Raw genomic sequence first — 56106 nt, 5'->3', positions numbered from 1 at the left:
GCTCGAAGTCAAGCGTTTCTGCCATCGTAAGTGAATATTGATTCGCGCAATGGAGGTCAGCTTGAATAGAGTGATGGTGGCCGGAGTGGGCATGGTCCCGTTCACCACCCCAAGCAAGAGCGAGCCGTATGACGTGATGGCCAGCGGTGCGATCCGCGCGGCCCTCGCCGACGCCGGGATCGAGTTCTCCCAGGTGCAGCAGGCGTACGCCGGCTATGTGTACGGCGACTCCACCAGCGGGCAGAAGGCGCTCTACGGCGTCGGCCGGACCGGCATCCCGGTGATCAACGTGAACAACAACTGCTCGACCGGCTCCTCGGCCCTGTGGCTGGCTCGCCAGGCGGTTGCGAGCGGCGCTGCGGACTGCGTGCTGGCCTTGGGCTTCGAGCAGATGCAACGCGGCGCTCTCGCCGACAAGTGGGAGGATCGGCCCAGCCCGTTCGTCGACTTCATGGCGGTCGCCCACCAGGCTCGGGGCGAGAGCGAGGCTCCGTTCGCGGCCCAGCTCTTCGGCGGCGCCGGCGCGGAGTACGCGGAGAAGCACGGCACCGCACCGGAGACATTCGCGCGGATCGCGGTCAAGGCCCGCCAGCACGCGGCCCACAACCCGTACGCGGTCTTCCGCGACCCGGTCGCCGTGGAGGAGGTCCTCGCCTCGCCCACGATCTACGGTCCGCTCACCCGATTGCAGTGCTGCCCACCGACCTGCGGCGCCGCGGCCGCGGTGATCACCTCGGAGGAGTTCGCCCGCAAGCACGGGCTGCGCAGCGACGTTGCCATCGCCGCGCAGGCACTCACCACGGACACCCCGGTCAGCTTCGAGGGCGGGATGCCGGCCCTGGTCGGCTACGACATGGCGAAGGCGGCGGCAGATCAGGTGTACGCGGCTGCCAGCGTCGACCCGCGCGACATCCGGGTCGTCGAGCTGCACGACTGCTTCACCGCCAACGAGCTACTCAGCTACGAGGCGCTCGGTCTGACCGAAGAGGGCACCGCGGAGAAGTTCGTGATGGACGGCGACAACACCTACGGCGGCCGGGTGGTTACCAACCCGTCCGGCGGTCTGCTCTCGAAGGGCCACCCGCTCGGCGCTACCGGGCTCGCGCAGTGCGCCGAGCTCACCTGGCAGCTCCGCGGCCAGGCCGAGGCTCGCCAGGTCGAGGACGTCACTCTCGCGCTGCAGCACAACATCGGCCTCGGCGGCGCCGCCGTGGTGACCCTCTACGAGAAGGTGAGCTGAGCATGGCCATCGACGCCGTCCGCGCCAAGGAGCTCGAGTTCGCGCCGCTGACGGTCGAAGTCGAGCGCGGCCGGCTCCGCTTCTTCAGCGCGACGATCGGCGAGACCGATCCCGTCTACCTGGATGTCGACGCGGCGAAGGCGGCCGGACACCGGGACCTGCCGGTCCCGCCGACCTTCTTCTTCAGCCTCGGCCTCGAAGCGCCTGACCCGTTCGGCTACCTGGACGTGCTCGGCATCGACCTGCGCCAAGTCCTGCACGGCGAGCAGTCCTTCGAATACCACTCCCTTGCGTACGCCCGGGACCAGCTGACGCTCCAGGACCGGATCGTCGACGTGTACGAGAAGCGAGGCGGAGCGCTGGAGTTCGTCGTCAAGCAGACCGCGATCACACGCGCGAGCGAGCCGATCGCTGACATGCGCTCGGTGATCGTGGTCCGGAACCCGGAGGCGGCCGCATGACCATCGACACCCTGCAGGTCGGAACCAAGCTGCCCGAACTCGCGCTGCAGCCGATCTCCCGCACAACGCTGGGGCTCTTCGCCGGGGCCAGTGGCGACCACAATCCGATCCACATCGACCTCGACTTCGCCCGCTCCGCCGGGTTCGAGGACGTGTTCGCCCACGGGATGCTCTCGATGGCCTACCTCGGCCGACTGCTGACGAACTGGGCTCCCCAGGGGCATCTCCGGTCCTACTCGGTCCGGTTCGCCGCGGTCACGCCGCTGCACGGCCGGCCGACCTGCCACGGGAAGGTCGTCGAGCTCGAGGACGGCCTTGCCACCCTCGAGCTGACGGTCACTCTCGCCGACGGCACCACCACCCTGCTCGGCGACGCCGTCGTCGCGATCGCCTGAAATCCACAACGCACGGAAGGAATTTTCGAATATGAGCAAGCTGGCCAACAAGGTCGCGATCGTGACCGGTTCGGGACGCGGCATCGGCCGTGAGATCGCTCTCAAGCTGGCCGCCGATGGTGCGGCCGTCGTGGTGAATGACCTCGACGAGACCCCGGCCAAGGAGACCGTCGCGGAGATCGAGGTGGCCGGCGGCCGCGCGGTCGTCTGCGCCGGCAGCGTCACCGACGACGGTTTCGCCGAGCGCTTCGTGCAGACGGCGGTCGACAGCTTCGGCGGCCTCGACATCATCATCAACAACGCCGGCTACACCTGGGACACCGTCATCCAGAAGATGACCGACGAGCAGTGGGACGCGATCCTCGACGTGCACCTCAAGGCGCCGTTCCGGATCCTGCGCGCGGCCCAGCCGGTGATCGCGGCCGCGGTCAAGCAGGCCAAGGAGGCCAGCGAGCCCGTTCCCTGTCGCAAGGTCGTCAACATCTCCTCGATCGCCGGGCTCGGCGGCAACGCGGGACAGGCGAACTACGCCGCCGCGAAGGCCGGCATCACCGGTCTCACCAAAACGCTGGCCAAGGAGTGGGGCCGCTACAACGTCACCGTCAACACGGTCGCGTTCGGCCTGATCAAGACCCGCCTCACCGAGGCGCCGGCCGACGGGGACAGCACCATTGAGGTCCTGGGCAACGAGATCAAGGTCGGCGTCAACCCGCAGTTGCTCAGCACCATGGAGGCGATGATCCCGCTCGGCCGCGGTGGCACTCCTGCTGAGGCCGCGGGCTCGGTCTACCTGTTCTGCATCCCCGAGTCCGACTACGTCTCCGCCCAGACGGTCGTCTGCGGCGGCGGCTTCATGATCTGAGGACCTCGACATGCAGCGCATCATCTTCGAGTCCGAGCACAGTGCCTACCGGGACAGCGTCCGGACCTTCCTCGCCAGAGAGGTCACCCCGTCGTACGAGGAGTGGGACCGGGCAGGCATCGTGCCCGGAAGCTGTTCACCAAAGTCGCCGAGCTCGGCCTGTTCGCCGCGGTACCGGAGGAGTACGGCGGCGCGGGGCTGGACGACTTCCGCTACAACGCGGTCTTCATCGAGGAGGCCGCCCGCGCGGGGGTCTCACCGGCGACGCTCGGGCCAGGCCTGCAGGCCGACGTCTGCATGCCGTACCTGCTCGAGCTCACCGACGAGGCGCAGAAGGCGCGCTGGCTGCCCGGGGTGGCCAGTGGCGAGCTGATCACCGCGATCGCGATGACCGGAGCCGGGCACCGGTTCCGACCTCTCCGGCATTCGCACCCAGGCCGTCCTGGACGGGGACCACTACGTGATCAACGGTGCCAAGACGTTCATCACCAACGGGATCAACGCCGACCTGGTCATAACCGCGGTCCGCACCGGCGAGCACCCGCACAAGGGCATCAGCCTGATCGTGGTCGAGGCGGACACGCCGGGCTTCGAGCGCGGCCGCAACCTCGAGAAGATCGGGATGCACGCCCAGGACACCGCCGAGCTCTCCTTCACCAACGCACGGGTGCCGGTGGCCAACCGGCTCGGCCCCGAGGGCGCCGGTTTTTTCGCGCTCACCGGCAACCTTCCGCAGGAGCGGCTCTCGCTCGCGGTCGGCGCGGTCGCCCAGGCCCAAACGGCTCTGGACTGGACGATCGAGTACGTGCGAACCCGCAAGGCATTCGGAAGCCCGATCGGCTCGTTTCAGACGACTCGGTTCCGGCTCGCCGGGCTGGCGACGGAGATCGACATCACACAGCAGTACGTCGACCACGGCATCCTCGAGCTCACTACGGGCACGCTGTCCCCTGTGGACGCGGCGAAGGCGAAGCTGTGGGCCACCGAGCTGCTCGGCCGGGTCGTCGACGCATGCCAGCAACTCCACGGCGGGTACGGCTACATGCTCGAGTACCCGATCGCCAGGGCGTACGCTGATGCTCGGATCTCGCGGATCTACGGTGGTACCAGCGAGATCATGAAGGAAATCGTCGGTCGCTCCCTGGAGCTCGGCTGACGCGCGAGGGAGGCAGGCCCGGGTGGTAGAACGACCACAGCCCGGCACCAGGCCCACCAACCGGCGCTCGCTCATCCTCGCAGCCGCGACCGACCTGTTCGCCTCCCGCGGCTACGAGCACGTCTCCCTCAGTGACATCGCTACAGAGGTAGCGGTGGGGCCGTCCGCGCTCTACCGCCACTTCCCCGGCAAGGAGCAGATCCTCGTTGAGGTGGTCGGCATCGTCGCGGACGACTTCGCGACGATGCTGACCGAACGCTCCGAGGACCCCGACATCCTGACTGCCGCCGCCGCTTTCGCCCTCGACCACCGCGCCACCGGCGTGCTGTGGGAGCGCGAGGCACGTCACCTCTCACCGGGGGCCTACGCCGTCGTTCGTGAGCGCATCCGTGCCGCCCGCTCCGCCTTCGCCGCTGCGGTCACCGCGGCGATTCCCGGTTCCGACAGCACCGCTGCGCTGGCGTCACTCTCGGTCATCCTGAGCCCGTCCTTCCACCGGACCGACCTGCCCCGCCCGGGGTACGAACGGCACCTCGCCGAGTTGGCTCACCGGACCCTCACAACCCAACTGCCGGCCGTCCCGGCAGAACGAGCGGCCGTATCCCCAGGGCTGCGGCGCGCGTCCACCCGTGAGTGGCTGGTCACCGCCGCGATCCAGCTCTTCTCCGAGCGCACCTACGCGAGCGTGAGCATGGAAGACGTCGCTGCCGCGGTCGGAATGGCGCCCTCGAGCCTCTACAACCACCTGCCGAACAAGAGCGACCTGCTTCTCACCGCACTCACCCGGGCGGACGGCTACCTGCAGCTCACCCTGGACAGGATCCTGGCCCGCTCAGCTGACGCCGACTCAGCGCTGGGATCCCTGGTCGAGACCTACGCGTCGTTCGCCTGGGAGAACCCGGGCCTGGTCGACGTCCTCGTCACCGAGGCGCGGAACCTGCCGGAGAACGACGCGGGCCTGCTACGCGAGGAACAGCGCCAGTACATCGGCGAGTGGGTCCACCTGCTCCGCGAAGTACATCCTGACCTCGATGCAGCGACCGCGCGGGTCACGGTCCAGGCCGCACTGATGATGATCAACGACATGGCCCGCTCTCCCAGCCTGCACATCCGCCCGGACGCCACACAGGTCCTCGGCCGACTCGGGCACCAGGTACTCGCGCTCTGCGCCGGCCGGAACCCGTGCGGTTAGTCGCGCCTCGCTGCCGCGACGATCCCCGGCAGCGCCCGCCACCGCGGTTTCGCAGCGAACGAGGCGAGCTTGCGTGCGGTCTTGGCCGCGTTGCGGTGGTCGATGAGCTACGGCGGCGTAGGCGCGAGTGCCATCTCGCCGTGGAGGACGGACCGCGGGAACGGGCGGAAGGGACCCGAAACGATCGTGCGCTCGGTCGCTGGTAGCAGCGCGTTGTGGATCACGCCGATGCCGCTCTGGATGTCGTCGAGCCGATGCCCGTGGAGCCGCCCCACGGCGCGGTCGGGCTCAGGTAGCCGACGCCCGTCCAGCAGTTGATCGAGATGGTCCCGTAGCGCAGCGCGGCCAACGCCTCATTCACCCCTGCGATCAGTCCGGTGTCCTCGGCCAACTCCTGCAACATCCCCACCCCAGCATGCGACACCACGCCACGCCCATCGGCGCTGACCCTGACCGGCTTCGACCGCTTGCTACCCTTCACCCGCGAAGTGCCTTCCCGTTCGGCGGACTGGACACTCAACAAGCCCCAGTTTCCTTTACAAGGCAGGCACTTCGCCCTACTTCCGACCCATGTCACACCAACCCGCGCGAAACAGCTGGGGTAATGCTCGTGGATAACGCTCTAAAAACCACTGTCCGGAGGATCCGGAGCACCTCAGCCGGCATCTTCCTGTTCAACGGCGCCGCCTGGGCGCGGGTCGTGGCCGTGGTGCTGGCGGCACTGAACGCCTTGGCGCAGCTGGCTTTCCTGTCCGTATACCCGGTGTGGTGCATGGTCATCATCGCCGTCGACGTGGTCGTCATCTGGGCCGTCATCGTCCACGGTAGGGAGCTCCAGCGTCAGGACGCGTGGTGACTCCGTGCACGTGGCCTGCGGCTCAGGAGGTGAGCCAGCCCTGGAACTTGGTGGACACGGTCTTGTAGTTGTCCGCCCACCAGGACGCGTTGAGGTAGAAGCTGGTGCCCACGGTTTCGGCGGTGCCCGGCAGGTCTTTCGCGTCGGCCGCCGGGATTTGGGCGAGGGCGGCCTTAGACGTGGGCGTGTAGCCGAGGGTGCGTATGATCCGCAGCTGTGTCTCCGGTTCGAGTGAATACTGGACCGCCTTCATCGCGGCGTCGCGGCTGGCACCGCCGCGGAGCACCACCAGTTGTTCCACGTCGACCATCGCCTGGTTCCACGTGTATTCCAGTTTGACCCCGCTTTTGATGATCGTCTTCACGCGCGACAAGTTCAGGTCCGCGGTGACCAGTTCGCCGGTGGACACGGCGTTGGTGAGCGAGTTGTTGTCCAGGAACACCGCGTTCGGTTTGATCCGGTCAAGGCTGCGGAAGGCCCGGTCGACGTCGAGCGGGTAGAGACGGTCCATCGCCACGCCGTCCGCCAGTAGCGCGATTTCCAGGGTGAACCACGGCAGTCGCTGGAAACCGCGCTTGCCAGGGAACTTCCGCACGTCCCAGACGTCGGCCCACGAGTTCATTTGGCCGGACACCATCGAGGCGTTCCAGAAGATGTTGTGGCTGAACTGGTAGTACGGAATGCTGTACTCGGTGATCAGGCTGGGGTTGACCACGTCCTCGTGGGTCACCACGGTCCGGTCGAGCTTCTCCAGCACGCCGCTGGCGCGCAGCTGGGCGAGCGCGGGGCCTTGCGCGTCAGCGATGTCGTCCTGTGAACGGCCCGCGGCGGCCAGCGAAATCAGTTTCGTGACGTCGTTGGCGTCCGCGGTGTACTTGACGCCGATCCCTGTCGACTGGGTAAAGGGGTCGAACATCGCTGACTTGATACCGTCCTGGTAGGAACCGCCGTACCCGGCGTAGACCAGCTCGCTCGACGCGCCGCCGCCACCACCACCGCAGGCGGACAGGAAACCGGCGCCGAGCACCGTGCCGGAGGCCATAGCACCCAGGCGCAGGAAGTGTCGGCGCCCGATCGGCTCGTGTGTGGTCATTTCCGTTACTCCTTCTCCGAGCTAGGCATGACACGAATTGACCCGGCTGGCAGCTCGACGCCGACGCGCCGGCCGGGTTCCCAGACCGTGTGACTCCCGTTGTGGCTGACCGAGCACCGGAGCCTCCCGGCTCCGGGCACGTCAACCTCGTACTGGCTGGTACCGCCGAGATAGACGGCCTCGTGGACGACACCGGAGAACGTTGCCGGCCGGTCGCTGATCTGGATTCGCTCCGGCCGAATCAGCACGACGCCATCCGCGCCCCCGGCCAGCCCGTGGGCCGGCACGGAAAGCACGACGTCTCCCACGCTGACGTGACCGTCGTCCACGATCCGGGCGGGGATCGTGTTGTTGTCGCCGAGGAAGTCGGCGACGAAGATCGACACCGGGGTCTCGTACAGTTCCGCGGGTGTGCCGACCTGTTCGATCCGGCCCTGGCGCATGATCGCGACGCGGTCTGACATGGACATGGCCTCGTCCTGGTCGTGCGTCACGTAGACCACCGTCAGCCCGAGTTCCCGTTGCAGGCTCCGGATTTGCAGCTGTAGCTGCATGCGCAGCTTGCGATCCAGTGCGCCCAGCGGTTCGTCCATCAGCAACACCGGTGGGTTGAACACGACCGCGCGAGCGACCGCGACGCGTTGCTGCTGACCGCCCGAAAGCTGACCTGGATAACTGTCCGCCCACTGTTCCAGCCGGACCAGCTTAAGCGCTTCGCTGACCCGGCGGGCGATCTCCGGACGCCGCAGCCGCCGCATCTCCAGCGGGAAAGCCAGGTTCTGGAACACGGTCAGATGCGGGAACAGTGCATAGTTCTGGAACACCATGCCGATGTCGCGATGGGTCGGCGGGACGTTCGCGACGTCCCGGCCGTCGATGAGCACGCCGCCACCGGACGGTTGCACGAACCCGGCGAGCATCATCAGCGTCGTTGTCTTGCCGCAGCCCGACGGGCCGAGCAGGGTGAAGAACTCGCCCGCCGGAATGTCCAGGTCGATCCCGTCGACCGCCCGTGCGCCGGCGTACTCCTTGGTCAGCCCGCGCAGGCTCACTGAGCCGCGCCGGGTCGTCGTCGCTCTGGTGACCGCGCTCGTCATTTCTTCCTGCCCTTCCGGGAGCCCAAAGCGGCCAGCAGGGGCGCCAGTCCGACGCCGGCCCCGGCCAGCGCCATGATCACGACCGCGGCCGCGGCGATCGTCGGGTCGCTCTGGATCGTCAGCGAGTCATACATCTGAACCGGTAGCGTGCTGACCCGCACGCCGCTGAGGAAGATCGCTATTGACGTCTCGTCGAACGAGGCGATGAACGCGAGGAACAGGGCGACCACAATGGACGGTCGCAGCAGCGGCACCAGGACCCGGGTCAGCCGCTTCCACGGCCGGGCGCCGAGGCTCGCCGCGGCCTGTTCGATTTTCGGGTCGAGTTTGCGCGCGCTCGCCAGCACGACGATGAACGCGAACGGGATGGCAAGCGCGGTGTGGGCGAGAATCAGTCCGGTGCGGCTGTCGGTGAGATACAGCGGGAGGAACGCGACGAACATCGCCGCCGCCGCGACCACCGTGGGAAACAGCAGCGGTACCAGCATGAGCGTGTTGGTCAGTCCGCCGAGTCTGCTCAGGCCACTGCGCGCCACGCCGAGGGCGGCCAGCGTGCCCAGCGTGGTGGCGAGCACAGCGGCCACGGCCGCGACCTGAAGCGACGTGACGATCGGTTCACTCCACGCCGCGTCGGCGAGGTTGCGGTACCACTGGAGCGACCAGCCGGGCGGCGGCACCACCATCGCGCGCGACGACGACAGCGACACCGGGATCGCGATGAACTGGGGCAGCAGGAGCAGCAGCCCGACCACGAGGCTGTACGCCTTGAGCAGCCAGCCCGCGCGCGAGATCCCGCTGGTGTCGAGCGGCCGGACCAGCACGGCCAGCATCCGCGTGAGCACGCCCGCCGAGGTCCGGCCGGGAACGGTGGCGCCGGACTGGGCCGCGTTCCGCGGCGCCGCAAGGGTTTCCAGAGAACCGCCGAAGCGCCATTTGTACAGCGCCACGACACCCAGCACACACAGCGCGAGGAGGGTGGCGGCGGCCGCGGCGAAACCGTAGTCCGCTCGCTGCGCGATCGCCGCCTGGATCGTCACGCCGAGCATCGCGCCGGAGTTGCCGCCGAGGATGGCCGGGATCACGAACGCGCCTACGCCGTAGACGAAGCACAGCACGACCCCGGCTTCGATCCCCGGTTTGGTCTGCGGCAGGTAGATCCGTATGAACGCCGTGGCGGGCGCGGCGCCGAGGCTCTGCGCGGCGGGCACGAGGTTCGCCGGGACATGCCGCATCACGCTGGTCAGCGGCAGGATCATCAGCGGGAGCATGTAGTGCGTCAGCCCGACCGCGACGGCGAACGGGCTGAACAGCAGGTCGTGCGTGCCCAGGCCGAGCACCTCGGTCAGCTTGTTCACCAGTCCCTGGCGGCCGAGAATCACCTGCCAGGCGAAGCTGCGCACCAGTACACTCGTGACGTACGGGGTGATCACGCAGAACATCAGGAACTTCCGCCACCCCGGCCCGGCGGTGACCATGACGTGCGCCAGCGGGTACCCGAGCAGCAGGCTCAGCGCGGTGGCCATCGCGGAGATCCCGATGGTGCGCAGGATCGTCCAGACATACCCGAAGTTCTCGAACACCGCACCGTAGTTGTGCAGACCGACAGTGGGGTCGGTGAAGCTCCTGACCAGCAGCACGGCGAGCGGCACGACGTACACGACCACGATGAACAGGGCTGCCGGGACGCACAGCCACAGCGAGCTCCCGCGCGGCGTTCGGCCGAGGCCCGGCTTCGTGGCGAGCGGGACCTCCGGCAGTGCGGCCCGGGTGGTCATCGCGAGTAGACCTTCCGGCCGCCCAGCCACGTCGCCTCGACGGTGATCGCACCCAGGTCCGGCGCGGTCAACGGGTCCGCCCCGGTGACGACGAAGTCGGCGTGCTTGCCGATTTCGATCGAGCCGATCTCGTTCTCGCGGCCGAGTGAGTAGGCCGCCCATCGGGTGTACATCGCGATCGCCTCGTCGACCGTGATTGCCTCCTGCGGGTCGAGCACCGCCCCGTCCTGGCTGCGGCGCGAGATCGCGGCCTGCATCGCGGGGAACGGGTGATGCTGGTCGGGGGTGATGCCGATGGCGTCGGAGTTGCCCGGGACGGGCAGGCCCGCGTCGATCAATGTGCGGAACGGCATCACCGGGCCGATCCGATCCCGCCCGAGGTGCTTGACGTAGCCGGGCGCGGTAGTGAGCAGGAACGCCGGCTGTGGCACCGGGACGATCCCGGCCCGGGCGAGTCGCTTGACCCGCTCGCTGGTCATGAACATGTTGCCGGCATGCTCGATCCGGTGCCGCAGCACGCCGTGCCGGGCTTCGGGCAGCGCTTCAACGGCGTCGATGGCCTGGTCGAGCGCGCGGTCGCCGATGGCGTGCATGGCGATCTGCAGGTCGGCGTCGTCGACGATGCGGACGATCTCGCGGACCTCCTCGTCGGTGAAGGCCAGTTCGCCACGATAGCCGGGCTGACCGGGGTAGTCGTCGTGGAGCGCGGCCGCGCCCGCGGTGAGCCCACCGTCGAGGAAGATCTTGATGCCGTTGAGCCGCAGGCGTGCCGGATCGGCCGTGGCGAAGTGCGCGCCGAGTCGGCCCGATGTAATGTCCTCTTTGGACAGTATGGTGGGCAGCTTCGGATAGACGGCGGTGCGGAGCAGGAGATCGTCTTCGAGCGTGAGCAGCGCGTCGAGGCCCTCGGTGTGCAACAGGATGTCACCCAGCGCGGTGACGCCGACGCTGAGATACCGCTGCTGTGCCCGCTTGATGCCGTCGACGAGAGCTCCGAGGGGCGGCTGGGGTCCGCCGAGAGCGGCGAACATGTCGTAGGTGCGCCCGGTCGCGGTGCCGTCCGTGTCCCGCTCGATCCGGCCGCCTGGCGCGTCCGGGGTGTGGTCGTCGACGCCGAGCACGCGCAGCCCCCGGGAGTTGAAGACGTTTAGGTGGTAGCTGGCGCGGTACATGACCGGATGGTTCACGCTGACCTGGTCGAGGTCGTGCCGGTCGGGATACCGTCCTTCGGTGAGTTTGAGGTGCTGGTAGTGCTCGCCCTGCCCGAGCACCCACTCCCCGGCGGGGGTCTTGTTCGCCTTGTCCCGCAACACGTCCACGATCGCCGCAACCGAGGAAACTCGGCCGGCGCGGCAGTCCTCCGCGATCTCCCACGCGTACGCGAGCAGTTCCAGGTGTGAGTGGGCGTCGATGAGTCCAGGTAGGACAGTAGCGCCGTGGAGATCGACGATCTCGGGGTCGCCGGGCACGCGTAGCACGCTCTCCCGGTCGCCGACCGCGACCACGACGCCGTCGCAGAAGCGGAAGGAGTCCGCGATCGTGCGCCGGTCGTCCATTGTGACCACCCGTGCATTGACGACGCATACATCGTTGTCGGGCAAGGTGTTCTCCTCTGTTATCCTAAGTGGACCGTCTTGAGTTCGAGGAACTCCTCGACCCCGGCCCGGCCGCGCTCGCGACCGAGCCCGCTTGCCTTGGCCCCGCCGAAGGGCAGTTGCGGTTCGCTGATCAGCGCGCGGTTCACCGCGACCGAGCCGACCACCAGCCGGCGTGCGACGGCGAGCGCCCGCTGGCGGTCACGCGTGAAGACGTACCCCGCGAGACCGTATTCGGTCGCGTTCGCCAGCCGGACGGCATCCTCTTCGTCCCGGCAACGGACGACAGCCAGCGCGGGCCCGAACATCTCCTCCCTGAACACCGCGGGCGGAGCGTCCCCGGGGGCGGCGATCAAGGCAGGCTCGAGGAACGCGCTCACGGCGTTCTCGCTTGACCGCCGACCGCCGGTGACCAGCTTGCCGCCTTGGCCGACGGCGGCGGCAAGCTGGTCTTCGAGCCGCTTGACGGCGGCCAGGTCGATCAGCGGTCCGAGGTTCGTGCCTGCCTCGCGTGGGTCACCCACGCGCAGGGTTTCCGTGTGCTCGCGGAGCTTTTCGACCAGGGTGTCGAAGACCGGCTCGACGGCGTAGACGCGGTTGGCGGCCATGCAAGCCTGGCCCGCGTTGAGGAACCTCGCCCGCACGAGCTGGGCGGCGGTGAGGTCGAGGTCGGCGTCCGCCAGCACCACAGCGGGCGAGTTCCCCCCGAGTTCGAGCAGGACCCTTTTGATCGTACCGGCCGCGGCCCGCATGATCCGTTCGCCGACCATGCGGGAGCCGGTGAAACTCACGCACGCGATCTCTGGAGCGCTGAGCAGCACGTCACCGACCTGCTCGGGTCGGCTGGCGGTCACGACGTTCCAGACCCCGGCAGGCAGCCCGGCCCGCTCGAACACCCCGGCGAGAGCGAGTGCGGTCAACGGGGTCTGTTCCGCGGGCTTGTGCACCACGGTGCATCCCGCGGCGATGGCGGCGCCGACCTTGCACGCCACCAGGAATGCCGGGAAATTCCACGGTGTGATGGCAGCGACGACCCCGACCGGTTCGCGTAGCACGGCCGCGTCGCGATCGCCGGTGATCCCCGGCCAGTACTCACCGTGCAGCCGCAGGGTTTCGTGGCTGAACCATTCGAAGAAACGGATCGTGTTGGCCGCCTCGCCGCGGGCCTCGGCGAGCGGTTTGCCGGTCTCCGCGCAGATCAGCTCCGCGAGCTCGCCGGCCACCTCGCGCAATGCGTTCACGCAGCGCCGCAGCACCTCGAACCGTTCCCAGCCCGGCATCGACGCCCAGCTGGGCAATGCGTCCGACGCCGCGACGATCGCGGTCTCGATGTCCACAGTGGATGAATCAGTGACTCGGGCGAGGTGTTCGCCGGTCGCGGGTTCGAACACGTCGAAACAGTCGCCATCGGGTGCGCTGCCCACGAGACGCTCGACGGCGGCACGGCTGGGGGGCGTGGTGGTACTCATGGCAACCGGTACTCCTCGTCCGCGACACCCGGTCCCCATTGGACGTCTCCGAAGTGGACGGCGAGCTGGATCAGCTGGCTGTCCGGCGCGGCACCGTGCCAGTGCTCCACGCCGGGCTCGGTCCAGCACACGTCGCCAGGACCGAGCGTCGCCGTTTCCCCGTCGCGCTCCTGAATCCAACCCTGCCCGGCGATCGTGTACAGCAACTGCCCACCCTGGTGCCGATGCCAGTGCGTGCGGGAGCCGGGCGCGAAATACATGGTAAGTGCGCGGGTTCCGGCCTCGTTGAGCACGATGTCCGACCAAACCTGGCCGGTGGTCGTCGACGACCGCAGCCCGGTTTCCCTGCCCTGCGGGATGCCGCGTCCGATATGCATGTCGCTTGTCTCCCTCTGCAGTGGACTCAGGCGTCGGCAAGCATGTGCCGGGCGGCGTTATAGCCGGTGACGCCGCTCATGAAGTTCCCGGGCCAGGTCCCGACCCCGCACAGGTACAGGCCGGGGACGGGGGTGCGCGATCCGGCGCAGCCGGGCATCGGCCGGGAGTCGAAGATGTGGCCGGGCACGATATCCCCGTGCGCGCCGTTGCCTTCCGGAAGCGCGAACTCTCGCTCCAGGTCGAGCGGGGAATACACGTGGTAGTCCGCCAGCACCTGCGACAGGTTCGGAATGTGCTCCTCCAGCGTCGCGACGACGGCCTTGCCCAGGTCGTCCTTCTGCTCTTCCCACGTGCCGTGCGCCAGGTGGTACGGCACGCCACGGACGCTGAGGCTGACGAAATGGCAGCCCGACGGGGTGAGTGACGGGTCGTGCGCCGAGTCGATGATTCCGGTGATCGTCGGGCGGTCGGTCCACCTCCCGGCCACCGCCTCGGCATAGGCGTGCTGCAACACCTCCAGGCTCGGCGCGACCCGGAAGTTGGTGCCCAGGAACAGTTCGTTCTCCGCGGCGGAGGTCGCGGCCGCGAACCGGGGGGTGCCGTCGAGCGCCAGGTGCACCTTCGCCGACGAGCCCTTCACCGAGATCGCTTCGGCCTGCCGGTAGAGCTCCTCGCCCAGATCCGCCGGGCCGAGCAGCCGGGTCAGCGTCAGTTTGGCGCTGGCGTTGGACAACACGCGCCGTGCCCGGAGCTCGGTCCCGTCCGCGAGCACTACGCCCGTCGCCCGCGCGTCCTCGCACAGCACCTTCGTGACCTCGGCACCGGTGCGGATCTCCACTCCGAGGGCACGGCAGGACGCCGCCATCGCACCAGTGACCGCGCCGATCCCGCCGAGGGGCGCGCCGTTGCGCATCATCAGGTCGTTGTCGTCCTGGGTGCCGGCGCGGCGCATCGACTCCTCCCACAGCGGACGCTGCAGGAGCAAGTATGCGCTGCCCGGGGTACGCGGGCCGACGAGGTTGGTCGCCACCGCGGTCCCAGCGAAGAACGCTTGCAGCTCAGGGGAGTCGAGGTGCTCTTCGAGGATGTCGGCGACTGATCCGAACATTACCTGCTCGAACGCCCGCTGCTGCGAGGGCGTCCGGAACCGTGCGGCCACGGACGCGAAACTGGGGGGCGGATCGTAGAACGACACGTCCATCTGCCGCGCCACCGTGCGGAAGAAGTCGAGCACGCCGTAGAAGCCGTCGGGATCACGCTCGCTGCGGGCGAACTTCACGATCTCGGCGTGCCGCCGCTCACGGTCGCGCCAGGGCGCCAGCGCGCGTCCGTCGGAGAACATCGTGAGTGAACCGAGTTCGGGGTGCCGGAACCGCAGCCCGAACCGGGCCAGTTCCATGTCCCGGACTATCTGCGGGTCGAGGCTGTGACTGGCGTTTGCCACGCTGCTGCCGCGGTAGCCCGGGAAGATCTCCTCGGTGACACAGGTGCCGCCGACCAGGTCACGCCGCTCCAGCATCAGCACCCGCCATCCGGCACGGGCGAGGTAGAAGGCACCGATCAGTCCACTGTGGCCAGTTCCTATCACGATCGCGTCGTAGTTTCGCACGAGTGACCCCTAGCCGAGCGGCCGAATGGTGCGCGAGGAGATCCGCCACCCGTTGGCGCAGCGGCGAACCATGTCGCGGTACTCGGCGGCGGCGACCCCGGTCTGGCGGAGCGTCAGCGCCTTGGACACGCAGGCGGCCTCGTTCGGCCCAGCCGGGGTGACGACCACGTTGGTGATGTGGTGGCTCAGCGCGGGCGTCGCGATGACCTTGAACGCCTCGATCAGCGCGGGCAGGCCCTCGGCGGTGAGCCGGCCGGGGTTGTCGAACCGGATCTCGGGTGCGAACACGTCGCCAAGCCGGTCGTAGTCGTGCGCGTCGAGGACGTACGCGACCGAGGCGAGCAGCTGGTGGATCTGCGCTTGATCGTCAGGCGAGAGCATGCCGGGCAACTGGGGTTCCTCCGGATCCGGACAACTTCCATCTGGTGGTTGTATCGCTTCCGCTTGGCAGTAGTATGAGCATGTGGTCAAACCGAAGTCAAGCCATCTCGCACGCCCAATAAACCGGGTTTCCGAGCGCCGAGCCTGGATCGCCGAGGCGGTCCGCAGAGTCGAGGCGGACGCCAACCGCAGCGCGGACACCCACCTGCATGTCTTCGAGCTCCCAGGCATGCCCGAGGTGGACCTGTACCTGAAGGACGAGTCGGTGCATCCGACCGGCAGTCTCAAGCACCGGCTCGCCCGGTCGCTGTTCCTGTACGCCCTGTGCAACGGCTGGCTCGGACCCGGCACCACCGTAGTCGAGGCTTCCAGCGGATCGACCGCGGTCAGCGAGGCGTATTTCGCGCGGCTGCTGGGTCTGCCGTTCGTGGCGGTGATGCCCGCAGCCACCAGCCGCGAGAAGATCTCGCTGATCGAGTCCTTCGGCGGGCAGTGCCACTTCGTGGAGCAGTCTGCGGAAGTCTACGAGGAGGCGCGGCGACTGGCACGCGAGAAGGGCGGCCACTATCTCGACCAATTCACGCACGCCGAGCGTGCGACGGACTGGCGCGGCAACAACAACATCGCTGAGTCGATCTTCGCGCAGTTGGCTGCGGAACGACATCCCATCCCCTCCTGGATTGTACTGAGCGCGGGCACCGGTGGTTCGTGCGCCACCATCGGCCGCTATCTGCGGTACCGGCGGCACCCCACGCACATGCTCGTCGCCGATCCCGAGAACTCCGTGTTCATCGACAGCTGGCTTCGTGACGATCCGACGGTGCGGACCGACGCGTCCTCGCGTATCGAAGGGATCGGCCGCCCGCGGGTCGAGCCATCGTTCGTCCCCGGTGTCGTCGACGACATGCTCCGGGTGCCGGACGGGGCTTCGATCGCCGCCATGCGCTGGGCTTCGAATCGGCTCGGCCGCCGGGTCGGCGCGTCGACCGGCACCAACGTCTGGGCGGCGCTGCACGTGGCCCGGCTGATGGCGGAGAGGGGTGAGCGGGGCAGTATCGTCACCCTGCTCTGCGACGGCGGCGAGCGGTACGCCAGCACGTATTTCGACGACGGCTGGCTGCGGGCGCGCGGCATCGACTTCGCGCCGTACGCGGAGGTGCTGGAGGACTACGAGCTGACCGGTAGGTTCCGTCCCGAGGAGTGTGTCTGCGATGGACAGTAGTAGCGGTGCGAACGGGGGGGTCCGGTCGGTAACGCGGGCGCTGTCGCTGCTGTCCGCGGTCGCCCGCGGGCCGAAGACGCTCACCGCGCTGGCCGGGCATTCCGGGGTGAGCCTCAGCACTGCATCCCGCCTGCTCGGTACCTTGAAAGCCACCGGCTATGTCAGCCAGGACACCGACGGCGCCTACATTCCCGGCCCTGAGCTGACCGCGATGATCTCCGCGACCGACCTGTGGGCCGGCATCCGGTCGATCGCCGCTGACACCGTACGGGACCTGCACGCGCGAGCGGACGAGACGAGCGCGTTCTTCGTCCGCGCCGGCGACGACCGGCTGTGCATCGAGTCCGCGGAATCCAGCAAGCTGGTCCGGCGGGTCTGCCTGCCCGGCGAACGGGGCCCGGTTTACCTTGGCGCGGCAGGAAAGGCGTTGCTGGCCTTCAACAACGCCGAGAACCAGCCCGTCGGCCTGCCCGCCGGCACGGACGGCTTCGCCCTGTCCGGCGGCCAATACCGGTCGCTGGACGCGCTTCGGGCCGAATGCGCCGAGGTCAGGGCGCGGGGTTACGCCTACAGCGCTCGCGAATCGACGAATGAGTCCTGGTCCGTGGCCGCGCCGGTGTACCGGCAGCGCACCCTCGTCGGCGTGCTGTCGGTCGTCGTTCCCCTGACCCGCTCCGACGAGGACTACGTCCAACGGCTAATCCAGCTCACCTGCGAGGTCGCCACCGACCGGAGCGGGTGAACATTTCGCTGGCTACCGCTCCGCGGAGCCAGCCCGGCGGAGTTGCGCCGGGCCGGCTCCGCCGTGGACGTCATGCCCGCTGGGCCAGCAGGCCGGTGCTGGCATCCCGGCCGGCGCCGGTCGGCAGGGCGAAGATGGTGACCAGCAAGGAATGCAGGCAGAACCCAGTCGCCACCGACAGATCAGTCTTGGAGCCTGAGCACGCCAAGCCGGGAACGACCGCGTGGCTTCAGACTGGCTGGACCGCCCCGGAAACGCGGCGCTAACGGCTAGCGGGCGTCATGCGCGATGTGAGGACTTCACCGAGCAATGCGACGCGGTGGTAGCACCGGAGATCCGACGGATGTGGTACGCGCGGCCACCGACCTCGTCGAACGCCTGTCCTGACCCGCACCTGTCCGATCGAACAGGTGCCGCACTGCTTGGACGGCCGGTCTTGGGTGTCCACATCGGGGGTTAGCAGTCCTACGTCTACCCGCCGACCGGCGCGACGACCTAGCGTTCCCTCCAATCCGCGCCGTGCCCCTCGTCACGAGCGGAAGTCAGCCGGAGAGGAGACGCCGCATGAAGGTCGAGGAGCTGCTCAAGCCGTTCCCGCTCAAGGAGTTCCATCCGTTCCCGCGGGCCCCTGATGGGCCCAGGGGCGCACAAGATGATCGGCCCGGAGGCGATCAAGCTCGGCTTCACCAAGCCGCTGGTGATGACCTCCGGCCTGCGCCGAACCGACATCGTGCACAACATCGTCGAGTCGCTGAAGTACCACGGCCTGGAGCAACAACTTCGAGGGCTTCAACAAGTCGGAGAACCCGAACAACCCGCCGCACATCGCGGTGTCCACGACCGCGGGCACCGGCTCGGAGACATCCTGGGCCTACGTCATCACCGACACCACCACCGACCCGGAGAACCCGCACAAGTACGTCGCCTTCGACGACGCCTCGGTCACGAGCCTCGCCATCGACGATCCAGTGCTGTACTACGACTGCCCCGTCGACTACACGGCGCAGTGCGGATTCGACGTCCTCGCGCACGCCTCGGAGCCCTACGTCTCGCGGCTGAACTTCTAGCCATCACCCGGCACGTGCTCGGTGACGCCTGCACTCCGGGCTACGCCAAGGAATGCACGTTCGACACGGTCCGCCCGGTCGTCGAGCACTGCATGACCGGCGACCTGGACGACCTGCTCGGCTGACCCGGCGTGGGGTGGCGGGCCCACCACCCCACCCAGAAGCGGAGGAACCGTGCACGACACCACCGAAGCCCCGTTCGAGTCGGTGCAGGAGGTCCTGGACCGGTTCGCCGAGGGCGGCTACCTCGCCGACCAGCGCCTGGCGACCAACGTTTTCCTCAGCACCCGGCTGGAGAAACCACTGCTGCTCGAAGGACCCGCCGGCGTCGGCAAGACCGAACTGGCCAAGGCGCTGGCGACCGCGACCGGCAGGCGGCTGCTCCGGCTCCAGTGCTACGCGGGGCAGGACGAAACCAAGGCGCTCTACGAATGGGACTACGGAAAGCAGCTGCTCTACAACCAGATGCTGCGGGACAAGATCGGTGAGCTCGTCGCCGGGGCTCCCGACCTGCACACCGCAGTCGACGCGATCGGCGACCAGAACAGCATCGACGAGGTCGACCGGGCCGACGAGGCGCTCGAAGCCGTTCTGCTGGAATGCCTTGGCGAGTACCAGGTCTCGGTGCCCGGTGTGCGGCAGCGTCCCCGCGTGGGCAATCGAGATTCCGGAAAGAAGCCTTCGAGTCCTTACGAGAAACCCGTAATCATGTGTGGCGATCGTACCAATGCGAGGAGGAAGTGGCGCGTATTCCTGGGACAACGTTGTGAATTCTCCGGCCTCGTCATACGCCTCATATCCCGACGGAGTTTCCGACCATGGATTCGCATGTGAGTTCGACTATCACGTCAGACTTGCCGGAGACTTGATGAATTTTGCGTCTGAAAAGCGTCGCGGGGATGACACCGCGCAGGCTCAATGCGCAGCGCACAGCCCGACCTTGCCCGATTCGTCGGCAGACCGGGCAAGCGCACCTGTTCCGACGACGCCGGACAGGGTGGGAGGTGTGGAGTGGCATGCGGTTTTCGATCAGACCCCCGTTCCCACCGCGGTGCTGGATGTGCAGGGCCGCCCCCAGTACGTGAACCCGGCGCTCTGTAATCTACTGGGCCACGGAGCCGCAGACCTACTGCGGCCGCGCCCGCACGACACCTTGTGTCCAGGCCACGCGGCCCTGCAGAACGCCATTGTCGGGGACACCCTCTCGCGCGGACACGCTGTGTCGGAAACTTGGTACCCCAAGCCCGACGGCCAGACGATCTGGGTACGGCTATCAGGTTCGGTCATCAACGATACCGTCGGCCGCCCGTGCGCCGTCCTGTTGCAGGCAGAGGACGTCACCACCCGCCGTAGCTGCGAAATCCTGTGGGACCAGTGTTTCGCCACGGCGCCGACCGGGATGGCGCTGCTCGATCTGCAGGGGTATTGGACATCGGTGAACGACACATTGTGCGGCCTGCTGGGTTACCGTCGCGATGAGATTCTCGCACGACATTTTTCCGATATGACCTATCCCGGCGATGACGAGCAGGGCGACACCGCCCTCGCAGATCTGCGTGCGGGCCACACAAAGACGGTCAGCGTGGAAAAACGCTATAGACACAAGGACGGACACCCAATCACGGTATTGATCCGATCCAGCGTCGTCACCAGCCCGGACGGACGGCCGTCCTTCCTCGTCAGCCACTACGAGGCGATCGGCAACGGACGCATGACCGATGCCCACCTCGCCCACCTCGCATTGCACGACCCGCTGACCGGACTGGCCAATCGCGCCTTACTCGCCGACCGCCTACACCACCACCTCGCCGCGCTCGCCGCTGGCAGCGGCGTTCTGGCCGTGCTCGTCGCCGATCTCGACCAGCTCAAACAAGTCAACGACCGCTACGGCCACCTCGCCGGTGACCATCTCCTGACCGCAGCCGCCGACCAACTGCTGGCCGGCGTGGACCCCAGTGCCACGGTGGCACGACTCGGCGGCGACGAATTCGTCGTCGCCAGCCTCGCCGACGACATCCCCACAGCCGAAACGCTACGGGACCACATCGCAGAACTTCTCAACACCAAGACCACCGCAGCCGGACACCAGGTCAACTTGAAAGCCAGCGTCGGGATCGCCGTAACCCGAGATCCCAACACTGAACCAAAAGAACTCCTGCACCTAGCCGATCAAGACATGTACACCCGCAAAAAGAACCCCCGAAACGCATAACACACGACGCCATCACTTGATGACCGTCCGGCGCTCTCGCCCCAACCGTTCGAAGCCGAACCGACGGCCGTCTACGGGCACCTGCGCACCTTCGACACCGCCGAACTGCACCGGCTGGGGACCGGCACCGGACTGCCCTACAAGGTCGACGAGCACCACGGCGGCTGACTCGTCATCGACTCCGCCTAATGGGCGTGTCGGTCCTTGAGCACTGTTGGGAGGGGCCGTTGCTGTTGATCGTGGCACCACACCTTGATCGACACGGCAAACAGGTCAAGATCCACGGTCAGATGAGCCCACGCTTGCTTGCTTCGTAGACGGCTTCCGCGCGGGTGGAGACATCCAGCTTGCGCATGATGTTGCGCACGTGGAACTTCACCGTCGTCTCGGAGATGTAGAGCTGGCCGCCGACGTGCCGGTTGCTCGACCCGGTGGCCATCAGCCGGAGCACACCCAGCTCGCGTTCGGTCAGTTCCGGTGCGGTGGAGCGGTTGTACATCGAGTGCACCATCGTCGCGGCCGAGCGCGAGTCGAACGCGCACTCCTTGCGGGCCACCGCGCGGATCGCGCGGACCAGCTCGGTGGTGTCGACGTCCTTGACCACGTAACCACAGGCAGTGCGGTGCACGGCGTCGACAACGAGCTTCTCGTCCAGGAACGTCGTCAGCACCAGGCCCCCGAGACCCTCGTGCTCCCCGGTCAACCGCTCACAGGGCCAGGCCCTCAGTGTCCTCACCCGAGGACAGGGGAACTAGGAGTCTTCAGGTGCGGCGGGCGTGAGAGAGCTGTCTGGCTCTGCCGTCGTTGCGTGCTCACCCGTTCCCATTCGGTACGTTGGCTGCATGTCCGAGCAGGAGGCCTGGCACACGCGGATCGTCCCGCAAAGCCCGCACGCCCAGCTGCAAGCCACGCAGACGCTCATCAGCATGGAACGGTGGCGCAACGTCGCACCCGAGCGACTGGTCCCCGAGCTTGAAGTCTTCTTCTCAGCGGGCTGGTGTGTCGATGCGCTGGTCCAGGCACTGCACGATCGCCCCGACGGGTCACCACAGAAGCAGGTCAGCACCGCCAAGCGCACCGACCTGGTGCGGTACCTGCTCAACCAGTGGCGCGACAGCCAGGGCATACCGGTGGCGCCGCCGGTGGAGGCCGGCGAAGGCACCGGCGCGGTAGCGACGACCTCGAGCGAACAGCAGCGGGACGAAACCCGGTCCCGGGTACACCACCAGTGGCCGCGAACGGTCCCGCCGGAGACCTGGGACCAGGTGGCCGCAGCGGTCAAACGGCTCCGCGCGGCGATGCGGTGGCTCGACGAGCAGATCAGCGACACCGAGCTGCGGGAGCTGACCGCACCGTTCTTCCGGGCCGGCTGGAGCGTGAACTGTCTGCTGCACGCGCTGAAAGTCTCGGGCAGAACGCACCGGGCGGCCCCATTCGAGCCGGATCCCCGGAAAGCTCTCGGCGAGGCACTGCAGGCCCGGCTGGCGACCTGGACCTACACCAGCAACCACCTGCCGAAACGCCCACCCATCCCGGTTCTGTCCTATGAGGAATGGGACGCACGGCAAGCCGCGCTCGGTGCCTACGACGTGCGGGAAAAACGCAAGTCGGCATCACAGGTACAGCTGGAAGCCCTGCAGCAGGCCCGTGCCACCGACGCGCGACGGCGCGCTCATCGAGCGCTGGAACGGTTGAACGAGATCCGGGCCGAGTCCAAAGCCGAGCAGTCCTTGGACGCGCTGTACGAGATCGGGCCGGCGGCACCACGGCTCCGCGGCGAGGACGGCCCCGTGCGCGCAACCCAAAAGGCCATTTTGCACGAGCGGTTGATCGAGGGTGTCGAGTTCCTGACCGCCACCGACGCCGGGTTGATCCAGTGGCTGCGGTCGCTGGTGGAGATGGAGCCCGAGGCCATCGGGCCCGAAGCGGCGCAGGTGACCCGGGCCCGGCTGCGGGACTCGCGGACGATGGCAGCGCTGGCCGCCCTGAAGCACTACGGCGGCGTCGGCGGACACGAGTTCAGCGGCACCACATTGGCCATGGCGCAGTACGTGGCCAGCGGCGCCGACCTCGAAGCCAGCCAAGAAGTCTCAGACCTGTGGCGGGTGCTGCGCAAAGCCATCCGGGCCCACGACCAGCGCAGGCGAACCAGCAAGCCAACAGCAGCAGGTGCTCAACAGCACGTTCGCGGCGGCCCCATCCGCAAGGCCTTCACCCGCCCGTAGCACCTGGGGTGAGCCCAACGCCTCAGCTGGCCGGGTCCGGTTCGGTATGAGTGACTCCGCCCGCTGCTGGTGCGCCACCGATTCCAGGCGGCGGCGCTCCAACGCCGACACCGACCTGGCATCGGCCGCAGGTTCGTCGGGCATGCGGTGCTCCCGGTCGGCAGCACCGGCTGGCCGGGAACCTCGATTGCCGAGTCAGCGGGAATACGGGGCGCGGTACAGGATCGGACGCAGAACTGGCAGCGATGGAAGCTACCGCTTGGCGCGGCCACGGTGCCACACGCGAGAAGCCGCATGGCTGATGAATCACGGCGCCTGAAATGGCGACAGAAATGGCTTCCCTAGCAGGCCACCGGTCGTAGCGACCCGGTCCAGCACACATTGCGGTCATCATCGCGGCCCTGCAGGACGTGCGGCCTGCGTGCACCGCAAAGTTCGGCGATAGCTGTCGCTCTCGCCCGTGGCGACGGCTTCCGGGGCCCGCGGGATCACGCGTGTGTGGCCGTGCCGGTGAATCGGATGTGCGGTGGGCCTTCCGGATTCGGCTTGGTGATGGCGCATTCCACGCCGTAGACCGTTCGGACCAGGTCCTCGGTGAGGACTTCGGCGGGGCTGCCCGCCGCTACGACCGCACCGCGCTGGAGGACGACCAGCCCGTCGCAGAAGGTTGCGGCCAGGTTCAGGTCGTGCAGCGCCACTACCGCTGTCACCGGCAGTCGGCGGACCAATTCCAGGAGCGCGAACTGGTGGGCGATGTCGAGGTGGTTGGTCGGCTCGTCCAACAGCAGTTCCGTTGGCTGCTGCGCGAGCGCGCGGGCGATCTGGACGCGTTGGCGTTCGCCGCCGGAAAGGGTGTGCCAACGCCGGTCGGCCAGCGCTTCGAGGTCAGCGTGCATGAGTGCCCGACGCACTGCCTCCGCGTCGGTGTCCCGTGCGGTGCCCCACGAACTGCGGTGCGGCGTGCGACCGAGGGAAACCACTTCGGTGACGGTGATGTCGAGCTCGGTGGTGGATTCCTGGTCGACCAGGGCGATCCGGCGGGCGAGGGCGCGGCGGCCGATGCCCGTGATGTCCACGTCGTCGACGAGGACCCTCCCCGAGGACGGTTGGCGCAGACCGGCGAGCAACCGCAGCAGCGAGGACTTCCCAGATCCGTTGGGGCCCAGCAATCCGAGGGTCGAGCCGGGTTCGACCTCAACGCGTATCCCGTTCACGATTGCCGCGCCACCGCGTGACCACGACACGTCCAGGGCGCGCAGGCTCATGGCATGCCTCTCCTCCGGATCAACAGGAACGCGAAGGCGGGCACTCCGACCAGCGCCGTGACGACACCGACGGGCACTTCCTGCGGCGCGGCCACGGTTCCGGCCAGTGCATCGACCCAGACCAGCAGGACCGCGCCGAGCACTGCGGTGGTCGGCAGCAGGGCGCGGTGTCGGGTACCTACCAGGAACCGGGCGGCTTGCGGGAGCACGAGCCCGACGAAACCGATAGCACCCGAGGTGGCCACCAGCGTCGCGGTCAGCAGCGCGGTTCCCACCAGCAGCAGCCCGCGAACTCGCGCCACCGAGATGCCCAGCGAAGCGGCGGAATCGCGACCGAAGGCGAACGCGTCGAGCGAGCCGGCCTGCGACTGGCAGAGCAACAGCCCCACCGCGCAAACGATGCCGGCCAGCGCGACGTCGTCCCACCGCGCTCCGGCGAGCGAACCGAGGAGCCAGAACAGCACGCCCTGGGTCTGCTGGGCGTCGGCGGAGGTCATCACGATGTAGGAGGTCAGCGCCGAGAACAGCTGGCTGCCGGCGACACCGGCGAGGATCACCCGGCTGGTCCCGCCGCCTGCCAACGCCGACAGCCCCATCACGAGCGCGAACGCGACCATGGCACCGCCGAACGCCCCGGCAGCCAGCCCGATCGTCCCGGCACCGACCCCGAGCACCGCGATCGCCACCGCGCCGGTGGACGCTCCCGCCGAAATCCCCAGCAGGAAGGGATCCGCCAGCGGATTCCGCAACATCGACTGCAGGACCGCCCCGCACACGCCCAGCCCCGCGCCACAGATCGCGGCCAGCAGCGCCCGCGGCAGGCGCAACTCCCACACGATTCCCTGCGTGATCCGGGAAACGCCGGTGGTGCCCAGTCCCAGCTTGGCGCGGACCACTTCGGCGACCTCTGCGACCGAGATGTCGGCAGGCCCGATGGTGATCACGAAGGCGATCGACACCACGAGCACCGGCAGGGCGCCGCCGACCAGCCAGGCGGCGCGGACCTGACGCACCACTACCGCTCCACGGCGACGAGCTTGTCGGCGAGCGCCTCGATCCCGTCCACGGTTCGCATGCTGGTGTTCAACGCGGTGCCGGACATGGGGATCCAGTTCTCGCCGCGCACGACGTCCAATTGGGACACTGCGGGATCGGTGCGCAGAAAGTTGATCTTGGACTGGAGGCCGTCGCCTTCCTGATCCCGGGTGAGGTCGCCCAGCACGAGCAGCGTCGGGTTGCGGCTGAGTACGTCCTCCCAACCGACCTGCGGCCACATCGACGCGACGTCGTCGTAGGCGTTGCGCACTCCCAGCGCGCGCGTCATGATCCCCGGGGATCCGGTTCTACCTGCCACGTAAGGCGCTTCGGTTCGCGCGAACCAGAACAGCACCGATTGCTCTTGCCGGGAGGGCAGATCCGCGACACGCGCCTGCGCAGCAGCGACCCGTGCGCACATGTCGGCGACCAGCGCCGCACCGCGGTCCTGCACCCCGAAGATCGTGGCGATCTCTTGGACCTCGCGGTAGATGTCCGCCAGTTCGGTCGGCTCGCCCAGCGGCGCTTCCTCCGGGAGGCAGTTGCTGGGCGAGAGGTAGGTTGGTACGCCCAGCTCTTCGAAGCGTTCGCGGGAGGCGACCATCGAGTCGGTGAAGACCGCTTGGTAGGCGCCGAGGACGATGTCCGGCTCAGTCGCGAGCACGCTCTCGAACGACGGGGCGTTCTCCGCCAGCCGGGGCACCTGCTCGTTCGCGGCGGCGAGGTGCGGTGCGACTGGGTCGGTCCAGGTCGCGGTGCCGACCATCCGGTCCTGCAACCCCAGGGAGAGCATGATCTCGGTCGTGCTCTGGTTGAGGCTGACAGCTCGTTGCGGCGGCGCTTCGACGACGACGTCCTGACCGCAGTTGCGCATCGAGACGGGTTCGCCACCGGCGCGCTCGTCGGCCGGGGGCGCCGAACAGCCGCAGAGGGCAATGGCCAGCACGCCTGCGAACAGGGTCTGGTGCCCTGGCCGAGACGCGCGAAACCGCGCGGGGAACAGCATCGTCCGCATCCTTAGCTCGGGCTCGTACGCGGAGCCGCCAATTCGCCGACCGGTTGGCGCGCTGGACCTGCGCCGACCGGGAACCAGCAGGTCTTCGGGCTCGGGTTCTGCTGGACGGAGAACCTTCCCAGGCGGGTGCCCAGTGGTCCGGCCCGCTCGTGGGCCGCCCCGTCCATCACCCCTACCGCTGCGCGTCAGCTCCGGATTCCGACCGGATTCCCTGACCCGTACACCGGGTACGACTGATTCGCTCACACCCTAACCGCCCGACGTTGCGCGACCGATGTGAGAGATCTCGCACGGTCGCGCCGCGTGCGGCTGCCGTGGTGCCGAGCGTCGGGCGTGTTTCCCGGGCGATCGGATATACCTCCATCCACATGGTGGCGCCGCCCGCGAACGCGTTCTGCCCCGGCGAGTTCCGCGACGGTGGGCAATTCCGTGCCAGAGCAGCTGGGCGACCTCCTCGAACGAGCATCGGGTGGCCAGGTCCTCGACCGGGTGGCCGCGGTAGGTCAGCCAGTTGCTGTCCGGGTTGACCATGGAGATGTAATCCCGGCGACGACCCCGGGCAGTCCCTTGTGGACCTTCTTGCTGCAGGTGGGCATGATTGTCCCCGCTGCGGAATTCGGAACGGTCGAATGATTCGGGGTTTATCCGGGAAAGGGTTCTGGAGGGGGAAGGTCCTGCATCCGGTCGACCAGATCGCGCCGCCGCGCTCGGCGATGGTGGCCAAGCCGGTCTCCGCGGCGTGCATTGCCAGCCGCAGCAGGGTGCGGGTTGCTGCTCCAGCGTCATGTCCGCCGAGCGGGCCAACCGGCTGCTCCAGGGGAGCTAACCCGTCGCGTTCTCCCACGAATGTCGAGTCGGTTTGCCTAGTGTCGGCGGGACCGACATCAGGCGTCCGCTGGCCGGGGGTGTCGATGCCGAGGGCGACCAGCCCTCTGGGGCTGTGCGGTGCGAGCGGCTCGCGATGTCGGCCGGACGCGGGGTGCTGCCAGGGGCCCCGCGTCGAAACCCGACCGACGGGAGTGTGCTTGATGATCAACCGACGATGGCGCGGGGCGGTCGCCACGATCGCCGCCGCGGGGCTCGCCCTCAGCGCACCGGCGACGGTGCAGGCGTCCGGACTGGACGGTCGTGAGATCGGGCCGGCCGCGGAACAGAAGACGATGCTGCTGGTGCACGGCTACAACCCGGATCCCCCCACCAACTGCAACGGGTCGACCTGGGACAAAGCCCTCGAATACTACCAGGAAGCGGGCGGCCGGGATCGTTCCTCGATGCGGACGATCGGCTACTACGAGGGCGACCGGGCATTCTGCGATGACGTGATCGGCGACGGTCAGGCCGACCGCGAGCGGCCCATCCAGGAAATCGCCAAGGACTTCGCCAACTACATCTACGCGGAGTACACCAGCAAGGGTGAGGAGGTCGACATCGTCGCGCACTCGATGGGCGGCCTGATCACCCGCGTCGCGGTGCTCGGCACCCGCGAGGGCTGGAGCGGCTTCCCACCCAGAGTGGCGGTGGAGGACATAGTCACGCTCGGCACCCCGCACCAGGGGCTGATCAACGGGTGCCGCAATCCCGATGCGGATCCCGACGACAAGTGCACCCGGCAGTGGAACCAAATGACCCCGGCGGGCGAAGGCGGGTCGGGTTTCATCGACAAGCTGCACGAGTCCGCGCCCGGCCGCAACGACCGCGGCTTGGACGATCCGTGGGCCGCCGGGATCGACTGGAGCCTCGTCAGCTCGCTGGAAGACGAAACCGTGTCGTACTACTCCGGCATCGACAAGGGCTACTTCGCGCACCAGAAGTACGGTTACGACGAGGATCTGAACGACAACGGCGTCGACGAATGCTCGGACCCGAACGTCAGCCACGCCAACCTCCGGCAGCTGACCGGTGCGGGCGGTTACTGCCTCCGCTACTGGCACCACGGGGCGGACGGCGGCCCCTACACCACCGAGAACGGCTGGTCCCCACTGAAGGTGGCCTTCAAGGCAGTCACCTACAAGGGCGACGACCTACCGCGATGACGACCGACCGCGGTGACGACCGACCGCGGTTACAACCGACCGTGGTGCGGGCCCGATTTCCGCACCACGGTCACACTCCCGCTGCGGCCTGGATCGCATCGTTGCGATGCACGCCCGTTGGCTCACCGGTACGACGATCAGGCCTGAACACTCGGATTTGACCGGTCAGCGGTGCGGCGGGAGCTGGCCCGAGCCAGCCCGCCAAGGACCATGGCGACCAGCCCCAGCACCAGGGCCAGGTAGCCCCCGACGATTCCATTGCCGGTGCCGGGGCCGCCGTCGGCGGTGACCGCCACCAGCCCGCCGTTGACCACGGCGATCAGCCCCGCCACCAGGGCCACGATGGCCCCCCTTTTCCCGGTGCCGTTGCCGATACGACCCGCGGACCGAGCCCGAGCCAGCCCGCCGATGACCACGCCAACCCCCGCCAGTAGCGCCGCCGAAGTGGCCCAGACTCGGTCGGGGGTCCAGCCGTAAACAAGGGGCGCGGACGGCTGGGCTAAGGCATGCGCGGCCGCCGGTGTGGCAAGCGCGAAACCTCCGAGCAGTGCGACTGCGGCGGTGGCAAACATGCGACGGACGGACATGAGGTGCTCCTTCTCCCACGACTGGACATCGCTGATCATGTCCGCTGGACCCACCGCCGGTCGTTGTGCGGACGCAGGCAATTTCGTGCTGCCGCCGGTGCCGTAGCCGGCTGCTGCGGATGCCGCAGGAACCGCGAAACTACCGCGGGTGCGGTAGGCGCCCGATCATCTGTGCGCGGGAGTCGCCCGCGCGAACAGCTGGCTAGGGTTCACGCATGAGCGGCGGACGGATCGGCGTCAGGGACTGGGTGATCGCCGCCGGCGTGGCGGCGGCCCTGCTGGCCGCCGGTCGGCAGACGGCACCGCCAGTGGCATCTGGGTCAAAGACGGCGAGCGAGGGAGATACCGTCGGCTAGGTGCAGCATGACGATCTCGACGCGCGAGTCGGCCGCCGCGTACCGGTTGAAGGCGTCTATTGCATGGGCCTTGGTGCCTGACGTGGGTTCGATAACTGCCCCGGAGAACAGGGTGTTGTCGACGATCAGGAGTCCGCCGGGGCGTACGCGGGGAACGAGCTCGTTCCAGTAGTCGATGTAGCTGGGCTTGTCAGCGTCGATGAAGACCAGGTCGATATGCGGTTCTGTCGGCAGTGTCCGCAACGTTTCCAGGGCTGGGCCGACGCGGGCTTCGATCCGCTCGGAGAGCCCGGCGCGGCGGAAATATTGCCGCGCCAGGTCGACGCACTCGGTGCTGATGTCGCACGTGATCAACCGTCCCTGTTCCGGCAGTCCACGGGCTAGGGCGATGGTGGAGGAGCCCGTGAATGTGCCAACTTCCACCACGGTGCGTGCGCCGGTGAGCCGGACGAGAAACGTGAGGAAGGCAGCTTCGTCACGAGGGACCATCATGTGCGCTGTGTCGGGCACGACGGAGAGGGTGTCGGTTGCGAGATCGTCGAGCACCGGATCGGCCGGGGCGCTGTGGTCGAGAATGTATTGATATAGCTCGGACGTGACCTGCAGGCTCTTAGGCGTGGTCATCAGGGAAATCCTCTTGTGTGTTCAGTAGTGATTGGTGCTTGATCAGGTTCCTGGATACGGGCCGGGTCGCCAGCGTCGGACACCAACCTGCGGGGTGCACTGGGCGGTTCGTAACCAGGTGTGGGATGTGTGAGAGCACGGGGCGCTTCGGTGCTGCGATGACGCGGTCGTAATGTGCGAAGTCTCGACAGCAGCCCGCTGCGGCAGGTGCTGGCCGATCTCGGCCTGGAACAGAAGGAGACCAGCACCCGGATCGTCCAGTTGGAGGTGGCGGGCCGGGAGTTGACATCGTAGGGCTTCCATCACCGGCTGGTGCTGTCTCGGGGTATCCCGGGCTGTGAGGGTACGACCTTCCTCGCCCGCTGGTGTGGCAAGTGTCCTGGTGACACACTCGGCTCCTCCTGCGAGCGCACTTCCGCTGTCAATGTAGACGGCGAAGTCGTGCCGACACGGATGACGGTTTTGCGGGGATTGGTCGAGGTGTCTTGGCCGAGAATATTTGGGACGTCCTCCAAGTCCAGGAAGGTGGCAATCAGGTCACGCGGATTGAGGCGGCCTGCGGCGAACAGGCGAATGAGGTAAGGAAAGATGCCGCCGGAATGCCCTCGTGCCCCGACCAATCTCGCCGCGGAGGAAACCCAGGGATTGGGGTCGATGCTGACCGGGAGGTGCGTGCGGGAGATCAGGACGCAGCGGCTTCCCGGTCTGAGGTGACGCTCGATGACGGGCAGGGTGGCGGTCGGGTTGCCGGAAGTCTCCACATGTACGTCGGCGTCCAGCAGTGTGACGGCGTTGTCACTGTTGTGCGTCTCCGAGGGCGACAGGCAGGCGTCGAAACCAAGTTCCGTCGCCGCGTGCCTCCGCTCGGCGAGCGGGTCGACGCCAACAATGCGTGTCGCGCCGGCAATGCGGCACAGTAACCCGGCGAACAGACCGAGTGGCCCGAGGCCGTGCACCAGCACGTTCTCGCCAGGACGCACGGCACGATTTTCCACGAACAGTGCGTTGAAGACACAACCGAGCGGTTCGAGCAGGCACCCCGCCAAAAAGACGTCGTCGAGATCCCATCCTGAGTCGGTCAACAGGTTGAGCCGATGGCACGCCGTCTGCGGGACGGTAATGAACTCGGCCAGTGCACCCGGTGCGGTCAGGCCGCTCAACGTCACGTTCTCGCACTGGTTCCGGCGTCCTGCCAAACAGGTGTCGCACGTACTGCAGGCAAGAACGCTTTCGAGTGCGACGGGATCGCCTGGCCGGACCCGGGTGACGAGCTCACCGACGTCGACAACCAAGCCGGAGGCCTCGTGACCCAGAATGACGGGAACCGAGATGGGGCCGCCGAACGCCGGTGTGTTGTCGGGATGGAACCGACATGCGTCGATGTCCGTGCCGCAGATGCCGCACATTTCAACGCGCACGAGAACATCCGTGGGGCCCGGAACCTGAACCGGGACATCTTCCACGCTGACACGGGCCATTCGGGGTTCGCTTCCAGGCGCTGCCGTGGGGGAACGAAGCACAATAGCGCGCATCAGAACTCCTGTTCTCAAGACAGACGGAGATCGGGGATGGGTGGCATTACCGCGAAATCGGAGATGTCTCGCGGATTGATGCGGAACGCTTCGGGATACATGGCGGCTGTGGTGACCTGTGCTGGTTCGGTTGAGCGCCAGGAGTAGTGGCATACTCCGCATTTGTAGACGATCCAGCAATTGGCAACCGGTGAAACAGACAGCACGTCTGGATCCAGCGAACGACACCTTGGGCAGCAGTCAGGTGTTGACACGAGAATCTCCCCGCATCATGCGGTGCAACCTGGCTTCCCAGATGTCCGTTGTTGGCGGATCCGTGAGTTGTTGACCGAACCTTCCCCGGTTATCTGGTGCCGTAGGTATGGTCGCGTCCAGAATAATTTTCGTGGTAATGCCCGGATTTTCCGACGACGGATCCAGGATAAAACCGGGCATTCCCGGCAACAGTGTCACGTCGCGTGCGGGATCGCAGCGTGTAGAGATCGCCGACATGACCTGCGTGAGATCGAACGGGTCCACGCTGGCGTCCACGACGACGAGGACTTTGCAGTATGCCAGGCCATGTGGTGTGGTCAATGCCCGTAGCGCCATCGCCTTGCCAAATCCCCCATATCGGCAGCGGGTGGATATGATCGCCACCAGGCCGTGCGTGTACATAGCATTGACGGCTTCCACTTCGGGAAAGCTGGCGGCGAGTTGCTGGAAGACGGCCACGGACGTACTCACCCCGACCAGGTAGTCCACTTCGGTCCACGGCCGTCCCAGATACAAGTGCTCGAAGATCGGATCGTTGCGATACCAGACTTGGTCGATCTCTATCACAGGCTGCAGCCGCCCACCGGAATACTGGCCAGTGACCTCTCCGAACGGTCCTTCGAGTTCGCGGTGCCGGGCAAGCACGCGACCTTCGATAACGACTTCGGCTCCCGTCGGCACGTCCAGGCCGGTAACGGGCGCGCTTGTCACCGTGTAAGGCGCTTCCTGCAGAGCCCCAGCCATCTCGTATTCGGACTGATCATAGTCCAACGGCATACCGGCGACAATCGAAATCACGGGCTCGTTACCGACAGCGATCGCTACCTGCAGATCTTCACCGCGGGCTTCGGCGGCTCGAAGATGCTTGCCGATGTCGTGACTGGATGCCGGTTGCAGGCCAAGACGTCCTTTACCCGTGACCTGCATGCGATAGATCCCGACATTTTGTTTACCGAAATGGTTTGGATCATCGGGATCGCGAGAGACTACCACCGCCTTGTCCAGGTAGCAACCACCGTCGAAGCTGTTGAGCCGAAACAACGGAAGTAATCGATGAAGATCGGGCGCGGGGCCGGTAGAATTTTCCAGGAATGGAGCCTTTTTTGCGCGTTCGACTCGCACAGGAAACCGCTCCCAGCGCTTGTTGAACTCCCGAAACTGCTCGGCCGGTGAAGTGTCCGGAGAAAGTCCCAGCGCCATAGCATGATTCCGCCAGGATCCGTGTACGTTGACAGCGACGCAGGCTTTCTCGTAGCCGTGCACGCGATCGAACAGGATGGCGGGCGCGGTGCCGCCGAAGTTGGCGGCGGCACGCGCTGCTGCCGCCAAATCGGGTTCGGGTAGCACCTCGTCGCTTATCCGGATCAGCTGTCCAGCATCGGCCAAGGCGTCCAAGAATGCGCGCAGGTCTGCATATGCCATATGTCCGGCTCCTCCTGGAGGCGCGCTTAGGGCTTGCGAGCGATCACAGCTGCGTTGGCCGCCGCAGCTGTGAACCTTTCCGTCCGAACGTCGACGAACCCGGCTTCGTGTAGCCATCCAGTGTATTCGGCTGCCGTGTAGTTGCGGCCCCAGTTCTCCACCAGCATGTTCATGCTCATCAACGCTGCGTCGGGCGGTCCGCATTTGTCATCGTCGACCAACAGTTCACTAATGATTAGCTGGCCGCCCGAGTCCAACCCCGCGTAGCATTTCGCAAGCAGTTCTCGACATTCCTTCTCATCCCAGTCATGCAGAATCAGGGACAGCACCATCGTGTCGTACCCTTTGGGAAAGGGGTCGTCCTCCTGGAAATCGCCGGCAACGGTGATGATCCGATCATCTAGTCCAGCAGTCGTGATCTTCTCCCGAGCCAGATCACAGACGAACGGCAGGTCGAAAACAGCAGCCCGCATGTCCGGGTATTGCGAACACAGTTCGATGTCAAGCGCCCCACTTCCCCCGCCGACGTCCAGGAGTCGGCGCACTCCACTGAGATCGAGAGTGCGTCCCAGTTCCCGCGCGGTGAAGATCGTCAGGCTGTGCATTGCCTCCCAGAACACCGCCATCATGACCGGATCCTCGCCGTCGAATATGCCTTCTTGCGTCGCGGGATCCCAAGTCGTTGGCTGGTTCTTACGCACCGCCTCTATCACCCGGCCCCACGCCGGATATTCTCTGCGGTCGGTCATCTCGATCCAGCCGCCGAAGTACATGGGTTTTCCGCGGACGAGGAACTCTTCAGACAAGGGCGTGTTGGAGTACAGAGCCTCAGTCTTCTCCAGTAGCCCTATGGCGACACATGCGGTCAGCAAGATCTCCGCAGGACGGCGGTGCAAAGAGAAATGCTTGGCGATCATCTCCATGGTGCATGCGCCGACTTCGGAAAGGTAGGAGAAGATACCCAGCTCGTGTGCCGCGGCCAAGGTCTTGGACGCCCAGTACCCAGTGCTAAGCTGCATCAACGGGACAGGACTTAGTGCAGTGGAGTTCGCTTGAGATGCCGGCATAGTTTCTCCTGGGAATAAAGGCCTACGAGCGGGGCCATCCGCCGGTCGATCACATCCGGCTCTCAAATCGGTTCTGCATCTCCATGCAGTAGCTGAAACCGGACATCCTCAGGTTGGTGGATGGTTCTGGCGCTGGTGAGATCCAAAATTTGCGTTCTGGATTGGGCAACTCTCTGCCGCTGCGGGCCTGACGTTTTAGAGACAATGCTGCAGATGATTGCCGTAACTCATCACCTTATGGACAAGTCCTACACTGCAGTAATGGGCTGCGGCGAAACAGAAGCAAGTAGACAACGATGCCCATCCGTACATTGACAGTTGCCTGAACGGCCCATCCTGTTGACGCACATTTCAAGATTTCAACTCAGGGTTTACGTGCGTTGCCACTGATAGTGATCGTGCGGACGGCTGGGCCAAGGAATGCGCGGCCGCCGGTGTGGCAAGCGCGAAACCTCCGAGCAGTGCGACTGCGGCGGTGGCAAACATGCGACGGACGGACATGAGGTGCTCCTTCTCCCACGACTGGACATCGCTGATCATGTCCGCTGGACCCACCGCCGGTCGTTGTGCGGACGCAGGCAATTTCGTGCTGCCGCCGCTGCCGTAGCCGGCTGCTGCGGATGCCGCAGGAACCGCGAAGCTACCGCGGGTGCGGTAGGCGCCCGATCATCTGTGCGCGGGAGTCGCCCGCGCGAACAGCTGGCTAGGGTTCACGCATGAGCGGCGGACGGATCGGCGTCAGGGACTGGGTGATCGCCGCCGGCGTGGCGGCGGCCCTGCTGGTCGCCGGGCTGTCCGGACAACATCCCGCTACGGATCTGGACCCGCTGGGGTACGCGTTGTTGGTAACCGGCGGTCTGTCGCTGGCCGCGCGCCGGTGGGCTCCGCTCACCGTGCTGGCCGTGACCGCGTTGTGCGCGTTGGGTTACCAAGCCGTCGGTTTCGAGGTGCCGGTCATCGCGTACCTGTTCGCGGTGTACTCCGCGGTGCGGGCGGGACACCGCATCGTCGCGGTGGCGGGTTCGGTGATCATGCTGGCTGCTCTTCCGCTCGCGATCTTGACCTCTCCCCACGACTGGCCCGTGGGCGAGGCGTTCACGCAGTCCCGGAACGTCCTGCAACTGGCATGGCTGATCGCCGCCGGCGCGGCGGGTGAAGCGCTGCGACAGGCCGAACGCCGGGCGGACGAGGCCGAGCGCACCCGCGAGGAGACCGCAAGGCGCCGCGCCGACGAGGAACGGCTGCACATCGCGCGGGAACTGCACGATTCGCTCACCCACCAGATCTCCGTCATCAAGGTGCAGGCCGAAGTCGCCGTCCACCTGGCCCGAAAGCGGGGTGAACAGGTGCCGGAGGCCCTGCTGGCGATCCGGGAGGCCGGTCGTGAGGCGGCCCGGGAACTGCGAGCGACCCTGGAGGCGCTGCGCGACGACGACAAGAACCCGCCGCATGGGCTCGACCACGTCCCGGAACTGGTGCAACGGGCCCGCACGACCGGCCTGGACGCAAAGCTGACGATCGAGGGACCACGAAACGACGTCCCGTCCGCGGTGGACCGGACCGCTTACCGGATCGTTCAGGAGTCGCTGACCAACATCGCCCGGCACGCCGCCGCCGCTACCGCGTCGGTCCGGATCGACTACCGCCCCGACGCCCTGGTCATACGGGTCGACGACGACGGCAGGGCCACGCCGGACACCACACCGGTGCCCGGCGTCGGGCTGCTCGGCATGCGCGAACGAGTCACCGCCCTCGGAGGCCGCCTGCGAGCGGCACCTCGCGACGAGGGCGGCTTCTCCGTGCAGGCCGAACTTCCCGTGGACCGAACGTCATGATCCGCGTCCTGCTGGTCGACGACCAACCGCTCATCCGCAGCGGATTCCGCGCGCTCCTCGACATCGAGGACGACATCGAGGTGGTGGCCGAGGCCGCCGACGGCAGCGAAGGCCTGGCGCTGGCCCGGGAACACCTGCCCGACATCGCGCTCATCGACATCCAGATGCCGGTCGTCGACGGCATCGAGGCGACCCGGCGCATCGCCGCGGACCCGGCCCTGGCCGGGGTGCACGTCGTCATCCTGACCAACTACGGCTTGGACGAATACATCTTCGACGCGCTGCGCGCCGGCGCGGCCGGATTCCTCGTCAAGGACATCCAGCCGGAAGACTTCCTGCACGCCGTGCGCGTCGCCGCGCGCGGCGACGCCCTGCTCGCACCGTCGATCACCCGTCGGCTGATCAACCGGTACGTCACCCAGCCGCTCACCACCGTCACCGGTACGGGGCTGGAAGAACTGACCAACCGCGAACGCGAGGCCGTCGCCCTGGTCGCGCAGGGCCTGTCCAACGACCAGATCGCCGACCGCATGGTAATCAGCCCGCTGACCGCGAAAACCCACATCAACCGGGCCATGGTCAAGCTCCACGCCCGCGACCGCGCCCAACTCGTAGTCCTCGCCTACGAATCAGGCCTGGTAACCCCGCGCAACTCCTGACACCCGCGCTCGCGCGATTGCTCGATGGCCCCCACCGAAGCGCAGCGCCTGCCGATGGCTGGGGATGCGGTCAAGCCTCCTCCAGGGCCTCGCCGAAGGCCCGAAGCAGCTGGATGTGCCGGTTGTGCGCCAGCAGATGGCCCGCTCCGATGGTCAACGCCACCGGCCACGACATCAGCCCGGTACTGGCCAGGACGACTACCCCGGTCAGGTAGGCGAGCTCGTTCAACGGGGGAAGCGGGATGGTCCCCATTCCCGGTACTTCCACCCGTACGACGTGCCTCTCCACGGCGAGCGGGCCTTCACCCGCACTACGTGCGGCATCGTGCGGGGCAGCGCCGGTTTCGCTGGCTCGCTTCGACGCCGGTGTCGACGCTTTCGGCTGGGCGGTCGGTGAGCTTGCCATGGCTGGTCCTCGATCCTCGGGCGCGGACGGCACCGCCGTTTCCGCCGGGCGCGAACGCCACAACCATCCGGCGGACTGCCGCGCCCTCACAGGGTCCAAGGTCCGTTCTGCACGACCGCTCGTCGTGGCCTTGGCTTCGACCGGCCTGCACGACGCGGACGCAGGGCTGTTCGAGATGGAACGGCCCCGGCTCGCGCCCTGGTCTCAGGACTGCCAGTCGGGTTTCGGGCCCCGGCGGTCGCATTCCGCCGCCACTGCCAGCATCTCGAAGCGGTAGCGCTGGGCTAGGTTCCACCGCCGTGCTTCGAGGGCGAGGTTCATGTGGTGCTCGGCGCGTCGGGCGCGGTTGTCGAGGTCTTCTTCGGTGCACTGGTTCAAGAACATGGCTCGGGCTACCTGTTGTCGGGGTCTGCGTGCGGCCGTCTTCGGAGTCACGCACTCAGTCGATGTTGCGGGACTTCCACGCCGATCGCGGCGCGAAGCGCTTCGTGGTGCGTCCGGTGCACCGTCCGGGCCTTGTCCGGACCAGGGTTGGCTCGAGTGCCCTCCTGGTCGCAGATCCAAGTGCCCATGAACAGGTTGCGGTACACGTGTGGCCGTTGGGGTTCGTGGGAGGAGGAGCGTGGCTCGGGCGGTCGGAAGGCGAGAATCGCCGGAGCCCCGGTGGGCTTCGCGGCGGTGGTTCGGGTTGCGTACATCGGGGCGGTTCCTGGGTTGCAGTTCGGTCGGTACTGCACCAGCTTCGCCCGGCGAGGCCCTGGCAACCACGGGAGGACTACGTAGCGCCTACCTATTTCGGGACTTTTCCCTCTGCACCGGGCGCGCCTCGCGGTGCCGGGTGCAGCCACCATAGCGTGGCCGGTCACCTGCGGAAACGGGTGCCCGGCAGGTAGCCTCGGCTGCAGAGGTCGAGCCGTGGCCGAGCAACCCGGGGGGCCGACGTGGCGATTAGCGATGGACAGCGGATCGAATTGCAGCGCCGCACGATCGCCGAGCACATCGATGCGGAGAACTCCCACGACTGGCCGCGCGTGTACGGCACTTTCGTCCAGGACGAACACGCCTTCTACGACGTCGTGCCGCTGAGCACGCGGTACGAAGGGTTCCAGGGCGTTCAGGACTTCTACCAGGTGCTGGAAACAGCCGTTCCGGATTTCCGGATCACCGTGAACGCCGAGTACGACACGCCCGGCTCCTCGGTCCGCGAGGTGACGATCAGCGGGACGCACCGAGGTGACTACTGCGGTATCCCACCAGCGGGGCGGCCGGTCTTGTTCGAGCTGGCCGCGTTCTACCTCTTCCACGCGGACGCCCCGGAGAAGCTGTTCGCGGAGCGCATCTACTTCGACAATGAGACCGTGCTGCGCCAGATGCGTGGCGAGGAGAACGCGCCCACCGGGATCGGACTGGCGTCCGCCTGACCGAGCGTCGGCGGCTAATTAGACGAGTAAGTCCAAATTCCTGCGGGCATGAGGCGAGAGCGTCCATGATCCGTTTGTGAAGACCGACCTGGACACCCTCGTGATCGCACTCTGCGTCAAATCGACGATGACCTAGCCGGTTAAGCGCGGCTGCCAGGTCGGCCACCCAAGCTCAGCCACTCGCAGAGAACACCCGTGAGTGTTTGTGGGTGCTATGGCACCCACAAACACTCACGGGTGTTCATCCGCCACGCGAAGGTGGCCATCGGCAGACGTGCCCACCAGCATCGGTTGCGGCGTCGGCCACTCACCCTCTAGGTCGTGCCCTCCGAGTTTCGTTGCGCCGCCACCCAGGTCGCGATCTGGGTGCGCGAGCCGAAGTCGAGCTTGGTGAGGATGTGCTCGACGTGCGTCTCCGCGGTGCGTTGGCTGATCACCAGTTGCGCCGCGATCGCCTTGTTCGACATCCCCTCGGCGACGGCTTCGGCGACCTGGAGCTCCCGGCGCGTCAGCGGCCAGCCCGGCCGTTGCCTGCGGGCTTCCGGGCGCGCCGCGGGAGCCGATCGGGTCTTGCCCCGGATGGTCATCGCGAGTCCCTGCTCCAGCGGCAGCTTCGCGGTTTCCGCGAAGATCTCGCCGAACGCGCTCTCGCCCAGCGCCGCACGGGCCTCGCCTTCAGCCTTCTTCCGGTAGTCGAGCAACTGCTGCGAACCCAGCAGCGGAATCCCGACGAGCGGCCAGATGCGTTCCAGGACGCCGAACAGCCTCGCGGCCTGAGCGTGTTCGCCCAGGGAAACGTACGACCACGCCAGGACCTCCACCGCAACCCCGAGGCCGAAGAGATCGTTGAGGCGTGCTTTGAAGCCGATGCTCTCCCGCAGATCCGCAACGGCGGCGTTGGGATCGCCCCGCATCCAGCACGCAAGGCCTCGAACCACGAGCGCCCACGAACGGGTCCACGATTCGCCGACCTCGGCCGTGATCCGCAGGACTTCCCCGACATCCGCCGTCGCCTGGTCCGGCTCGCCCTGCAAGCACGCCACCAGCCCCGCTTGGAACAGCGACATCACCATCGGGCTGGTCATCGTGTCGTGCGTGCGGTGCCGCGACCACGCCTGCAGGCACAGCTCGCGTGCCTCCGCCAGGTCCCCCTCGGCCATCGCGGCGACGCCCCTCAGGTGCATGCCGAAGGCGGCCAGGCCCTGATCCCGCAGTTCTTCGGCGAGGGCACTGCACCGTTCAGCCGTAGCCCGCCCCCACGCCAGGTCGCCCTGGTGGGAGGCCAGCCAGCTGCAGACCCACAGGTCCGTCGCCCGGGCTTCGGTCGGCCGCGAATCCAGCGCCAGCAGGCGGTCGAGCCACTTCCGCCCCTCCGCGATGAACCCGCAAGCCGTCCAGTAGAACCACAGCGCTCCCGCCAGGCGCAGCCCCGCCTGCACCTGCCCGGGCTGCGTTGCGCAGAACTCCAGTGCTGCCCTCACGTTGTCGTGCTCGGCAGTGATGCGCGCACGCCACTCGAGCTGATCCGGACCGAACCATTCGCGAGCGCATCGTTCCGCCAGGCTCAGGTACCAGTCCCGATGCCGTTGGCGGAGTTGCTGCTTCTCGTTCTCGCCCAGCAAGCTCAGTCCGTACTCGCGGACAGTCGCCAGCATTTGGTAGCGCGTGCGGGTAGCGGTGCCGTTGCCGGCGGGCACCTCCGTGCGGATCAGGATCGACTTGTCGACCAGCGACGCCGTCAGATCCAGAACCCGCTCCGGTGTGAGATCGGCACTGCTGCAGATGTCCTCCGCGGCCTTGAGATCCATCCCACCGGCGAAGACCGACATCCGGGCCCAGAGCATGCGCTCCTCTTCCGAGCACAGCTCGTAGCTCCAGTCCATCGTCGCCTTCAGCGTTTGATGCCGCGCCGACGTGCGGGAGCCGCCGGCGAGCAACCGGAAGCGGTCCCCGATTCGGGCCAGGATCTCTTCCACCGAGAAGAACCGCGTGCGGGCAGCCGCCAACTCGATCGCCAAGGGGATCCCATCCAGCTCCCGGCACAACTTCGCGACGGCGACCGCATGGCCCCGCGCGCACTGGAAGCCCACAGCCGAGGCGCGCTCGACGAACAGCCGAACCGAGTTGGGCATCTCCGCGCCCGCGAGCCGGTCCACCTCGGATGGTTCGGGCACCGGCAGGGTGGACACCACGAGCACGTGCTCGCCGTACACGCCGAGGGGCTGCCGGCTGGTGGCCAGCACGCGCAACCCGGGGGCGACGTCGAGCAGCACGGTGCACGCCTTTACGCACCCGCCCAGCACCTGCTCGCAATTGTCCAGCACGATCAGGATGTCCTTGTCCCGGACGTAATCCGCGAGCACGGCCTCCACGCCGCGGGAGGACCAGTCCTGGATGCCCAACGCCTGGGCGACGGTGTGCACGACCAGTTCGTCCTCATGCACCTCGGCCAACTCGACCAGCCAAACGCCGTCCCGGTAGGTCCGGCCCAGTTGGGCCGCCGCGCGCAGCGCCAGCCGGGTCTTGCCGACACCCCCGACCCCGTGCAAGGTCACCATCCGGGAGCGGGACAGCATTTCCCGGACATCGGCAATTTCCTGCCGACGCCCAACGAAACTCGTCCGCTCAGCGGGAAGGTTGCCCACCCGCCTGTGTGTCATACGACCGGCCACCATAGCCCCAGAACGAGAAAACAACGACAAAACTCCAACCGCCAGCCTACGGCCGCCTCGCGCTCAAGGCGAGCGAGCAGCCGGGCGGCAGGAGCATGTTCGACAGCAATGGCGCGGTCACGAGACCAGTCGCCTTCGCGTGCGTACGGGCGGCTCCAGAGCGCAACCTGTAGCGTTACCGCCTTTAACCAGGCCTGGTACCTGCGGTCGACATCGTCCCGGTCGTGTCCTTTCGCGCTCAGGAACGGGCGGATCGTCGCCGTGATCGGGTAGATGAACGCGATGATGTGGCGCAGCGGTACGCGATCGACCGCGTTGACGTGGTCGATCTGGTCCTTCTTCGCCTGCGTGTGGCGCAGCGCGATTTCGTGCTGGTAGTCGAGCCAGACGTCGTCGTACGGACGCCTGCACGTGTCGAGGATCGGCATCGGATCGAGCGAAGTCCGCGTCTTCGGTCCCGATCATCCTGTTCGCACTCGTCGAGGTGACTCAAGCCCACCGGCCCGAGTGCTGGACCTGCGAATCGCGGTCGACGGGGTTCGAACGCGATAGCGGATTCGCCTTTTAGGGGACCTTAGGCCGGTGAACGCCGCGGCTGTTGCGGGGACGATGGGCCGGGCACGGCCGTGCGGTCCGGTTGCACGACGGGCGGTTGCGCAATCTCCTGGATCTGACCGCGCAGCACATCGACGCCACCCGCAGGGTGGGCCCGACGCACGAGGATCGAACATGAGGTCGCCGCTGAACCGGACGAAAGCAGAGCCGTCCCGCGTTCCTGATGTGCGCACCGGTGGTCGTCGTGCACGACGCGTTGAGGCTCCTGCAGGGGCCGCATGCACGCGCCGCTCACTCCCGTTCGACGCACCGCCGCGAGGAGAACCACGATGACCACCACCGCGATCCCAGGCCTGGACCAGGCGCCGACCACCCACGGGCCGCTGCTGGAGTGGGTTCGGGAAGTCGCGGAGCTGACCACCCCGCAGCGGGTGGTGTGGTGCGATGGCTCCGACGAGGAGTGGCGGCGGCTGACCACCGAGCTCGTCGCTGCGGGCACCCTGGTCCGGCTGTCGGCGAAGCCGAACTCGTTCTGGGCCGCATCTGATCCCAGCGACGTCGCACGCGTGGAAGACCGCACCTTCATCTGCTCCCGCCGCGAGGAGGACGCCGGGCCCACGAACAACTGGATGGACCCGGTGGACATGAAGGCCGTCATGACCGGGCTCTACCGGGGCAGCATGGCCGGCCGGACCATGTACGTCATCCCGTTCTGCATGGGCCCCCTGGACGACGACAACCCGAAACTGGGCGTGGAGATCACCGATTCCGCCTACGTGGTGCTCTCGATGCGCGTGATGACCCGGATGGGCGCCGGGGCGCTGGGGAAGTTCATCGGCGCCGACGGCCGCGAACGCGAGTTCGTCAAGGCCCTGCATTCCGTCGGATCGCCGCTGGAACCCGGCCGGGCCGACGTGCCGTGGCCGTGCAACACGACGAAGTACATCAGCCACTTCCCCGAGGAACGCGCGATCTGGAGCTTCGGCTCCGGCTACGGCGGCAACTCGCTGCTGGGCAAGAAGTGCTACTCGCTGCGGATCGCCTCGGCCATGGCCCGCGACGAGGGCTGGCTCGCCGAGCACATGCTGATCCTCAAACTCACCTCGCCACACGGCACCGTCCACTACATCGCCGCCGCTTTCCCCAGCGCCTGCGGCAAGACTAACCTGGCGATGCTGCAGCCTACGGTGCCCGGTTGGAAGGCCGAGACGCTCGGCGACGACATCGCCTGGATGCGCTTCGGCGACGACGGGCGCCTACACGCCGTCAACCCCGAGTTCGGGTTCTTCGGCGTCGCGCCGGGCACCGGCTACCACACCAATCCCGTTGCCATGCGCACCATCGAACAGGGCAACACCATCTTCACCAACGTGGCCCTCGCCGACGGCGGCGACGTCTGGTGGGAAGGCATGACCGAGCAACCGCCGGAGCACCTGACCGACTGGAAGGGCCGCGACTGGACGCCCGGAACCGGCGAACCTGCCGCCCACCCGAACTCCCGGTTCTGCACTCCCATCGAGCAGTGCCCGATCGTCGCGCCGGAGTGGGACGATCCGAGGGGAGTGCCGATCTCGGCGATCCTCTTCGGCGGCCGGCGAGCCACCACCGTCCCGCTGGTCACCGAGTCCCGCGACTGGTCGCACGGCGTGTTCATGGGCGCCACGCTGTCCTCGGAGACCACCGCCGCGGCCACCGGCAAGGTCGGCGTCGTCCGCCGCGACCCGATGGCGATGCTGCCGTTCATGGGCTACCACGCCGGCGACTACTTCGGGCACTGGCTGCACATCGCCGAGCACACCGACGCCGCCAGGCTGCCGAAGATCTTCCACGTCAACTGGTTCCGCCGCGGCGAGGACCGGCGATTCCTGTGGCCCGGGTTCCGCGAGAACTCCCGAGTGCTCAAGTGGATCGTCGACCGCATCGAGGGCACCGCCGACGCCGCCGACACGCCCATCGGGCTCGTCCCCTCTGCGGCCGACCTCGACCTGGCGGGTCTCGACGGCGATCCCGCCGACGTCGACGCGGCACTCGCGGTCGACACCGACGAATGGCGTGCCGAGATCCCGATGATCGAGGAATGGTTCGCAGGCATCGGGGAAAAGCTGCCCGCCGAACTCCGCAACCAGCTCGACGTGCTGCGCAAGCGCCTGGCCGCCGCCGATGACCGCGAATGAGGCATTGACTGTCCACAGTGTCCATCAGCGGCGCATGGGCGGGTCCTCGGGAATTCGAGTGACCGATGGGGCGGAAGGCAACGAGTCGGACAGGGCGCTCGGTCCCCTTGACAGCCTGCGCGCGGGATTGCAGGCTGTCGGACCAGTTGGTTCAGTGGCTTAGCCAATGGAGGCTGCCATGCCGAACGGCACCGATTCCCATCGGACCCACCGCCGCCGCGCCGTGATCGCCAGCACGGTCGGCACGACCATCGAGTGGTACGACTTCTTCCTCTACGGGACCGTGGCCGCGCTGGTGTTCCCGAAGATCTTCTTCCCCGGCTCCTCGGCGAGCGCCGGCGTGCTGGAATCCTTCAGCACCCTGTTCGTCGGTTTCGCCGCGCGGCCGGTCGGTGCCGCGATCTTCGGCCACTACGGCGACCGGATCGGGCGCAAGGCCACCCTGGTCACCACGCTGCTGCTGATGGGCATCGCCACGGTGCTGATCGGCCTGCTGCCCGGGTACGCCACGCTGGGCGTGGCCGCGCCGCTGCTGCTGGTCGTGCTGCGGATCATGCAGGGCATCGGCGTCGGCGGCGAGTGGGGCGGCTCGGTGCTGATGGCCATGGAATGGGGATCAGCGTCCCGCCGCGGCCTGATGGCGAGCATGCCGCAACTCGGCGTACCGCTCGGCCTGCTGCTGTCAACCGCCGCGGTGGGGGTGTCCAGCGCGGCCAGCGGCGACGCGTTCGAGTCATGGGGATGGCGGGTGCCGTTCCTGCTCAGCGTGGTCTTGATCGGGGTCGGGCTGTGGGTGCGGATGCGGGTGCTGGAGAGCCCCGACTTCGCCGAGGTCAAGAAGCAGCAGGCCGTCGAGAAGCAGCCGGTGTGGGCGGCCATCCGCAACCACCCGAAGGAAATCCTCACCTCCGCCTTCGTGCGGCTGGCCGAGCAGGCGCCGTTCTACCTTTTCATCACGTTCGTGCTGACCTATGGCACGAAGCACCTGGAGATGCCACGCAGCGAACTACTCAACGCCACGCTGGTCGCCGCCGCGGTCGGCCTGATCAGCGTGCCGCTGTTCGGACACCTGTCGGACCGCTTCGGCCGGCGGCTCATCTACGGCATCGGCATCGTCTGCACCGGCTTGTACGCCTTCCCGTACTTCGCCCTGCTGGAAACCCGGTCTTCGGGCCTGGTGCTGCTGGCCATCGTCGTGTCGCTGATCGTGCACGACATCATGTACGGCCCGCAGGCGGCGCTGATCGCGGAGAGCTTCGGCACCAACATCCGCTACAGCGGCGCCGGACTCGGCTACCAGCTCGCCTCGGTCATCGCCGGCGGCCCCGCACCGCTGATCGCCGCAGCCCTGCTGCAGTCCACCGGCTCCAGTGCGGGAATCAGCTGGTACATCGTGCTGTGCTCGGTGATCTCGCTGATCGCCCTGGCGCTGATGCCCCGCCGCACGGTTCCGGCTTCTTCCGGCTCGCCGTCCACACCAGACCGCTTGGAGGCGTGACCCGCCGCCAGCGCTACCGGCCCACTGCGGCCGGTAGCGCTCGTTCATGTCGAACAACGTCCACCGTGGACGATGATAGTTGCGGCGTCATTCCCCGCGTGGGGATTGTCGACACCACCGGTGCGCCGAGGAATGCCCTCGCTCGCCGGCCTGAAGCGAACGGACAGTGAACTCATTGCTGACGGGTTCGGGCTCCGCGCCGCCCGAGCCGCCGGCGGAAGTGGTCGCGACGTCTCGGGCAGCCGGTCATGCAGTGTCCACATAGGACGGTTGGGTGTGCGCGGTGCAGGCCGGACCGGAACTGCTCGGCAGCATCGTGCTGGTCGGGCGGGCGGATCTGGTCGACGCGGACCGGCGGCTTTTCGAGCGGGCGGCGGTGGTCACCGCCTTGCTGCTGATGCTGCGCCGATCTGTGGCGAAAGCGGAGGACGAGGTGCGCGGCGAGCTGCTCACCGACCTGCTGACCTCGCCCGACCGTAACCCGGGCGCGCTGCTCGCCCGCGCCGTGCGGCTCGGACTGGACCTCGTCGAGCCGCACGCGGTGCTCATCGCGCACGCCGACAGGGTGCCCCGCACGCGGCTGGCGGTGGCGGCCGGCAGGTGCGCCGCGCTCGCCGGCATGCACGCCGAGGAGGTCGTCCTCCTGGTGCCCGCAGGCGATCCGGGGGCGACGGCGTCCCGCATCGCCGCCGAACCGCGATCCATCGTGGACACCCCAGTGACCGTCGCCTGCACAACCTGCAGGCCTCGCGGATCCGCCCAGCCCAACGCCCGTGAGCGTTTTCCGGTGCTATGGCACCCAAAATCACTCACGGCCAGGTGGCGACCTTCGCCGCGGAGCCGCGTTGGGGTCGGTAGCGGAAAGTCCGGTTGCGAGCGTCCGCGACGGCGGCCCGACACGACGCACGAACCACGGCCAGAGGTCGTCTCGCGCCGGTTGTGCAGTTGTGCCAGATGGCGGCGGTCATGGCCAGTACGAGGTTGCCGTTGCGGTAGGTATCGTCCTTGCGGTCCGGGCGTAGTAAGCGCAGCGTCATCTGCTCGGTGAGCTTCTTGAGCTCCTCGCCGGAGAATCCCTTGTCAGCCAGCAAGATCTGGCCGTCGCGGATGAGGTGGTGGTTGTGGTCGAGCAGCGCGGCCAGCACCTCGCGTTCGCCGATCTTGGGGTTGGCCAGGCACCACGTGATTGGTACCCCGTCCCCGCTGCACACCAGGTAAAGCTTGAACCCCCAGTACCAGCGGGCGTGTGACGATCGTTCCGGCGGCGAACTATCGCGAGAAGCTTCCTGAAGACCACCACACCACTACGACGAACTGTTCGGCCGCGCCTCGGAGATCATTTGGCTCGACTTCCCCGAGTCCACATCCGAGTCCCACATGGCCGCCAGCGTCAAAATAATCGAGTCGGCAGATCGCCTCGTCGCAGTGTGGGACGGCAAGCCCGCTCGGGGCTACGGGGGAACTGCCGATGTCGTGGATGCCGCTCGTGAGCGTGATCTCCCGGTCACCGTCATCTGGCCGGATGGAGCCGAGCGCGATTAGTCCCCGCTGCATCCAGTCGTGTGGGGGGCGAAGCGTGGGGGAAGTATGTGCACTGAGCCCCGAGAACGGTCGGAACCCGACGCAGTGTGACGGAGCCTGACGCAGCTTGACGAGTGATCGTCGCAGATGAGGCCGTATGATCTCGGAAAGCGCCAGCGAAGAGCGCCGTGCGCCGGACTTGGTGAGATAGTCGTCGGCGCCGGCCTCCAGTCCCACCACCACGTCCATCTCTTCGTGGCGCGCGGTCAGGATCACCAGCATTGCGGGAGGACGGCCGCCCAAGCGGCTTGAACAGCCGATAGGGGGCCGTGTGACTCTGGTGGACCGGCAGGGCGGCAGGTGGCATGGTGATCGCATGCCCGTCCACCACCCCGTCTTCGCACGCTTGTACGGCCGGCTGAGCCAGGCCATGGAGCGCCGCGGCATGGCCGCGCACCGCAAGACGCTGCTCGCCGGCCTCACCGGGACCGTGATCGACATCGGCGCAGGCAACGGGCTCAACTTCGCGCATTACCCATCGACCGTGACCCGCGTCCTGGCCGTGGAGCCCGAACCGCACCTGCGCCAGGTCGCTCGGCGCGCTGCCGCGTCGGCCCCGGTACCGGTCGAAGTCGTCGATGGCCTCGCCGAACGGCTACCGACCGAGGACAGCAGCGCCGATGCGGCGGTCGCGTCGCTCGTGCTCTGCTCGGTACGGGATCAGGCGGCGGTCTTGCGGGAGATCCAGCGGGTGCTCAAACCGGGCGGGCAACTGCGCTTCCTCGAACACGTCCGAGCCGAGTCGCCCGGCTTGGCGCGCGTCCAGCGCGCTCTCGACGCGACCGTCTGGCCCCACCTGTCCGGGGGCTGCCACGCCGGCCGCGACACCGCAACAGCAATCGAGCGCACCGGCTTCACGCTCGACCGCCTGGACCGCTTCCTGTTCCCGGAAGTCCGCACCCCGCTGTCCTTCTACATCAGCGGCACAGCGGTGCACGGCAAAGCCGACTGACCTGCCTGGCGATTGACGAGTCCCAGATCTCAGCACGACCGACTGCCCGAAAAAGGCTCTCGGCAATGTGAATCGCCCCGCCTGAGGCTGGAGACGACCAAGCAGCCGCACGGACTGGCTGTATCCCTGTGGGGTTCACTGCGCGAAATCGCCGTCCCGCGCCACGTGTCCGATTTGCGCGACCAGTAAAACGTTTGCTCGCCGCTGCCGATCCCCACCGCGCGGAGGAACGAGGAGCCGGGTCAGTCGGCCCCCGCTCCTCGTCACTTGATCTCGATGCGGCGCGACTTGCTCACTTCGGCCTTGGGCACCTTGACCGAGAGCACGCCGTCCGCGAGGTTCGCCTCGATCTTGTCCGCGTCGACCTCTCCCGGCAGGGCTCCGCGGAAGGAGAAGCTGCCGGTGCGTCGCATCTTGCGCCGCAGCACACCGGTTCGCTCCTTCTCCTTCACCTCACCCATGATCCACAGTTCCTGGCCGCGGACTTCGACGGTGATGTCGTCCCTGCGCACACCGGGCAGGTCGACCTCGAACAGGTAGGCGTTCTCGGTCTCCTCCACGTCGACCATCGGCTGCCACGCGACGCCGGTCCGCGTCGTGGCCCACCCAGGGTCGAAGAGCTGCCCCATGCGATCCCAGATCTCCTCCAACTCGCGGAACGGCTCCTGCCACAAATCCGGGCGCCCCGCCCACTCCCGACGTTCGCCGCGTCGGGCGGGCATCCGCTCAGCCATCCTGATCCCTCCCCACAACACAGGCGTTCCGACTCGATACGTACCCGTCGCCGCAGCCGCACCAAACCGCCTCGGCGGATTTCCGCCGCTTGCGCGTGGCGTTGCGAGCGAGTCTGAAAGCGGCTCCCCCACCGGCTTTCCGGCGGGGGAAGCCAACCCGTGCGGTCAGCGATGGATCATCGTGGCGTCCTCGGCCTCGGGCTCGGCATCGGGCTCGGCGGGTTGCTGTCGACGTGCGCGTTTGTGCGGCAGCGCGACGTTGCCGACCCCGGAGAGCAACTCGTGCACGCCGTGGTGCTTGGGATTCCGCCACAGAGCCACGAAGAACGCGACGGGCAGCAGGCAGACCACCCCCAACAGCCCGAGGCCCAACAGCAGTTCCGGCAGGTATTCGCCGTTGAGCACGCTCAGCACCAACGAGAGCACCTCGGACACGCCAGCCAGACCGGCCCGGAGCACGCTCGACATCCCCGCGGCAACGAGCGCCATCATGCCCAAGGCGATCGGCATTAGCGGCACGGCGAGCACCGTTGCCCGCAGCATCAGCCGCCACAGCTCGGGACGTTTCCCGTCCGAGCCGACGAGCTTCAGCAGCAATATCTTCTTGCCCGGGGTGGCCCCGAGCCACCAGGGCAGCAGCACGAACCAGAGGAACACGGCGAGCAAGAGGCCGAGCAGCCAGCGGGACGAGCCGAAGACCAGCACGCAGAGCAGCGTCGTGAACAGCATCACGAACGGCAGCGCGCAAAGGTCGATCAGCAGCGCCAGCAGCCGCCTTCCCAGCGGCACCGGGCGCCGCTCCAGCGCCGCGTCGTCCAGGGTGTCCAAAGTGGGCAGCCAGCGGGTCAGCGGCCCGGCGATGGCCCAGCCCACCAGGGCGCCGCCGGTGTTGACGATGAGATCGTCCACATCGAACAGCCGGTACGGGCACTCGTAGACGCCCCACAGCCCGGTCAGCTGCGTGAACTCGAAGAACAGCGATGCGCCCAGCCCGATCGCCGAGGCCGCGAGGAAGTTCAGCCGGAAATGGAAGCGCAGGTAGACGCCAAGCGGCAGCAGCAAAGCCAAATTCAGCAGGGTTTCCAGCACCGCCGGGTTGTGGATCATCAGCGCGCCCAGGCTGATCTGCCCCTCCGCTTCCTTCCAGATGTCGGCGAAGGTGTTGCCGGGCACCAGTTGCGGATGCGCGACCCGGGGGTATTTCGCGCAAACGTCGACCGACGGGCCGGGCAGCGGCACGACCGTCATGAAGAACGCGGTCAGGCAGTAGAACAGGAAGCTGTAGAAGGACAGCGTCCGCCAACTGGTCATGATCCCGTGCCTGCGGTAGGTCACCACCGCGGCGGGCACGAACAACAGCATGGCGAGCAACGGGAAGACGATCAATGCCGTCTTGATCGGCAACAGATAAACACTGGGCACGACGCATATCTTTTCCAGACCCGGAAGGCCCGGTCAAATCCAGAACCAGGGGACAACGCGAGCCGAACTCGTCCATGAAGCAGGCGTGTCATCCCGTCCGTGTCATCCCGTTTCTGGACCGGCTGGTCGGCCATCTGAGCCGTAAGGCTCATCTGAGCGTCGACGGACACGGCGTCCACCGCCGCAAGACCGTCCAACGGTGGATCGCCGAGCACGCCCAGGCGATCGAGATGCACAACCTGCCCGGATACAGCCCCGAGCTCAACCCCGACGAGATCCTTAACGCCGACCTCAAACGCGCCGTTTTCACCAACGCGGCTCCCGCAAACCGGCACCACCCCGCACGCAGGTTTCCGGCAGGCCTATGAAGCTACCGCCGGTTACTCGTGTGGCTGTCGGCACGAGCAGCCACACGCACCTGCGCGGCCTCGCTGCGGCGACCGAGCTGGCCGTCAGTGCCGGGACTGGATTGATCCGTGCCCCACACCCCACTCCGTCCACCAGGATCCAGACTGCGTGGGCACGGTGGGATGACCGCGGTCGAGAGAACCCGAGCGGGACGAAATCCCACGGTGTCCGCGAGGTCCCCGGTCAGGCTCCGACGTAGGCCGCGAGGTGCTCGCCGGTGAGGGTGGGGCGGGCGGCGACTAGGTCGGCGGGCGTGCCCTCGAAGACGACCCGGCCGCCATCGTGGCCGGCACCGGGGCCGAGGTCGATGATCCAGTCGGCGTGCGCCATGACCGCCTGGTGGTGCTCGATGACGATGACCGACTTGCCGGCGTCGACGAGCCGGTCCAGCAGGCCGAGCAGCTGCTCGACGTCGACGAGGTGGAGACCGGTGGTCGGCTCGTCGAGGACGTAGACGCCGCCGTTGGCGGCCATGTGGGTGGCCAGCTTGAGCCGCTGCCGTTCGCCGCCGGACAGCGTGGTGAGCGGCTGGCCGAGGCGGAGGTAGCCGAGCCCGACGTCGGCGAGGCGCTCGAGGATCTTGTGCGCGGCCGGGACCTTCGCGTCCCCGGAGCCGAAGAACTCCTCGGCCTCGGCCACCGACATCGCGAGCACCTCGCTGATGTCGCGACCGCCGAAGTGGTAGTCCAGCACCGCTGCCTGGAACCGCTTCCCCTCGCACTCCTCGCAGGTGGTGGCGACGCCAGCCATCATCCCCAGGTCGGTGTAGATGACACCGGCACCGTTGCAGTTGGGGCAGGCGCCTTCCGAGTTGGCGCTGAACAGTCCCGGCTTCACGCCGTTGGCCTTCGCGAAGGCCTTGCGGATCGGGTCGAGCAGTCCGGTGTAGGTCGCCGGGTTGCTCCGCCGCGAGCCGCGGATCGCGGTCTGGTCGACCGCCACCACTCCGTCCCGCCCGGACACCGAGCCGTGGATCAGCGAGCTCTTGCCCGAGCCCGCCACCCCGGTGACGACGACCAGGACGCCGAGCGGGATGTCGACGTCGACATCCCGGAGGTTGTGGGTGCCGGCGCCGCGCACCTCCAGCATCCCCGACGGCGTCCGCACCGACGGCTTCAGGGAGGCGCGGTCGTCCAGGTGCCGCCCGGTGAGCGTGTCGCTGGCCCGCAGCGCCTCGATGGTGCCCTCGAACACCACCTCGCCGCCGTCGGTGCCGGCGCCCGGGCCGAGGTCTACGACGTGGTCGGCGATCGCGATCGCCTCCGGCTTGTGCTCCACGACCAGCACGGTGTTGCCCTTGTTGCGCAGCTGCAGCAGCAGGCCGTTCATCCGCTGGATGTCGTGGGGGTGCAGCCCGATCGTCGGCTCGTCGAAGACGTAGGTGACGTCCGTGAGCGACGACCCGAGGTGGCGGATCATCTTGGTGCGCTGCGCCTCGCCGCCCGACAGCGTGCCCGACGGCCGGTCGAGCGAGAGGTAGCCCAGCCCGATCTCGACGAACGAGTCGAGGGTGTGCCGCAACGCGGTCAGCAGCGGCGCGACGGACGGTTCGTCCAGGCCCCCCGCCCACTCGGCGAGGTCGGTGATCTGCATCGCGCACGCGTCGGCGATGTTGATGCCGTCGATCTTCGACGACCGGGCCTCCTCGCTGAGCCGGGTGCCGTAACACTCGGGGCAGGTGGCGAAGGTAACCGCCCGCTCCACGAAGGCCCGGATGTGCGGCTGCAGCGAGTCGACGTCCTTGGACAGCATCGACTTCTGGATCCTCGGGATCAGGCCTTCGTAGGTCAGGTTGATGCCGTCGACCTTGATCTTGGTCGGCTCCTTGTGGAGCAGGTCGTGTAGCTGCTTCTTGGTGAACTTGTGGACCGGCTTGTCCGGGTCGAAGAAGCCGCAGCCCTTGAAGATGCGGCCGTACCAGCCGTCCATGGTGTAGCCGGGGATCGTGAGCGCGCCCTCGTTGAGCGACTTGCTGTCGTCGTACAGCTGGGTCAGGTCGATGTCGTTGACCGAGCCCCGGCCCTCGCAGCGCGGGCACATGCCGCCGGTGATGCTGAAGCTGCGACGCTCCTTCACGGTCTTCCCGCCGCGTTCGAGCGTGACCGCGCCCGCTCCGCTGATGGAGGCGACGTTGAAGGAGAACGCCTGCGGCGAGCCGATGTGCGGCTCCCCAAGGCGGCTGAACAGGATGCGCAGCATCGCGTTGGCGTCGGTGGCGGTGCCGACCGTCGAGCGGGGGTCGGCACCCATCCGCTCCTGGTCGACGATGATCGCGGTGGTCAGCCCGTCCAGGACGTCGACCTCGGGCCGTGCCAGCGTCGGCATGAAGCCCTGCACGAAGGCGCTGTAGGTCTCGTTGATCAGCCGCTGCGACTCCGCGGCGATGGTGCCGAACACCAGCGAGCTCTTGCCCGAGCCGGAGACGCCGGTGAAAACCGTCAGCCGGCGCTTCGGGATCTCGATGCTGACGTCCTTGAGATTGTTCACGCGCGCGCCGTGCACGCGGATCAGATCGTGGCTGTCGGCGACGTGCGGCTCAGGCGGCTGCGCGTCCGTCCTCGTGGCCATGCTCATCGTGTCTCCATCTGTTGGCGGACCCGCCTCCGCGGCCTCCGTCGGCGTCGCCTGGCTCGATCCGAGCAGTTCCGGGCAGTACGTCTGGTCCCCTTCGCCGCGACGTCTGGCCCCCTTCGCCGCGGCGCGTCGCGGCGACGGCCCGCTGTCCACCTGCTCGGTGGTACCAGCCGGGGGTGGCGCAAGCATCCACGCCGTTTCGGCCCGCAGCGCCGCTGGGCCATCCGGCGCCTGGCCGAGACGCCAGACTAACCAGCGGTTCGGCGCGGCCAGCGCACGCGGGTCGAAGCCGGTGTTGCAGGTCATGGCTGTGTGTTCTGCGGCTGGGGTGCTGACGCGCAGGCGAGCCGCCGCTTGGCGACGCGACGAGACCAACGGTTCGGCAGGGCCGAGAACAGTCTCGAATGTAACCCACACGAGTGAAGATTTACTCGATCAATACATTGTGTAATCGACTAATGCTCACCCTCCAGGGTCACAGCTACCAGGGACAACACTTGAATCATGGGATCTTGCAGAGGTTTCGTGATCAGAATTGACTGCCCCATGAGGGTTGGTCTTCCAACGTTGACTACGTAGCGTGTCCGACGGTCGGCCACCCCCGAGCCGTCCGCCTGGGAGCCCGTAGCGCCAAACCCTGCCTTGCGGGCTCCCACCCCCGAAGAAACGACTGGGCAGGGGCGACACACCTCGAACCACGTTCCGGCGGCACCCCAGCACGCCGGGCGGTCGATCGTGCGCGGGTCGCGGGCGCAGCAGGAGATCATCCATGGCGCACAACCGCATGTTCCCCACCAGCCGAATCGCCTCCGGAGCAATCCTCGCCGGCCTGATCGCCGCCGCTCCCCTGGCGACCGCCCTCCCTGCTAGCGCCGCCTCGGCGTCCACTTGGGACGCCGTCGCGAAGTGCGAGAGTTCCGGAAACTGGAAGGCCAACACCGGCAACGGTTTCTCCGGCGGCCTGCAGTTCACCCCGTCCACCTGGGCCGCGTTTGGCGGCACCGCCTACGCCCCCAAGGCGCACCAGGCGACACGCGAGCAGCAGGTCGCGGTCGCGGAGAAGGTCCTCAAGGCCCAGGGGCCCAAGGCCTGGCCGGTGTGCTCGAAGAAGGCCGGACTCCGCAAATGACCGGTTCCCGCCCGTGCGCACTTCCCGGGGCTGCGGCACCGCGAAGTGCGCACGGGCGATCACGCACGGGCAACGCTCATCCGCAGGTGGAGCGTGACGGGGCCCACCGCGCCGCGGGGCGCGGAATAAGCGGGGCGGTTGTTCCGTTATCGCTGCTGCGCGTGGCATGTGCCGCGCGCTTATCGCACGCGATGAAAGGCTGATGCTGCCGTGGCTGTTGCCCTCTCCATTCTCGATCTGGCACACATCGGCCCGGGAGAGACGGCCGGCGACAGCTTCGCCGCCAGCGTCGACCTGGCACAGCGCGCCGAAGCCCTGGGCTACCGGCGGATCTGGTACGCCGAGCACCACAACATGTCGTCGATCGCGTCGTCGGCGACCAGCGTGCTGATCGGGCACGTGGCCGCGCACACCAAGACCATCCGGCTCGGCGCCGGTGGCGTGATGCTGCCCAACCACTCGCCGCTGACCATCGCCGAGCAGTTCGGCACCCTCGAAACGCTGTTCCCAGGGCGCATCGACCTCGGTCTCGGCCGGGCCCCGGGCAGCGACCAGAAGACCATGCGGGCGCTGCGCCGCGACCCGACCGCGGCCGACACCTTCCCCCAGGACGTGTTGGAGCTGCAGGGCTACCTGTCGGGCGAGACCCGGATCCCCGGGGTCAACGCGACGCCCGGCGCGGGCACCAACGTGCCGCTGTACATCCTCGGTTCGTCGCTGTTCGGCGCCAGGCTCGCCGCCGTGCTCGGCCTGCCGTACTCGTTCGCCTCACACTTCGCGCCGGATGCGCTGGAGGCCGCCGTCTCGATCTACCGGCGGGAGTTCCAGCCGTCCGCCCAGCTCGCGGAGCCCTACGTGATCGCCGGGGTCAACGTGATCGCGGCCGGCACCACCGACGAGGCCGAGCAGCATTTCCAGGCGGCGAAACGCTACCGGGTGGCCCGGATGCTGGGGCAGGGAAGGGAATTCACCCCGGAGGAAGCGGACGCCATCCTCGCTTCCCCCGCCGGGCAACAGGTTCTGCAGATGACCAAGTACACCGCGGTCGGCACCCCGAGCGAAGTGGACGACTACCTGGACGGGTTCGTCGAACGGGCGCAGGCCGACGAGCTGATCGTCGTGTCCGCCGCGCCGGACCGCTCCGCCTGGCGCCGCTCGCTCGAACTGCTCTCCGAGGTCCGCGGCCTGGTGGCCGCCTGACCGAAGCGATCTCGTGAAGCGGCGCGGGTACCGGGACTCGGACGCCGCCTGGACACCGGGTCCCCGACCCGTGCACGACCGCGCGGCTTCGGACCAGCCAGGCGACGTCTGAGAGCCGAAGCTGCGACAGAGACCACTCCCCATCGGCGCCACCGCCGACGAGAACGATCTCCACCATGCGGCCGCAATTTCAGGCAGAAGAGCGCAATTTCAATGGAAATCGAAGCTCTGATTTCCATTGAAATTGCGGAAATCCCAGGGCGGCGGGAGGACTTTCCGCGATTTCTGTGCGGCCGGGAGCCTCCGGCACGCGGTCACACCTTGGACCACAGTGGATGGTCAGCGGACCGGCGCGCTCCAGCGCAGGCTGGTTCCGCCCGACGGCAGCTGATCCACCGTGCACTGCCCGCCGAGCTCAGTGGCGCGCTCGGCAAGGTTGTGCAAGCCGCTGTGCGCCACGGTTTCCGGGATTCCGACACCGTTGTCCGTCACGTCGATCGCCAGGTTCCCGTCCAGGGAGATCGTGACTGACAGCTCCGTCGCCCGCGCATGCCGGACGACGTTGCTCACCGCTTCCAGGACGACTGCCTCGGCGTGCTCGGCCAGCTTCGGCGGCAGCACGTCGAGCGGGCCCGCCATCCGCACGGTGATCCGGATCGGGCTGTCAC

The 56106-nt window shown here is 67.5% G+C and carries 51 protein-coding genes, 5 pseudogenes and 1 riboswitch (1 of these 57 running past the window's edge); of the genes and pseudogenes, 25 read left to right on the top strand and 31 right to left on the bottom strand.

Going from position 1 to position 56106, the window contains the following annotated elements:
• Positions 1-70 precede the first annotated feature (70 nt).
• The 6 genes and pseudogenes from FDZ84_RS22255 to FDZ84_RS22230 all read left to right on the top strand — a co-directional run bounded on the left by FDZ84_RS22255 (position 71) and on the right by FDZ84_RS22230 (position 5306).
• The gene (locus FDZ84_RS22255) at positions 71-1240 is read left to right on the top strand and encodes a lipid-transfer protein (RefSeq protein ID WP_246869208.1); all 1170 of its coding nucleotides are present in this window, start codon (positions 71-73) and stop codon (positions 1238-1240) included.
• A gap of 2 nt (positions 1241-1242) precedes the next feature.
• Entirely contained in the window at positions 1243-1701 is a 459-nt protein-coding gene (locus FDZ84_RS22250; RefSeq protein WP_168587480.1) for a MaoC family dehydratase N-terminal domain-containing protein, read from the top strand.
• The gene (locus FDZ84_RS22245) at positions 1698-2096 is read left to right on the top strand and encodes a MaoC/PaaZ C-terminal domain-containing protein (protein ID WP_168587479.1); all 399 of its coding nucleotides are present in this window, start codon (positions 1698-1700) and stop codon (positions 2094-2096) included. The genes FDZ84_RS22250 and FDZ84_RS22245 overlap by 4 nt, the downstream gene beginning before the upstream one ends.
• Positions 2097-2127: 31 nt before the next feature.
• On the top strand, positions 2128-2958 hold the full coding sequence (locus tag FDZ84_RS22240; protein ID WP_168587478.1) for an SDR family NAD(P)-dependent oxidoreductase: 831 nt from the start codon (positions 2128-2130) through the stop codon (positions 2956-2958).
• 10 nt (positions 2959-2968) lie between these two features.
• A pseudogene (locus tag FDZ84_RS22235) lies at positions 2969-4114 on the top strand (acyl-CoA dehydrogenase family protein).
• Positions 4115-4136: 22 nt separating this feature from the next.
• Positions 4137-5306 carry a TetR/AcrR family transcriptional regulator gene (locus FDZ84_RS22230; protein WP_168587477.1) on the top strand — a complete coding sequence of 390 codons (1170 nt, stop codon included), beginning with the start codon at positions 4137-4139 and terminating at the stop codon, positions 5304-5306.
• 220 nt (positions 5307-5526) lie between these two features.
• Here FDZ84_RS22230 and FDZ84_RS40370 read toward each other — a convergent pair whose 3' ends face one another.
• The gene (locus FDZ84_RS40370) at positions 5527-5826 is read right to left on the bottom strand and encodes a hypothetical protein (RefSeq protein WP_168584115.1); all 300 of its coding nucleotides are present in this window, start codon (positions 5824-5826) and stop codon (positions 5527-5529) included.
• A 90-nt stretch (positions 5827-5916) separates the two neighbouring features.
• Here FDZ84_RS40370 and FDZ84_RS22220 point away from each other — a divergent pair, with 90 nt between their 5' ends.
• Positions 5917-6162, top strand: a complete 246-nt coding sequence (locus tag FDZ84_RS22220; protein ID WP_371812654.1) for a hypothetical protein — start codon at positions 5917-5919, stop codon at positions 6160-6162.
• A 22-nt stretch (positions 6163-6184) separates the two neighbouring features.
• Here the strand turns inward: FDZ84_RS22220 and FDZ84_RS22215 are convergent, their stop codons facing one another.
• The 8 genes from FDZ84_RS22215 to FDZ84_RS22180 are packed head-to-tail and all read right to left on the bottom strand — an operon-like array spanning position 6185 to position 15559.
• Positions 6185-7255 (bottom strand): ABC transporter substrate-binding protein, encoded by a 1071-nt coding sequence (locus FDZ84_RS22215; protein ID WP_168587476.1) that lies wholly within the window; start codon positions 7253-7255, stop codon positions 6185-6187.
• A 5-nt stretch (positions 7256-7260) separates the two neighbouring features.
• Positions 7261-8352, bottom strand: a complete 1092-nt coding sequence (locus tag FDZ84_RS22210; RefSeq protein ID WP_168587475.1) for an ABC transporter ATP-binding protein — start codon at positions 8350-8352, stop codon at positions 7261-7263.
• Positions 8349-10127 carry an ABC transporter permease subunit gene (locus tag FDZ84_RS22205; RefSeq protein ID WP_168587474.1) on the bottom strand — a complete coding sequence of 593 codons (1779 nt, stop codon included), beginning with the start codon at positions 10125-10127 and terminating at the stop codon, positions 8349-8351. Before FDZ84_RS22205 ends, FDZ84_RS22210 begins: the two co-directional genes overlap by 4 nt.
• On the bottom strand, positions 10124-11728 hold the full coding sequence (locus FDZ84_RS22200) for an amidohydrolase (protein ID WP_168587473.1): 1605 nt from the start codon (positions 11726-11728) through the stop codon (positions 10124-10126). The genes FDZ84_RS22205 and FDZ84_RS22200 overlap by 4 nt, the downstream gene beginning before the upstream one ends.
• A gap of 14 nt (positions 11729-11742) precedes the next feature.
• Positions 11743-13191, bottom strand: coding sequence for an aldehyde dehydrogenase (locus tag FDZ84_RS22195; RefSeq protein WP_168587472.1), 1449 nt, complete (start codon positions 13189-13191; stop codon positions 11743-11745).
• Positions 13188-13568 carry a cupin domain-containing protein gene (locus FDZ84_RS22190; protein ID WP_168587471.1) on the bottom strand — a complete coding sequence of 127 codons (381 nt, stop codon included), beginning with the start codon at positions 13566-13568 and terminating at the stop codon, positions 13188-13190. The genes FDZ84_RS22195 and FDZ84_RS22190 overlap by 4 nt, the downstream gene beginning before the upstream one ends.
• Before the next feature lie 26 nt (positions 13569-13594).
• The gene (locus FDZ84_RS22185; protein WP_168587470.1) at positions 13595-15178 is read right to left on the bottom strand and encodes an NAD(P)/FAD-dependent oxidoreductase; all 1584 of its coding nucleotides are present in this window, start codon (positions 15176-15178) and stop codon (positions 13595-13597) included.
• 9 nt (positions 15179-15187) lie between these two features.
• Positions 15188-15559 carry a nuclear transport factor 2 family protein gene (locus FDZ84_RS22180; RefSeq protein ID WP_168587469.1) on the bottom strand — a complete coding sequence of 124 codons (372 nt, stop codon included), beginning with the start codon at positions 15557-15559 and terminating at the stop codon, positions 15188-15190.
• 82 nt (positions 15560-15641) lie between these two features.
• Between FDZ84_RS22180 and FDZ84_RS22175 the strand changes: the two genes are divergently transcribed.
• From FDZ84_RS22175 to FDZ84_RS22155, 5 genes and pseudogenes are all read left to right on the top strand, one after another.
• Complete coding sequence (locus FDZ84_RS22175) at positions 15642-16781, top strand: PLP-dependent cysteine synthase family protein (protein ID WP_168587468.1); 1140 nt, start codon at positions 15642-15644, stop codon at positions 16779-16781.
• On the top strand, positions 16771-17523 hold the full coding sequence (locus FDZ84_RS22170) for an IclR family transcriptional regulator (protein ID WP_168587467.1): 753 nt from the start codon (positions 16771-16773) through the stop codon (positions 17521-17523). Before FDZ84_RS22175 ends, FDZ84_RS22170 begins: the two co-directional genes overlap by 11 nt.
• A 564-nt stretch (positions 17524-18087) precedes the next feature.
• Positions 18088-18587: pseudogene (locus tag FDZ84_RS40830) on the top strand (iron-containing alcohol dehydrogenase); the annotation flags it as partial.
• A 222-nt stretch (positions 18588-18809) separates the two neighbouring features.
• Positions 18810-19226: pseudogene (locus tag FDZ84_RS22160) on the top strand (AAA family ATPase); the annotation flags it as partial.
• Between the two features lie 370 nt (positions 19227-19596).
• On the top strand, positions 19597-20802 hold the full coding sequence (locus FDZ84_RS22155) for a diguanylate cyclase domain-containing protein (protein ID WP_246868344.1): 1206 nt from the start codon (positions 19597-19599) through the stop codon (positions 20800-20802).
• Positions 20803-20814: 12 nt separating this feature from the next.
• On the opposite strand, the gene FDZ84_RS37885 is transcribed toward FDZ84_RS22155, so the two are convergent.
• On the bottom strand, positions 20815-20961 hold the full coding sequence (locus tag FDZ84_RS37885) for a hypothetical protein (protein WP_210435045.1): 147 nt from the start codon (positions 20959-20961) through the stop codon (positions 20815-20817).
• 127 nt (positions 20962-21088) lie between these two features.
• Complete coding sequence (locus FDZ84_RS22145; protein ID WP_371812653.1) at positions 21089-21505, bottom strand: LuxR C-terminal-related transcriptional regulator; 417 nt, start codon at positions 21503-21505, stop codon at positions 21089-21091.
• A 139-nt stretch (positions 21506-21644) separates the two neighbouring features.
• On the opposite strand from FDZ84_RS22145, the gene FDZ84_RS22140 reads away from it, so the two are divergent.
• On the top strand, positions 21645-23027 hold the full coding sequence (locus FDZ84_RS22140; RefSeq protein ID WP_168587465.1) for a hypothetical protein: 1383 nt from the start codon (positions 21645-21647) through the stop codon (positions 23025-23027).
• Positions 23028-23515: 488 nt separating this feature from the next.
• On the opposite strand, the gene FDZ84_RS22135 is transcribed toward FDZ84_RS22140, so the two are convergent.
• The 4 genes from FDZ84_RS22135 to FDZ84_RS22120 form a co-directional block, all read right to left on the bottom strand.
• Positions 23516-24292 carry an ABC transporter ATP-binding protein gene (locus FDZ84_RS22135; RefSeq protein ID WP_168587464.1) on the bottom strand — a complete coding sequence of 259 codons (777 nt, stop codon included), beginning with the start codon at positions 24290-24292 and terminating at the stop codon, positions 23516-23518.
• Positions 24289-25305 carry an iron ABC transporter permease gene (locus FDZ84_RS22130; RefSeq protein WP_168590264.1) on the bottom strand — a complete coding sequence of 339 codons (1017 nt, stop codon included), beginning with the start codon at positions 25303-25305 and terminating at the stop codon, positions 24289-24291. The genes FDZ84_RS22135 and FDZ84_RS22130 overlap by 4 nt, the downstream gene beginning before the upstream one ends.
• Positions 25306-25307: 2 nt before the next feature.
• Complete coding sequence (locus tag FDZ84_RS22125) at positions 25308-26333, bottom strand: ABC transporter substrate-binding protein (protein WP_246868343.1); 1026 nt, start codon at positions 26331-26333, stop codon at positions 25308-25310.
• A gap of 67 nt (positions 26334-26400) precedes the next feature.
• Positions 26401-26595: riboswitch (cobalamin riboswitch) on the bottom strand.
• The gene (locus FDZ84_RS22120; protein WP_246868342.1) at positions 26592-26873 is read right to left on the bottom strand and encodes a citrate/2-methylcitrate synthase; all 282 of its coding nucleotides are present in this window, start codon (positions 26871-26873) and stop codon (positions 26592-26594) included. Its footprint overlaps the riboswitch before it by 4 nt.
• Positions 26874-27370: 497 nt before the next feature.
• On the opposite strand from FDZ84_RS22120, the gene FDZ84_RS22115 reads away from it, so the two are divergent.
• On the top strand, positions 27371-28375 hold the full coding sequence (locus tag FDZ84_RS22115) for a triacylglycerol lipase (RefSeq protein ID WP_168587463.1): 1005 nt from the start codon (positions 27371-27373) through the stop codon (positions 28373-28375).
• A gap of 137 nt (positions 28376-28512) precedes the next feature.
• Here the strand turns inward: FDZ84_RS22115 and FDZ84_RS22110 are convergent, their stop codons facing one another.
• The 6 genes from FDZ84_RS22110 to FDZ84_RS22090 all read right to left on the bottom strand — a co-directional run bounded on the left by FDZ84_RS22110 (position 28513) and on the right by FDZ84_RS22090 (position 34170).
• On the bottom strand, positions 28513-28962 hold the full coding sequence (locus FDZ84_RS22110; protein ID WP_168587462.1) for a DUF6223 family protein: 450 nt from the start codon (positions 28960-28962) through the stop codon (positions 28513-28515).
• A 320-nt stretch (positions 28963-29282) separates the two neighbouring features.
• Positions 29283-29942 (bottom strand): O-methyltransferase, encoded by a 660-nt coding sequence (locus FDZ84_RS22105; RefSeq protein ID WP_168587461.1) that lies wholly within the window; start codon positions 29940-29942, stop codon positions 29283-29285.
• 302 nt (positions 29943-30244) lie between these two features.
• Complete coding sequence (locus tag FDZ84_RS22100) at positions 30245-31420, bottom strand: alcohol dehydrogenase catalytic domain-containing protein (protein ID WP_168587460.1); 1176 nt, start codon at positions 31418-31420, stop codon at positions 30245-30247.
• A gap of 68 nt (positions 31421-31488) precedes the next feature.
• Complete coding sequence (locus FDZ84_RS40825; RefSeq protein ID WP_371812652.1) at positions 31489-31728, bottom strand: non-oxidative hydroxyarylic acid decarboxylases subunit D; 240 nt, start codon at positions 31726-31728, stop codon at positions 31489-31491.
• Entirely contained in the window at positions 31715-33151 is a 1437-nt protein-coding gene (locus FDZ84_RS22095; RefSeq protein WP_168587459.1) for a non-oxidative hydroxyarylic acid decarboxylases subunit C, read from the bottom strand. Before FDZ84_RS22095 ends, FDZ84_RS40825 begins: the two co-directional genes overlap by 14 nt.
• 26 nt (positions 33152-33177) lie before the next feature.
• Entirely contained in the window at positions 33178-34170 is a 993-nt protein-coding gene (locus FDZ84_RS22090) for an acetylserotonin O-methyltransferase (RefSeq protein WP_256413766.1), read from the bottom strand.
• Between the two features lie 764 nt (positions 34171-34934).
• Here FDZ84_RS22090 and FDZ84_RS22085 point away from each other — a divergent pair.
• Both FDZ84_RS22085 and FDZ84_RS22080 read left to right on the top strand, forming a co-directional pair.
• Positions 34935-36053 (top strand): sensor histidine kinase, encoded by a 1119-nt coding sequence (locus tag FDZ84_RS22085; RefSeq protein ID WP_168587457.1) that lies wholly within the window; start codon positions 34935-34937, stop codon positions 36051-36053.
• Positions 36050-36712 carry a response regulator transcription factor gene (locus FDZ84_RS22080; protein WP_168587456.1) on the top strand — a complete coding sequence of 221 codons (663 nt, stop codon included), beginning with the start codon at positions 36050-36052 and terminating at the stop codon, positions 36710-36712. The genes FDZ84_RS22085 and FDZ84_RS22080 overlap by 4 nt, the downstream gene beginning before the upstream one ends.
• Positions 36713-36782: 70 nt before the next feature.
• On the opposite strand, the gene FDZ84_RS39115 is transcribed toward FDZ84_RS22080, so the two are convergent.
• From FDZ84_RS39115 to FDZ84_RS22065, 3 genes are all read right to left on the bottom strand, one after another.
• Entirely contained in the window at positions 36783-37118 is a 336-nt protein-coding gene (locus tag FDZ84_RS39115; RefSeq protein WP_246868340.1) for a hypothetical protein, read from the bottom strand.
• 204 nt (positions 37119-37322) lie between these two features.
• Positions 37323-37502, bottom strand: coding sequence for a hypothetical protein (locus FDZ84_RS22070; RefSeq protein WP_168587455.1), 180 nt, complete (start codon positions 37500-37502; stop codon positions 37323-37325).
• Positions 37503-37549: 47 nt separating this feature from the next.
• The gene (locus FDZ84_RS22065) at positions 37550-37816 is read right to left on the bottom strand and encodes a hypothetical protein (protein WP_168584114.1); all 267 of its coding nucleotides are present in this window, start codon (positions 37814-37816) and stop codon (positions 37550-37552) included.
• 243 nt (positions 37817-38059) lie between these two features.
• Between FDZ84_RS22065 and FDZ84_RS22060 the strand changes: the two genes are divergently transcribed.
• Positions 38060-38539 carry an ester cyclase gene (locus tag FDZ84_RS22060; RefSeq protein ID WP_168587454.1) on the top strand — a complete coding sequence of 160 codons (480 nt, stop codon included), beginning with the start codon at positions 38060-38062 and terminating at the stop codon, positions 38537-38539.
• A gap of 314 nt (positions 38540-38853) precedes the next feature.
• Here FDZ84_RS22060 and FDZ84_RS22055 read toward each other — a convergent pair whose 3' ends face one another.
• Together FDZ84_RS22055 and FDZ84_RS22050 are read right to left on the bottom strand one after the other, a co-directional pair.
• A complete protein-coding gene (locus FDZ84_RS22055; RefSeq protein ID WP_168587453.1) occupies positions 38854-41199 on the bottom strand; it encodes a LuxR C-terminal-related transcriptional regulator in 2346 nt (781 codons plus the stop codon).
• Entirely contained in the window at positions 41196-41639 is a 444-nt protein-coding gene (locus FDZ84_RS22050; RefSeq protein WP_246868339.1) for a protoglobin domain-containing protein, read from the bottom strand. The genes FDZ84_RS22055 and FDZ84_RS22050 overlap by 4 nt, the downstream gene beginning before the upstream one ends.
• A 456-nt stretch (positions 41640-42095) precedes the next feature.
• Between FDZ84_RS22050 and FDZ84_RS22045 the strand changes: the two genes are divergently transcribed.
• The 3 genes and pseudogenes from FDZ84_RS22045 to FDZ84_RS39110 form a co-directional block, all read left to right on the top strand.
• Positions 42096-43940 carry a phosphoenolpyruvate carboxykinase (GTP) gene (locus FDZ84_RS22045; RefSeq protein ID WP_168587452.1) on the top strand — a complete coding sequence of 615 codons (1845 nt, stop codon included), beginning with the start codon at positions 42096-42098 and terminating at the stop codon, positions 43938-43940.
• Between the two features lie 178 nt (positions 43941-44118).
• Positions 44119-45438: an MFS transporter gene (locus FDZ84_RS22040; protein ID WP_168587451.1), complete on the top strand. Its 1320-nt coding sequence runs from the start codon at positions 44119-44121 to the stop codon at positions 45436-45438.
• Between the two features lie 178 nt (positions 45439-45616).
• Positions 45617-46165: pseudogene (locus tag FDZ84_RS39110) on the top strand (diguanylate phosphodiesterase); the annotation flags it as partial.
• An 82-nt stretch (positions 46166-46247) separates the two neighbouring features.
• On the opposite strand, the gene FDZ84_RS39105 reads toward FDZ84_RS39110, so the two are convergent.
• Positions 46248-46649 carry a hypothetical protein gene (locus FDZ84_RS39105; protein ID WP_246868338.1) on the bottom strand — a complete coding sequence of 134 codons (402 nt, stop codon included), beginning with the start codon at positions 46647-46649 and terminating at the stop codon, positions 46248-46250.
• 166 nt (positions 46650-46815) lie between these two features.
• On the opposite strand from FDZ84_RS39105, the gene FDZ84_RS37880 reads away from it, so the two are divergent.
• Together FDZ84_RS37880 and FDZ84_RS22015 are read left to right on the top strand one after the other, a co-directional pair.
• Positions 46816-46980, top strand: a complete 165-nt coding sequence (locus FDZ84_RS37880; RefSeq protein ID WP_210435043.1) for a hypothetical protein — start codon at positions 46816-46818, stop codon at positions 46978-46980.
• Positions 46981-47335: 355 nt separating this feature from the next.
• On the top strand, positions 47336-47971 hold the full coding sequence (locus FDZ84_RS22015) for a class I SAM-dependent methyltransferase (RefSeq protein ID WP_168587449.1): 636 nt from the start codon (positions 47336-47338) through the stop codon (positions 47969-47971).
• Positions 47972-48234: 263 nt separating this feature from the next.
• Here the strand turns inward: FDZ84_RS22015 and FDZ84_RS22010 are convergent, their stop codons facing one another.
• Positions 48235-48705 (bottom strand): Hsp20/alpha crystallin family protein, encoded by a 471-nt coding sequence (locus FDZ84_RS22010; RefSeq protein ID WP_246868337.1) that lies wholly within the window; start codon positions 48703-48705, stop codon positions 48235-48237.
• Between the two features lie 165 nt (positions 48706-48870).
• Positions 48871-50127 carry a VanZ family protein gene (locus FDZ84_RS22005; RefSeq protein WP_168587448.1) on the bottom strand — a complete coding sequence of 419 codons (1257 nt, stop codon included), beginning with the start codon at positions 50125-50127 and terminating at the stop codon, positions 48871-48873.
• A gap of 74 nt (positions 50128-50201) precedes the next feature.
• Here FDZ84_RS22005 and FDZ84_RS22000 point away from each other — a divergent pair, with 74 nt between their 5' ends.
• On the top strand, positions 50202-50495 hold the full coding sequence (locus FDZ84_RS22000) for a transposase (protein ID WP_168587447.1): 294 nt from the start codon (positions 50202-50204) through the stop codon (positions 50493-50495).
• A gap of 223 nt (positions 50496-50718) precedes the next feature.
• On the opposite strand, the gene FDZ84_RS21995 is transcribed toward FDZ84_RS22000, so the two are convergent.
• Positions 50719-53109: an excinuclease ABC subunit UvrA gene (locus FDZ84_RS21995; protein WP_168590260.1), complete on the bottom strand. Its 2391-nt coding sequence runs from the start codon at positions 53107-53109 to the stop codon at positions 50719-50721.
• 784 nt (positions 53110-53893) lie between these two features.
• Between FDZ84_RS21995 and FDZ84_RS21990 the strand changes: the two are divergent.
• Together FDZ84_RS21990 and FDZ84_RS21985 are read left to right on the top strand one after the other, a co-directional pair.
• Positions 53894-54226: pseudogene (locus tag FDZ84_RS21990) on the top strand (transglycosylase family protein); the annotation flags it as partial.
• Between the two features lie 222 nt (positions 54227-54448).
• Positions 54449-55438 carry an LLM class flavin-dependent oxidoreductase gene (locus FDZ84_RS21985; RefSeq protein ID WP_168587445.1) on the top strand — a complete coding sequence of 330 codons (990 nt, stop codon included), beginning with the start codon at positions 54449-54451 and terminating at the stop codon, positions 55436-55438.
• Between the two features lie 339 nt (positions 55439-55777).
• Here the strand turns inward: FDZ84_RS21985 and FDZ84_RS21980 are convergent, their stop codons facing one another.
• A protein-coding gene (locus FDZ84_RS21980) for a GAF domain-containing protein (protein WP_371812651.1) crosses the window boundary here: on the bottom strand, positions 55778-56106 show its 3' end. 1417 nt of this gene lie beyond the right edge of the window; the window shows 329 of its 1746 coding nt (coding positions 1418-1746); its start codon lies off the right edge, out of view; its stop codon occupies positions 55778-55780.

Source organism: Saccharopolyspora sp. ASAGF58, from assembly GCF_012277335.1.
Classification (GTDB): Bacteria; Actinomycetota; Actinomycetes; order Mycobacteriales; family Pseudonocardiaceae; genus Saccharopolyspora; species Saccharopolyspora hattusasensis.
Note: the sequence above shows the minus strand (reverse complement) of the source record. Positions and strands in the feature narration are given on the sequence as shown.

Bases quoted from the DNA above. Each gene is read 5' to 3' on its own strand.
- FDZ84_RS22250 (WP_168587480.1), top strand. From the start codon at position 1,243: ATGGCCATCGACGCCGTCCGCGCCAAGGAGCTCGAGTTCGCGCCGCTG.
- FDZ84_RS22245 (WP_168587479.1), top strand. From the start codon at position 1,698: ATGACCATCGACACCCTGCAGGTCGGAACCAAGCTGCCCGAACTCGCG.
- FDZ84_RS22240 (WP_168587478.1), top strand. From the start codon at position 2,128: ATGAGCAAGCTGGCCAACAAGGTCGCGATCGTGACCGGTTCGGGACGC.
- FDZ84_RS22215 (WP_168587476.1), bottom strand. From the start codon at position 7,255: ATGACCACACACGAGCCGATCGGGCGCCGACACTTCCTGCGCCTGGGT.
- FDZ84_RS22210 (WP_168587475.1), bottom strand. From the start codon at position 8,352: ATGACGAGCGCGGTCACCAGAGCGACGACGACCCGGCGCGGCTCAGTG.
- FDZ84_RS22205 (WP_168587474.1), bottom strand. From the start codon at position 10,127: ATGACCACCCGGGCCGCACTGCCGGAGGTCCCGCTCGCCACGAAGCCG.
- FDZ84_RS22195 (WP_168587472.1), bottom strand. From the start codon at position 13,191: ATGAGTACCACCACGCCCCCCAGCCGTGCCGCCGTCGAGCGTCTCGTG.
- FDZ84_RS22190 (WP_168587471.1), bottom strand. From the start codon at position 13,568: ATGCATATCGGACGCGGCATCCCGCAGGGCAGGGAAACCGGGCTGCGG.
- FDZ84_RS22180 (WP_168587469.1), bottom strand. From the start codon at position 15,559: ATGCTCTCGCCTGACGATCAAGCGCAGATCCACCAGCTGCTCGCCTCG.
- FDZ84_RS22170 (WP_168587467.1), top strand. From the start codon at position 16,771: ATGGACAGTAGTAGCGGTGCGAACGGGGGGGTCCGGTCGGTAACGCGG.
- FDZ84_RS22140 (WP_168587465.1), top strand. From the start codon at position 21,645: ATGTCCGAGCAGGAGGCCTGGCACACGCGGATCGTCCCGCAAAGCCCG.
- FDZ84_RS22135 (WP_168587464.1), bottom strand. From the start codon at position 24,292: ATGAGCCTGCGCGCCCTGGACGTGTCGTGGTCACGCGGTGGCGCGGCA.
- FDZ84_RS22125 (WP_246868343.1), bottom strand. From the start codon at position 26,333: ATGCTGTTCCCCGCGCGGTTTCGCGCGTCTCGGCCAGGGCACCAGACC.
- FDZ84_RS22120 (WP_246868342.1), bottom strand. From the start codon at position 26,873: ATGGTCAACCCGGACAGCAACTGGCTGACCTACCGCGGCCACCCGGTC.
- FDZ84_RS22115 (WP_168587463.1), top strand. From the start codon at position 27,371: ATGATCAACCGACGATGGCGCGGGGCGGTCGCCACGATCGCCGCCGCG.
- FDZ84_RS22110 (WP_168587462.1), bottom strand. From the start codon at position 28,962: ATGTCCGTCCGTCGCATGTTTGCCACCGCCGCAGTCGCACTGCTCGGA.
- FDZ84_RS22105 (WP_168587461.1), bottom strand. From the start codon at position 29,942: ATGACCACGCCTAAGAGCCTGCAGGTCACGTCCGAGCTATATCAATAC.
- FDZ84_RS22100 (WP_168587460.1), bottom strand. From the start codon at position 31,420: ATGGCCCGTGTCAGCGTGGAAGATGTCCCGGTTCAGGTTCCGGGCCCC.
- FDZ84_RS22095 (WP_168587459.1), bottom strand. From the start codon at position 33,151: ATGGCATATGCAGACCTGCGCGCATTCTTGGACGCCTTGGCCGATGCT.
- FDZ84_RS22090 (WP_256413766.1), bottom strand. From the start codon at position 34,170: ATGCAGCTTAGCACTGGGTACTGGGCGTCCAAGACCTTGGCCGCGGCA.
- FDZ84_RS22085 (WP_168587457.1), top strand. From the start codon at position 34,935: ATGAGCGGCGGACGGATCGGCGTCAGGGACTGGGTGATCGCCGCCGGC.
- FDZ84_RS22080 (WP_168587456.1), top strand. From the start codon at position 36,050: ATGATCCGCGTCCTGCTGGTCGACGACCAACCGCTCATCCGCAGCGGA.
- FDZ84_RS39115 (WP_246868340.1), bottom strand. From the start codon at position 37,118: ATGGCAAGCTCACCGACCGCCCAGCCGAAAGCGTCGACACCGGCGTCG.
- FDZ84_RS22070 (WP_168587455.1), bottom strand. From the start codon at position 37,502: ATGTTCTTGAACCAGTGCACCGAAGAAGACCTCGACAACCGCGCCCGA.
- FDZ84_RS22065 (WP_168584114.1), bottom strand. From the start codon at position 37,816: ATGTACGCAACCCGAACCACCGCCGCGAAGCCCACCGGGGCTCCGGCG.
- FDZ84_RS22055 (WP_168587453.1), bottom strand. From the start codon at position 41,199: ATGACACACAGGCGGGTGGGCAACCTTCCCGCTGAGCGGACGAGTTTC.
- FDZ84_RS22050 (WP_246868339.1), bottom strand. From the start codon at position 41,639: ATGCCGATCCTCGACACGTGCAGGCGTCCGTACGACGACGTCTGGCTC.
- FDZ84_RS22045 (WP_168587452.1), top strand. From the start codon at position 42,096: ATGACCACCACCGCGATCCCAGGCCTGGACCAGGCGCCGACCACCCAC.
- FDZ84_RS22040 (WP_168587451.1), top strand. From the start codon at position 44,119: ATGCCGAACGGCACCGATTCCCATCGGACCCACCGCCGCCGCGCCGTG.
- FDZ84_RS37880 (WP_210435043.1), top strand. From the start codon at position 46,816: ATGGCCGCCAGCGTCAAAATAATCGAGTCGGCAGATCGCCTCGTCGCA.
- FDZ84_RS22015 (WP_168587449.1), top strand. From the start codon at position 47,336: ATGCCCGTCCACCACCCCGTCTTCGCACGCTTGTACGGCCGGCTGAGC.
- FDZ84_RS22010 (WP_246868337.1), bottom strand. From the start codon at position 48,705: ATGGCTGAGCGGATGCCCGCCCGACGCGGCGAACGTCGGGAGTGGGCG.
- FDZ84_RS22000 (WP_168587447.1), top strand. From the start codon at position 50,202: ATGAAGCAGGCGTGTCATCCCGTCCGTGTCATCCCGTTTCTGGACCGG.
- FDZ84_RS21995 (WP_168590260.1), bottom strand. From the start codon at position 53,109: ATGAGCATGGCCACGAGGACGGACGCGCAGCCGCCTGAGCCGCACGTC.